The organism is Pandoraea sp. ISTKB (assembly GCF_001721285.1).
Lineage (GTDB): Bacteria > Pseudomonadota > Gammaproteobacteria > Burkholderiales > Burkholderiaceae > Pandoraea > Pandoraea capi.
Map to the genome: position 1 here is coordinate 115,226 of NZ_MAOS01000061.1, position 57,671 is coordinate 172,896.

Annotated in this window: 47 protein-coding genes, 1 tRNA gene and 1 pseudogene (2 of these 49 running past the window's edge); 33 read left to right on the forward strand and 16 right to left on the reverse strand. The window is 61.8% G+C overall.

Annotated elements, in window-relative coordinates:
- The 4 genes from A9762_RS22260 to A9762_RS22275 form a co-directional block, all read left to right on the forward strand.
- Window positions 1–983: the 3' portion of a YbfB/YjiJ family MFS transporter gene (locus A9762_RS22260; protein WP_083254189.1), read on the forward strand. 265 nt of this gene lie to the left of the window's left edge; only the last 983 of its 1,248 coding nucleotides appear in the window; its start codon lies off the left edge, out of view; the stop codon is at window positions 981–983.
- Window positions 984–1,133: 150 nt separating this feature from the next.
- Window positions 1,134–1,904, forward strand: coding sequence for a class II aldolase/adducin family protein (locus A9762_RS22265; protein ID WP_069344165.1), 771 nt, complete (start codon window positions 1,134–1,136; stop codon window positions 1,902–1,904).
- 145 nt (window positions 1,905–2,049) lie between these two features.
- On the forward strand, window positions 2,050–2,238 hold the full coding sequence (locus A9762_RS22270; protein WP_069344166.1) for a 4-oxalocrotonate tautomerase: 189 nt from the start codon (window positions 2,050–2,052) through the stop codon (window positions 2,236–2,238).
- Window positions 2,239–2,475: 237 nt separating this feature from the next.
- The gene (locus A9762_RS22275) at window positions 2,476–3,468 is read left to right on the forward strand and encodes a low specificity L-threonine aldolase (RefSeq protein WP_069344247.1); all 993 of its coding nucleotides are present in this window, start codon (window positions 2,476–2,478) and stop codon (window positions 3,466–3,468) included.
- Window positions 3,469–3,529: 61 nt separating this feature from the next.
- Here A9762_RS22275 and A9762_RS22280 read toward each other — a convergent pair.
- Window positions 3,530–4,834 (reverse strand): annotated as a pseudogene (locus tag A9762_RS22280) (chloride channel protein); the annotation flags it as partial.
- Between the two features lie 236 nt (window positions 4,835–5,070).
- On the opposite strand from A9762_RS22280, the gene A9762_RS22285 reads away from it, so the two are divergent.
- Both A9762_RS22285 and A9762_RS22290 read left to right on the forward strand, forming a co-directional pair.
- Window positions 5,071–5,601, forward strand: coding sequence for an NUDIX domain-containing protein (locus A9762_RS22285; RefSeq protein WP_069344167.1), 531 nt, complete (start codon window positions 5,071–5,073; stop codon window positions 5,599–5,601).
- A gap of 120 nt (window positions 5,602–5,721) precedes the next feature.
- Window positions 5,722–5,949, forward strand: coding sequence for a sulfurtransferase TusA family protein (locus A9762_RS22290; RefSeq protein WP_069344249.1), 228 nt, complete (start codon window positions 5,722–5,724; stop codon window positions 5,947–5,949).
- Window positions 5,950–6,076: 127 nt separating this feature from the next.
- On the opposite strand, the gene galU is transcribed toward A9762_RS22290, so the two are convergent.
- Together galU and A9762_RS22300 are read right to left on the reverse strand one after the other, a co-directional pair.
- Complete coding sequence (gene galU, locus A9762_RS22295; RefSeq protein ID WP_069344168.1) at window positions 6,077–6,964, reverse strand: UTP--glucose-1-phosphate uridylyltransferase GalU; 888 nt, start codon at window positions 6,962–6,964, stop codon at window positions 6,077–6,079.
- Window positions 6,965–6,993: 29 nt separating this feature from the next.
- The gene (locus A9762_RS22300; protein WP_069344169.1) at window positions 6,994–9,855 is read right to left on the reverse strand and encodes a valine--tRNA ligase; all 2,862 of its coding nucleotides are present in this window, start codon (window positions 9,853–9,855) and stop codon (window positions 6,994–6,996) included.
- A gap of 111 nt (window positions 9,856–9,966) precedes the next feature.
- Here A9762_RS22300 and A9762_RS22305 point away from each other — a divergent pair, with 111 nt between their 5' ends.
- Complete coding sequence (locus A9762_RS22305) at window positions 9,967–12,285, forward strand: UvrD-helicase domain-containing protein (protein ID WP_069344170.1); 2,319 nt, start codon at window positions 9,967–9,969, stop codon at window positions 12,283–12,285.
- A 128-nt stretch (window positions 12,286–12,413) separates the two neighbouring features.
- Here A9762_RS22305 and A9762_RS22310 read toward each other — a convergent pair whose 3' ends face one another.
- From A9762_RS22310 to A9762_RS22320, 3 genes are all read right to left on the reverse strand, one after another.
- Entirely contained in the window at window positions 12,414–13,226 is an 813-nt protein-coding gene (locus A9762_RS22310) for a BPSS1780 family membrane protein (protein WP_069344171.1), read from the reverse strand.
- 31 nt (window positions 13,227–13,257) lie between these two features.
- A complete protein-coding gene (locus tag A9762_RS22315) occupies window positions 13,258–14,229 on the reverse strand; it encodes a homoserine kinase (protein ID WP_069344172.1) in 972 nt (323 codons plus the stop codon).
- Window positions 14,230–14,382: 153 nt separating this feature from the next.
- On the reverse strand, window positions 14,383–14,751 hold the full coding sequence (locus A9762_RS22320; RefSeq protein ID WP_069344173.1) for a hypothetical protein: 369 nt from the start codon (window positions 14,749–14,751) through the stop codon (window positions 14,383–14,385).
- A gap of 358 nt (window positions 14,752–15,109) precedes the next feature.
- Here A9762_RS22320 and A9762_RS22325 point away from each other — a divergent pair, with 358 nt between their 5' ends.
- Window positions 15,110–16,345: a YeeE/YedE family protein gene (locus A9762_RS22325; protein WP_069344174.1), complete on the forward strand. Its 1,236-nt coding sequence runs from the start codon at window positions 15,110–15,112 to the stop codon at window positions 16,343–16,345.
- 125 nt (window positions 16,346–16,470) lie between these two features.
- Here A9762_RS22325 and A9762_RS22330 read toward each other — a convergent pair whose 3' ends face one another.
- Window positions 16,471–17,205 (reverse strand): TIGR00730 family Rossman fold protein, encoded by a 735-nt coding sequence (locus tag A9762_RS22330; protein WP_039397329.1) that lies wholly within the window; start codon window positions 17,203–17,205, stop codon window positions 16,471–16,473.
- Here A9762_RS22330 and polA point away from each other — a divergent pair, their 5' ends adjacent.
- The 4 genes from polA to A9762_RS22350 all read left to right on the forward strand — a co-directional run bounded on the left by polA (window position 17,206) and on the right by A9762_RS22350 (window position 23,743).
- A complete protein-coding gene (polA, locus tag A9762_RS22335; RefSeq protein WP_069344175.1) occupies window positions 17,206–19,944 on the forward strand; it encodes a DNA polymerase I in 2,739 nt (912 codons plus the stop codon). It abuts the gene before it with no gap.
- Between the two features lie 207 nt (window positions 19,945–20,151).
- Entirely contained in the window at window positions 20,152–21,528 is a 1,377-nt protein-coding gene (locus tag A9762_RS22340) for an NAD(P)/FAD-dependent oxidoreductase (protein ID WP_069344250.1), read from the forward strand.
- A gap of 366 nt (window positions 21,529–21,894) precedes the next feature.
- A complete protein-coding gene (locus tag A9762_RS22345; protein ID WP_069344176.1) occupies window positions 21,895–22,770 on the forward strand; it encodes a dienelactone hydrolase family protein in 876 nt (291 codons plus the stop codon).
- 103 nt (window positions 22,771–22,873) lie between these two features.
- The gene (locus A9762_RS22350) at window positions 22,874–23,743 is read left to right on the forward strand and encodes a ZIP family metal transporter (RefSeq protein ID WP_083254191.1); all 870 of its coding nucleotides are present in this window, start codon (window positions 22,874–22,876) and stop codon (window positions 23,741–23,743) included.
- Between the two features lie 304 nt (window positions 23,744–24,047).
- Here the strand turns inward: A9762_RS22350 and A9762_RS22355 are convergent, their stop codons facing one another.
- From A9762_RS22355 to A9762_RS22365, 3 genes are all read right to left on the reverse strand, one after another.
- A complete protein-coding gene (locus A9762_RS22355) occupies window positions 24,048–24,932 on the reverse strand; it encodes a sulfurtransferase (protein WP_069344178.1) in 885 nt (294 codons plus the stop codon).
- A gap of 43 nt (window positions 24,933–24,975) precedes the next feature.
- Window positions 24,976–25,830 carry a DMT family transporter gene (locus tag A9762_RS22360; RefSeq protein WP_069344179.1) on the reverse strand — a complete coding sequence of 285 codons (855 nt, stop codon included), beginning with the start codon at window positions 25,828–25,830 and terminating at the stop codon, window positions 24,976–24,978.
- 315 nt (window positions 25,831–26,145) lie between these two features.
- Complete coding sequence (locus A9762_RS22365) at window positions 26,146–27,261, reverse strand: aromatic ring-hydroxylating dioxygenase subunit alpha (RefSeq protein WP_069344180.1); 1,116 nt, start codon at window positions 27,259–27,261, stop codon at window positions 26,146–26,148.
- 228 nt (window positions 27,262–27,489) lie between these two features.
- Between A9762_RS22365 and A9762_RS22370 the strand changes: the two genes are divergently transcribed.
- From A9762_RS22370 to folE2, 4 genes are all read left to right on the forward strand, one after another.
- The gene (locus A9762_RS22370; protein ID WP_069344181.1) at window positions 27,490–27,759 is read left to right on the forward strand and encodes an exodeoxyribonuclease VII small subunit; all 270 of its coding nucleotides are present in this window, start codon (window positions 27,490–27,492) and stop codon (window positions 27,757–27,759) included.
- Window positions 27,760–27,874: 115 nt separating this feature from the next.
- Window positions 27,875–28,780, forward strand: coding sequence for a polyprenyl synthetase family protein (locus A9762_RS22375; protein ID WP_139133347.1), 906 nt, complete (start codon window positions 27,875–27,877; stop codon window positions 28,778–28,780).
- A 243-nt stretch (window positions 28,781–29,023) separates the two neighbouring features.
- Window positions 29,024–30,940 (forward strand): 1-deoxy-D-xylulose-5-phosphate synthase, encoded by a 1,917-nt coding sequence (gene dxs, locus A9762_RS22380; RefSeq protein ID WP_069344183.1) that lies wholly within the window; start codon window positions 29,024–29,026, stop codon window positions 30,938–30,940.
- A gap of 199 nt (window positions 30,941–31,139) precedes the next feature.
- Window positions 31,140–31,949, forward strand: coding sequence for a GTP cyclohydrolase FolE2 (gene folE2 / locus A9762_RS22385; RefSeq protein WP_069344184.1), 810 nt, complete (start codon window positions 31,140–31,142; stop codon window positions 31,947–31,949).
- A gap of 97 nt (window positions 31,950–32,046) precedes the next feature.
- Here folE2 and tsaD read toward each other — a convergent pair whose 3' ends face one another.
- The gene (tsaD, locus tag A9762_RS22390) at window positions 32,047–33,078 is read right to left on the reverse strand and encodes a tRNA (adenosine(37)-N6)-threonylcarbamoyltransferase complex transferase subunit TsaD (protein WP_069344185.1); all 1,032 of its coding nucleotides are present in this window, start codon (window positions 33,076–33,078) and stop codon (window positions 32,047–32,049) included.
- 90 nt (window positions 33,079–33,168) lie between these two features.
- Here tsaD and A9762_RS22395 point away from each other — a divergent pair, with 90 nt between their 5' ends.
- The 3 genes from A9762_RS22395 to dnaG all read left to right on the forward strand — a co-directional run bounded on the left by A9762_RS22395 (window position 33,169) and on the right by dnaG (window position 37,264).
- Window positions 33,169–34,416 carry an NAD(P)/FAD-dependent oxidoreductase gene (locus tag A9762_RS22395; protein ID WP_069344251.1) on the forward strand — a complete coding sequence of 416 codons (1,248 nt, stop codon included), beginning with the start codon at window positions 33,169–33,171 and terminating at the stop codon, window positions 34,414–34,416.
- A 448-nt stretch (window positions 34,417–34,864) separates the two neighbouring features.
- The gene (locus A9762_RS22400) at window positions 34,865–35,311 is read left to right on the forward strand and encodes a GatB/YqeY domain-containing protein (RefSeq protein WP_069344186.1); all 447 of its coding nucleotides are present in this window, start codon (window positions 34,865–34,867) and stop codon (window positions 35,309–35,311) included.
- Window positions 35,312–35,380: 69 nt separating this feature from the next.
- A complete protein-coding gene (gene dnaG, locus A9762_RS22405) occupies window positions 35,381–37,264 on the forward strand; it encodes a DNA primase (protein WP_069344187.1) in 1,884 nt (627 codons plus the stop codon).
- 14 nt (window positions 37,265–37,278) lie between these two features.
- On the opposite strand, the gene A9762_RS29475 is transcribed toward dnaG, so the two are convergent.
- Window positions 37,279–37,851, reverse strand: a complete 573-nt coding sequence (locus A9762_RS29475; RefSeq protein ID WP_371443193.1) for a hypothetical protein — start codon at window positions 37,849–37,851, stop codon at window positions 37,279–37,281.
- A gap of 13 nt (window positions 37,852–37,864) precedes the next feature.
- Here A9762_RS29475 and rpoD point away from each other — a divergent pair, with 13 nt between their 5' ends.
- From rpoD to A9762_RS22470, 12 genes are all read left to right on the forward strand, one after another.
- Window positions 37,865–39,967 (forward strand): RNA polymerase sigma factor RpoD, encoded by a 2,103-nt coding sequence (gene rpoD / locus A9762_RS22415; RefSeq protein ID WP_371443194.1) that lies wholly within the window; start codon window positions 37,865–37,867, stop codon window positions 39,965–39,967.
- Between the two features lie 28 nt (window positions 39,968–39,995).
- Window positions 39,996–40,071: transfer RNA gene (locus A9762_RS22420), tRNA-Ile, on the forward strand.
- Between the two features lie 314 nt (window positions 40,072–40,385).
- Window positions 40,386–41,213 (forward strand): ABC transporter substrate-binding protein, encoded by an 828-nt coding sequence (locus A9762_RS22425; RefSeq protein WP_069344190.1) that lies wholly within the window; start codon window positions 40,386–40,388, stop codon window positions 41,211–41,213.
- Window positions 41,214–41,250: 37 nt separating this feature from the next.
- On the forward strand, window positions 41,251–41,949 hold the full coding sequence (locus A9762_RS22430; RefSeq protein WP_069344191.1) for an amino acid ABC transporter permease: 699 nt from the start codon (window positions 41,251–41,253) through the stop codon (window positions 41,947–41,949).
- A gap of 3 nt (window positions 41,950–41,952) precedes the next feature.
- A complete protein-coding gene (locus tag A9762_RS22435) occupies window positions 41,953–42,687 on the forward strand; it encodes an amino acid ABC transporter permease (protein WP_069344192.1) in 735 nt (244 codons plus the stop codon).
- Window positions 42,665–43,393 carry an amino acid ABC transporter ATP-binding protein gene (locus A9762_RS22440; protein WP_069344193.1) on the forward strand — a complete coding sequence of 243 codons (729 nt, stop codon included), beginning with the start codon at window positions 42,665–42,667 and terminating at the stop codon, window positions 43,391–43,393. The genes A9762_RS22435 and A9762_RS22440 overlap by 23 nt, the downstream gene beginning before the upstream one ends.
- A 30-nt stretch (window positions 43,394–43,423) precedes the next feature.
- Complete coding sequence (locus A9762_RS22445; protein WP_083254193.1) at window positions 43,424–44,818, forward strand: amidase; 1,395 nt, start codon at window positions 43,424–43,426, stop codon at window positions 44,816–44,818.
- A 53-nt stretch (window positions 44,819–44,871) separates the two neighbouring features.
- Window positions 44,872–46,200 carry an amidase family protein gene (locus A9762_RS22450; RefSeq protein ID WP_069344194.1) on the forward strand — a complete coding sequence of 443 codons (1,329 nt, stop codon included), beginning with the start codon at window positions 44,872–44,874 and terminating at the stop codon, window positions 46,198–46,200.
- 95 nt (window positions 46,201–46,295) lie between these two features.
- Entirely contained in the window at window positions 46,296–46,979 is a 684-nt protein-coding gene (locus A9762_RS22455; protein ID WP_170836302.1) for an HAD family phosphatase, read from the forward strand.
- A gap of 281 nt (window positions 46,980–47,260) precedes the next feature.
- Window positions 47,261–47,929 (forward strand): RraA family protein, encoded by a 669-nt coding sequence (locus A9762_RS22460; protein ID WP_069344195.1) that lies wholly within the window; start codon window positions 47,261–47,263, stop codon window positions 47,927–47,929.
- A gap of 4 nt (window positions 47,930–47,933) precedes the next feature.
- Window positions 47,934–48,890, forward strand: coding sequence for a D-2-hydroxyacid dehydrogenase (locus A9762_RS22465; protein ID WP_069344196.1), 957 nt, complete (start codon window positions 47,934–47,936; stop codon window positions 48,888–48,890).
- Window positions 48,891–48,947: 57 nt separating this feature from the next.
- On the forward strand, window positions 48,948–50,150 hold the full coding sequence (locus A9762_RS22470; protein WP_069344197.1) for a pyridoxal phosphate-dependent aminotransferase: 1,203 nt from the start codon (window positions 48,948–48,950) through the stop codon (window positions 50,148–50,150).
- Window positions 50,151–50,267: 117 nt separating this feature from the next.
- On the opposite strand, the gene ppc is transcribed toward A9762_RS22470, so the two are convergent.
- From ppc to A9762_RS22490, 4 genes are all read right to left on the reverse strand, one after another.
- On the reverse strand, window positions 50,268–53,156 hold the full coding sequence (gene ppc / locus A9762_RS22475) for a phosphoenolpyruvate carboxylase (RefSeq protein WP_069344198.1): 2,889 nt from the start codon (window positions 53,154–53,156) through the stop codon (window positions 50,268–50,270).
- 19 nt (window positions 53,157–53,175) lie between these two features.
- Window positions 53,176–54,348 carry a sugar diacid recognition domain-containing protein gene (locus tag A9762_RS22480; RefSeq protein WP_069344199.1) on the reverse strand — a complete coding sequence of 391 codons (1,173 nt, stop codon included), beginning with the start codon at window positions 54,346–54,348 and terminating at the stop codon, window positions 53,176–53,178.
- Between the two features lie 19 nt (window positions 54,349–54,367).
- Window positions 54,368–55,513, reverse strand: coding sequence for a glycerate kinase (locus tag A9762_RS22485; protein WP_069344254.1), 1,146 nt, complete (start codon window positions 55,511–55,513; stop codon window positions 54,368–54,370).
- Between the two features lie 165 nt (window positions 55,514–55,678).
- Entirely contained in the window at window positions 55,679–56,620 is a 942-nt protein-coding gene (locus tag A9762_RS22490) for a LysR family transcriptional regulator (RefSeq protein ID WP_069344200.1), read from the reverse strand.
- Window positions 56,621–56,872: 252 nt separating this feature from the next.
- On the opposite strand from A9762_RS22490, the gene A9762_RS22495 reads away from it, so the two are divergent.
- Together A9762_RS22495 and A9762_RS22500 are read left to right on the forward strand one after the other, a co-directional pair.
- The gene (locus A9762_RS22495; RefSeq protein ID WP_170836303.1) at window positions 56,873–57,604 is read left to right on the forward strand and encodes an allophanate hydrolase subunit 1; all 732 of its coding nucleotides are present in this window, start codon (window positions 56,873–56,875) and stop codon (window positions 57,602–57,604) included.
- Window positions 57,601–57,671, forward strand: partial view of a biotin-dependent carboxyltransferase family protein gene (locus tag A9762_RS22500; RefSeq protein WP_069344202.1) — the beginning only. 919 nt of this gene lie beyond the right edge of the window; only the first 71 of its 990 coding nucleotides appear in the window; it begins with the start codon at window positions 57,601–57,603; the stop codon falls past the right edge of the window. Before A9762_RS22495 ends, A9762_RS22500 begins: the two co-directional genes overlap by 4 nt.

The window sequence follows — 57,671 nt, forward strand, 5'->3', positions numbered from 1 at the left end:
CGACGCTCATCATCCGTTTCGCGCTGGCCGCGACCGTCGCGTTGACGCTGGCGATGGGGCTGCTCGAATCGTTTGCCGTATGGGCGGTCGTGCGTACGCTGGCGGGCGTGATGAGCGCATGGGCAATGGTGTTCTCGGCGGGCTGGGGTTTTCGCAAGCTGGCCGAATTGCGCATGCCGAGTCTGGGCGGCGTGATGTTCGCGGGACCGGGTGCCGGCATTGTGGTGACGGGCCTGCTCGCAAGCCTGAACGAAGCACTTGGGTGGCCTGCGCGCGGCGGCTGGTTGCTCTGTGGTGTTCTCGCGCTGCTGTTGCTCGCGCTCATCTGGCGGACGTTCGTTGCCGATGCGCCGAACGTGTCGGATGCAGCCAAGTCGGCCGACGCCGGAAAATCAGCGCCTGCGCCCGCCATCAATCACGGCAGCGGCGAGAGTGTGATTCCCGTCACGATCCTGTACAGCTTCGCCGGGTTCGGTTACATCATCACTGCGACCTTTCTGCCGGTGATCGCACGGCAGGCTTTGCCGGGCTCGCCGTGGCCCGATCTGTTCTTTCCGCTGCTCGGGCTCATGGTGATTCCGGGCGCCATCATCGGGGCACGCGCGCCGCTGACATGGGATAACCGTCTGTTGCTGGCGGTGTGTTATGTCATGCAGGGGCTGGGTGTCGGTATCGGCATCGTGTTTCCGAATGTCGCGGGTTTCGCCGTTGGCAGCGTGCTCGTGGGACTGCCGTTCACGGCGATTACCGTGTATGCCGTTCGGGAGTGCCGTCGTTTGCGTGGGGACAATGCCAATGGCCTGATCGGACTCGTGACGGCATCCTACGGTATCGGGCAGATCGTCGGTCCGCTGGTCGCCGCGCCGCTCGTGGCCGCGACAGGCGGTTTCACAACGGCGCTGCTGTGCGCCAGCGGCGTGCTGGTGCTCGGCGCGGTCGGCTTCGTGTGGGACTGGCGTCGGTCGCTCGAACGCGCGCCCTGAATCGAGCTGGCGCGGGCGAGCTGCGTCGGGACCTGCGCCGAACCGCCAACGCGCGAGCCGCGCAGGTGAGCGAGCCGGACCTATCGCGCTGACATCGCTCGCAAGCCGTGTTCGTGATATCGGCTCATGGACCTTTCCAGAGAATTGCGTATGTCTTTTACCCTGAAGGCCGGCCGAAAGGCCGCCACCGTGATGAGCGATGAGGAACGCCGGATGCGCGTCGATCTCGCAGCCTGCTATCGCCTCGTCGCACTGAACGGCTGGGACGACCTGATCTACACCCACATTTCGGCGATGGTGCCCGGCGAGCCCGGGCACTTTCTCATCAACCCGTTTGGCCTCTCGTTCGATGAGGTGAGCGCGTCGAACCTCGTGAAGATCACGATGAACGGCGAGATCGTGGGCGAGAGCGAGCACCCGGTCAACGTGACAGGCTTCGCGCTGCACGGGGCAGTGCACGCCGCCCGCGCGGATGCGGTGTGCGTCATGCATCTGCACAATACGGCGGGCATTGCCGTGTCGATCCAGCCGCATGGCCTGCTGCCGATCTCGCAGCATGCGCTGCGTTTTCACGAGCGCATCGGCTATCACGATTACGAAGGACTGGCGTTCTCGCCGTCCGAGGGGGAACGGCTGACGACCTCGCTCGGCCCGCACCCGGCCATGTTACTGCGCAATCATGGCACCCTGACGCTCGGTCGCACCGTGGCCGAAGCGTTCGTGCTGATGGCGACGCTCATCAAGGCGTGCGAGATCCAGTTGCAGGCGCTCGCCGGCGGCGTTGCGCCGAACCTGCCCAGCCCTGCGGTGCAGGACAAGACGGCGATTCAACTGGAAGACGGGGGTGCGATCGAGGGCGTGCTGGAGTGGCCCGCACTGCTGCGCAAACTCGATAGAATAGATCCCTCGTTTCGCGATTGACGCACCTGATGCCGGGGCGGATATCCGTAACGTGCGGCACCGCTGCGACCCACGTCAAAGGGAGGGCGCGCAGGGAGTGCAGGATGCGCAGAGCGCAGCGTGGCCGAAGCCCGATTCCAAGAACGAGATAAGGAGATAGATCGCAATGCCAACGTTTCACGTCGAGATGTTCGAGGGGCGTACCGTCGAGCAAAAACGCGCATTCGTCAAAGCTGTCACGCAAGCGGCAGTCGAGACGATCGGTTGCACGCCGGAGTCCGTCGACATCATCATTACCGACGTCAAGCCGGAGAACTGGTCCACGGGCGGTACGCTCTGGTCGGATCCGCGCTGAGCGGGGCGGTCGTCTACCGTCCGCTGAATTCGGTTAGTCCGGCACGGGTTGCCGGAAAGTCTGAGGCGGGGGCTCGTGTGGAGTCCCCGTCGTTTTGAAGAGGTCGTCATGTCGCAAGCTCCGTCCCCGTCCGTTTCGCACATCAACCCCGCAGCCGTCACCGCACCCGATGATGGCGCGTCGCAAACGCCTCAGCACTTCGCCTCGGACAATTACGCCGGGATATGCCCGGAGGCCATGCGATATCTGGTCGAAGCGAACGCCAGCGGTCACGAGGTCTCTTACGGCGACGATACCTGGACGCAGCGCGTGTGCGACGGCATTCGTCAACTGTTCGACACGGATTGCGAGGTCTTCTTCGTTTTCAATGGCACGGCGGCAAATTCGCTCGCACTGGCGTCGTTGTCTCAGTCGTATCACTCCGTCATTTGCCACGAACTGGCGCACGTCGAAACGGACGAATGCGGCGGTCCGGAGTTCTTCTCCAACGGCGCGAAGCTGCTGACCGCACGCGGGCGGGAGAACAACGGCAAGCTCACGCCGGACGCCGTCGAGTCCGTCATCAATCGCCGTTCCGACATCCACTTCCCGAAACCGAAGGTCGTCACGCTCACGCAGGCGACCGAAGTCGGTACGGTCTACAGCGTGGATGAGATCAAGGCGATTTCGGCGGTGGCGAAGCGTCGCAATCTGCGCGTGCACATGGATGGCGCGCGTTTTGCCAACGCGGTGGCGACCTTGGGCTGTCATCCGGGCGACGTTACGTGGCGCGCCGGGGTCGATGTGCTGTGCTTCGGCGGCACGAAGAACGGGCTGCCGGTAGGCGAGGCCGTCGTCTTCTTCAACCGGGCGCTGGCCGAGGATTTTGCATACCGCGTAAAGCAGGCGGGGCAGTTGGCGTCGAAGATGCGCTTCATCTCTGCACCGTGGCTCGGCATGCTGGAGAACGATACGTGGCTGCGCCATGCGCGTCACGCGAACGATATGGCACAGTTGCTCGCGAGCCGTATTCGCGATATCCCCGGCGTGTCGATCATGTTCGAGACGCAGGCTAACGGCGTGTTCGCCGAACTCCCGGCGCATGTGATCGAGGCGCTGCGGGCCAAGGGCTGGCGCTTTTACACGTTCATCGGTGCCGGCGGCTGTCGCTTCATGTGCGCATGGGATACGCGTGTCGACACGGTCGAGCGTCTGGCCGCCGATATTCGCGCATTGAGCACGAAGGGGTAATGCGTCACCCTCACTTCCGGCGGCCGACATCGGATGGCACGCCGGCAGTGATGCCCGCTCAGGCCTGTCGCGGCGCCGGTACGGTCGGCGTCAGAAAGCGGTGCGCCAGCGTGTGATAGAACGACGGGGCAATGGTGCGCGAGACTTGCGTCGACAGCAGTGCGACGGCCATGAGCGGAATCACCATCTGATGGCCATCGATCATCTCCATGACGATCACGAACGACGTAATCGGCGATTGGGTGACGGCGGCCAGATAACCGACCATGCACAGCGCAGCCATGGCGGGTAGCGGCACGACTGATGTCACGTGTGCCATGACGTTGCCCAGGCCTGCACCGATCGCCAGCGACGGCGCGAAGATGCCGCCCGGAATCCCCGACAGGTACGACACACACAGCGCGGCGAACTTCAGCACGGCGTATAACGGCGAGAGCGCGGTATGCGATTCCAGCAGACCACGGGCTTCGGCATAACCGCTGCCGAATGTCGTGCCGCCCGAGGCAACGCCGATTACCGCAATGGCAAGACCGCATACGAGCGCAAAGCGCACCGGGTGCGCGCGGCGCATGTCGACCAGTGCCCTGGGCATCCAGCGCGGCACGTTGAGCATCAGCCAGCCGAATACGCCCCCCGCTACACCAGTGAGCAGGCTCGCCACGATGAGCACGGGGATCAGCGTCCACTGAAAGTCGCTGATCGCCTTGATCTGGCCGAAGTACAGATAGTTGCCTTGCAGGCCGAGCGCCACGACGCCGGAGAAGATGATTGCCGTGATGAGCGTGCCGCTGTTGCGTGCAACGAAACTGCGGCTCAGTTCCTCGATGGCAAAAACGACACCCGCGAGTGGTGTGTTGAACGCCGCTGCCAGACCGGCGGCCGCCCCGGCGAGCGTCAGTTGGCGTTCGATGTGAACGCTGCTGCGTCGATAGCCGCGACGCATGGCGTACATGAGCGAGGCGCCGATCTGTACCGTCGGACCTTCGCGTCCGATGGTAAAGCCGCAAAGGATGCCGAGAAACGAGACCGCAATCTTGCCGAACATGATGCGCAGCGTCAGCAGCGACTTCGACAATCGCGAGTCCTGAAGCGTGGCAATCACCTGCGGAATCCCGCTGCCCTCAGCGCCCTTGAAGAACGTTTGCGTGAGCCAGATTGCCAGCGCGGCGCCGAGCGGGGTGACGATCAGCGGCAGCCAGAAGCCATGCGCGAGCATGCGCTGGAAGAGCTCGAAGCCGAAGTCCACCAGTTTGGCGTACGCCACGGAGACGAGTCCGACGAGGACCGCGCCGAGCCAGAATACGCCGTAGTTGTGCCAGAGCCGGCGGGAGCGTCGCACACCGCGTTGGGTCAGGCGGGTCGACAGCGAGGCCGCAGGCGCGGGGGCTGACGAAGACGGCGAAGGCGGGGAGTCCGGAGCAGCGTCGGAAGAGGTGGCGTTCGGCGGAGTATCGGACACGGGCCGTGGGCGAAAATTGAAAGACGTTCGCCGATTATACGCCCCGACATTTGTGGGTTTGGTCCGAAGACGTCTCGGAATTCACCGAATGTGCAGCGCGTCATGAGTTCATTTAAGATATTCGAATTCGCTGAAGAACGATCATGAACGAACTCATCTTTTGTCCCCGCTGTGCCTCGGCCCTTGATTCACGCGACGTGGCCGGGCGTATTCGCCGTGCCTGCCCCGACAATGCATGTGGTTTCGTCCACTGGGATAATCCGCTGCCGGTAGTGGCGGGGCTCGTCGAATATCGCGGACAGATCCTGCTGGCACGCAACGCGGCATGGACCGAGGGTATGTTCGCGCTCATCACCGGTTTTCTCGAGCGTGACGAAACGCCGGAAGACGGTATTCGTCGTGAGATCAAGGAAGAAACGAACCTGGAAGCCGATGCGATTTCGCTGCTCGGTGTCTACGAGTTCATGCGCAAGAACGAACTGATCATCGCCTATCACGCCGTGTGCGACGGCGATATTCGCCTCTCGGAAGAACTCGCGGAATTTCGGCTGGTGGCGCCGCATCAGGTGCGTCCGTGGCGAGCCGGCACCGGGCACGCGGTGGCCGAATGGCTGCGTCGACGCAATTTACCCATCGAATACGTTGATTCCGCGCGCCTGTCGATCGCAGAGTAATGCGTGGTAGGTGGGATTCGCAGCGCGCGTGCGGACTCGCACGACGACTACGGTAGAATCGCGGTTTGCACGGCGAACCCGGCAAACGATTCGAACGAGACCGAAGAGAGGGACATGAGCATGGAATTTCAGAAAGAAGTTGACGCGAGCGGCCTGAATTGTCCGCTGCCGATCCTGCGTGCGAAGAAGGCGCTCGCGGAGATGCAGAGCGGTGAAGTGCTGCATATCATCGCCACCGATCCGGGCTCCGGGCGCGACTTCAGTGCGTTTGCCAAGCAGACCGGCAACGAACTGCTCGAATCGCGCGAAGAGGGCAAGACGTTCCACTTCTGGATGCGCCGTCGCTGATCGCGCGGCTACATTTCGGCATCCGCGCCGAACGCCGCGATCGATATCCCCGCATCGCGATTCGGCAGTCATAAAAAAACCGACGGATATACCGTCGGTTTTTTATTGCACGCGTGTCGATGGAGGCTTAGATCAGACCGCCGTTCACGTCGTCTTGCAGATACTTGCGGAAGGCGTCTTTCAATTCCGGGTGACGCAGCGCAAATTCCACCGTTGCCTTCAGATAGCCCAGCTTGCTGCCGCAGTCGAAGCGCTTGCCGTTGTAGCGATAAGCCAGCACCGCTTCGTCCTTCATGAGCTTCTGGATGGCGTCGGTGAGCTGAATCTCGCCGCCCGAACCCGGATCGATCTGGCGAATGCAGTCGAAAATGCGCGGGCGCAGCACGTAACGACCGACGACACCCAGATTCGACGGTGCGTCCTTCGGATCCGGCTTCTCGACGATGTGTTCGAGCTTGACGATCTCGGTCTCACCCCAAGTCTTGCCGGCAACGATCCCGTAGGAGCGACTTTGCTCCCTGGGGATCTCTTCCACACCAATGATCGAGCTGTGATACTGGTTGTACAGATCGACCATCTGCTTGAGCACGGGCGGCTCACCGTCGAGCAAGTCGTCGGCGAGGATGACCGCGAACGGTTCATCGCCGACGAGCTTCTCGGCGCACAGCACGGCGTGTCCGAGACCGAGCGCTTTCGGCTGGCGCACATAGAAGCAATCGATGTGCGGCGGCTTGATCGAATGCACCACGTCGAGCAATGCCTGCTTGTTCTTCGCCTCGAGTTCCGCTTCGAGTTCGAAGGCCGTGTCGAAGTGATCTTCGATGGCGCGCTTGTTGCGGCCCGTAACGAAGATCATCTCCGTGATGCCGGCGGCCGCCGCTTCTTCCACTGCGTACTGAATCAGCGGCTTGTCCACGACCGGCAGCATTTCCTTCGGGCTCGCCTTGGTCGCAGGCAGAAACCGGGTGCCGAGGCCCGCGACGGGGAACACGGCTTTGGTCACAACGGCTTTCATTGGTATCTCCCTGATGAATTTTTAGCGTCTCAGGCGGGCAGGCGGGCAAGCTGTGCCTGCAATTTGCCGAGAACCGCTTCAAAGTCGACCAATCGTTGCTTCTCAAGTTCCACCACATTGGCGGGCGCGCGTGCCACGAAGCTCTCGTTGGAAAGCTTGCCGTGGCATTTCGCGATCTCACCTTCGAGGCGCTTCACTTCCTTGCCGAGGCGTTCGCGTTCGGCGGCCACGTCGATTTCCACCTTCAATGCCAGCTTGTTCGCACCCACCACGGCGAGCGGTGCGCCCGCAGCCTGTGCGTCGAGCGTGGCTTCGTCGGCCAGCACCTGAACTTCGGAGAGCTTCGCCAGCGTTTGCAGATACGGGGCGATCGACGTCAGGAACGGCACGTCGCCGGCCACCAGCAGCGGCACGCGTTGGGCCGGCGACAGGTTCATTTCGCCGCGAAGATTGCGGCAGGCGTCGACGGCGGCTTTCAACTGCTGCATCCAGGCTTCGTCGCCTTCGTCGATCTTGCTCATGTCGGCGACCGGATACGGCTGCACCATGATACTGGCTTCGCCCGCGGCCTTGTCGGCCGGATAGCGACCGGCGAGCGGCGCCACCTTCTGCCACAGCGCTTCGGTGATGAACGGGATGATCGGGTGTGCCAGACGCAGCACCGTTTCCAGTACGCGCAGCAGCGTGCGGCGCGTGGCGCGCTGTTGCGCCGGCGTGCCGTTCTGGATCTGCCACTTGGCCAGTTCGACGTACCAGTCGCAGTACTCGTCCCACACGAACTTGTAGATCGTGCTGGCGATGTTGTCGAAACGGTAGTCGGCAAAGCCCTTGGCCACGTCGGCTTCCACGCGCTGGAGCAGCGAGACGATCCAGCGATCGGCGCGCGAGAAGTCGAGCTGACCTTCGGGGCCGCAATCGCCCACGCACGGCGCCATCCCGCAATCTTGCCCTTCGCAGTTCATCAGCACGAAGCGCGTGGCGTTCCACAGCTTGTTGCAGAAGTTGCGATAGCCTTCGCAGCGCGCCAGATCGAAGTTGATGTTGCGCCCGAGCGTGGCCATCGACGCGAACGTGAAGCGCAGCGCATCGGTGCCGAACGGCGCGATGCCCTCCGGGAATTCCTTGCGGGTCTTCTTCTCGATGGTCGCGGCCTGCTTCGGGTTCATCAGCCCCGTGGTGCGCTTGGCGAGCAGCGTGTCGAGCGACACGCCGTCGACGATATCGATCGGATCGAGCGTGTTGCCCTTCGACTTGGACATCTTCTGGCCTTCGGCGTCGCGCACCAGCCCGTGCACATACACGGTCTTGAACGGCACCTGGCCGGTGAAGTGCGTGGTCATCATGACCATGCGCGCCACCCAGAAGAAGATGATGTCGAAGCCCGTGACCAGCACCGACGACGGCAGGAAATGCTTCAGTTCCGGCGTCTGCTGCGGCCAGCCGAGCGACGAGAACGGCACCAGTGCCGACGAGAACCACGTGTCGAGCACGTCTTCGTCGCGCTTGAGCGCGCCGGTCGAGCCGGCGGCACGCGCCTTCTCGATGGCCTCCTCTTCCGTGTGGGCGACGAACACGTTGCCGTTTTCGTCGTACCACGCCGGGATCTGATGGCCCCACCAGAGCTGACGGGAGATACACCAGTCCTGAATGTTCTCGAGCCACTGGTTGTACGTCGTCGTCCAGTTTTCGGGGACGAACTTGATCTCGCCGCTACGCACCACGTCGAGCGCGGTTTCGGTGATCGACTTGCCCGGATGGAACGTGCCTTCGGGCGCGGGCTTGGTCATCGCCACGAACCACTGGTCGGTGAGCATCGGCTCGATGACCGTGCCGGTGCGGTCGCTGCGCGGCACCATCAGCTTGTGCGCCTTGACCGATTCGAGCAGGCCGAGGGCGTCCAGATCGGCGACGATCTGCTTGCGCGCGTCGAAACGATCGAGGCCGCGGTACTTTTCCGGGGCGTTGTCGTTGATCTTCGCGTCGAGCGTGAGAATGTTGATCTGCGGCAGGTTGTGACGCTGACCGACGGCGTAGTCGTTGAAATCGTGTGCGGGCGTGACCTTCACGACGCCCGTACCGAATTCGCGGTCGACATAATCGTCCGCAATGATCGGGATTTCACGATCGCACAGCGGCAAACGGGCCGTCTTGCCGATCAGATGCTTGTAGCGCTCGTCTTCCGGATGCACCATCAGCGCGGTGTCGCCCAGCATCGTCTCCGGACGCGTGGTCGCAACCGTGAGCGTGCCCGAACCGTCGGCGAGCGGGTAGCGGATGTGCCACAGCGAGCCTTCTTCTTCCTCGCTGACGACTTCCAGATCGGACACAGCGGTGAGCAGCGTCGATTCCCAGTTCACGAGACGCTTGCCGCGATAGATCAGGCCCTGCTCATAGAGCGTGACGAACACGTCGCGCACTGCGCTGGACATCTTCTCGTCCATCGTGAAGTACTCGCGGCTCCAATCGATGGAAGCCCCGAGGCGGCGAATCTGGCCGGTGATCGTGCTGCCCGATTGTTCCTTCCACTCCCAGACGCGCTCGACGAACTTCTCGCGGCCGAGATCGTGGCGCGAGACTTTCTTGGCGTCCAGTTGACGCTCGACGACGATCTGCGTGGCGATACCGGCGTGGTCGGTGCCCGGTACCCAGAGGGTATTCGCGCCCTTCATGCGGTGGTAGCGCGTCAGACCATCCATGATCGTCTGGTTGAACGCGTGACCCATGTGCAGCGTGCCGGTAACGTTCGGCGGCGGCAACTGGATGCTGAAATCTTCACGGGCGTCGTCGAAAGTCGGCCGGGCATAGCCGCGGCGTTCCCATTCGGGGCCCCAGTGGGCTTCGACGTCCTGCGGCTCGAAGCTCTTGGCAAGCGTATTGTCGCTGTCGCTCATGGATTGAATGGACCGTGTAATGCGTGAAACCTTGAATTATAAAAGATTCGGTGCCATTTCCGTGTCGCCGCAGGATTTATAATCGGGCTTCACTCGAAATTCGTACCCGACATGCCCGATCTGCTCGCCAATCTGAACCCCGAACAACTGGCCGCCGTCACGCTTCCCGACGAGCCGGCCCTCATTCTCGCGGGCGCGGGTTCCGGCAAGACGCGCGTGCTTACGACCCGTATCGCCTGGCTGATCCAGCAAGCGCACGTCGGCCCGGCGGGCATTCTGGCGGTGACCTTTACCAACAAGGCTGCCAAGGAAATGCAGGCCCGCCTGAGCGCGATGCTGCCGATCAGCACGCGCGCCATGTGGATCGGCACCTTCCACGGGCTGTGCAACCGCATGCTGCGCGCACATTTTCGCGACGCCGGGCTGCCGCAGAGCTTTCAGATTCTGGATCAGTCCGATCAGTTGTCCGCCATCAAGCGAATGATGAAGGCGGCGAATGTCGACGATGAGAAATTTCCGCCCAAGAATCTCCAGTATTTCATCAATAACGCCAAGGAACAGGGCCTGCGGCCGCACGAGGTCGAGGCCAACGACGCCTTCAACCAGAAGTTCGTCGAGCTTTATGCGAGCTATCAGGAGCAGTGCCAGCGCGAGGGGGTGGTCGATTTCGCCGAACTGTTGCTACGCTGTTTCGAGCTGCTCAAGCATAACGAACCGCTGCGTGTGCACTATCAGTCGCGCTTCCGTCACATCCTCGTCGACGAGTTCCAGGACACCAACAAGCTCCAGTACGCATGGCTCAAGATGCTCGCCGGGACGAACGCCGCCGTGTTCGCCGTTGGTGACGACGATCAGAGCATCTACGCGTTTCGTGGTGCTAACGTCGGCAATATGGCTGACTTCGAGCGCGAATTCCGCGTTCGTCATCTGATCAAGCTGGAGCAGAACTACCGCTCGCACGGCAACATCCTCGATGCTGCCAACGCGTTGATTTCCAACAACGCGCGGCGGCTGGGCAAGAACCTGCGCACGGACGCCGGGCACGGCGAGCCGATTCGGGTGTACGAGGCGGCGACCGATTTGCAGGAGGCGAGCTGGCTCGTCGAGGAGATCAAGGCGCTGGTCGCGCAAGGGCTGTCGCGTCAGGACGTGGCGATCCTCTATCGCAGTAACGCCCAGTCGCGGGTGATGGAGCATGCGCTCGTCGGCGCGGGCATCGCCTATCGCGTGTACGGCGGTCTGCGCTTCTTCGAGCGTCAGGAAGTCAAGCATGCGCTGGCTTATCTGCGTCTGATCGAGAATCCGAACGACGACACCGCGTTCGTGCGGGTCGTCAATTTCCCCACGCGGGGGATCGGCGCTCGCTCGCTGGAGCAACTGGCCGACGCCGCGCGTCTGTACAACTGTTCGATGTACGCTGCGGTGCCTTACATGACGGGCAAGGCGGGCACCAACCTGCTGGCCTTCGTCCGGATGATCGAGCAGATGCGTCACGACACCGAGCGCCTGACGCTGCCGGAAGTGGTGACGCACGTCATCGATGCGAGCGGCCTGATCACGCATTACCAGACCGAGAAGGAAGGCCAGGACCGCATCGAGAACTTGCAGGAACTGGTGCATGCGGCCACGGCGTTCATCGCGGAGGAGGGCTACGGGCTGGACGCCCCGGCGCGCCTGATCGCCATGCGCCCTGCGTTGTCGGGCGCTCCCGACGTGCTGGCATCGCCCGATGGCGTGGTGGATGCCGATACGCCGGTCGAGATGACGCCGCTGGCGGGCTTCCTGTCGCATGCGTCGCTCGAAGCCGGCGACAATCAGGCCGAGGCAGGGCAGGACGCCGTGCAACTGATGACGGTGCACGCGGCCAAGGGCCTCGAATTCACGGCCGTGTTCGTCACCGGTCTGGAAGAAGGGCTGTTCCCGCATGAAAACAGTGCGATGGAACTCGATGGCCTCGAAGAGGAGCGACGCCTGATGTACGTGGCCATTACGCGAGCGAAGGAGCGGCTGTATTTGTCGTTCACGCAGAGCCGTATGCTGCATGGCCAGACGCGCTACAACGTGCGCTCGCGGTTCTTCGATGAAATTCCCGAGGAAGTGCTGAAGTTCCTGACGCCGCGTGCCCAGCCCGGCGCACGGCTGGGGCAGGCTGACCCGGCGTGGGGGCGCGACTGGTTTGCGCGACCGCAAACGAGCGCACCGAAAGACGAGTGGGCCGCCACGAAGTCGGAGAAGGCGCTGGCGGATCGTTCGCGGGCGTCGGAGACCGGCTTCAAACTCGGACAGGGCGTGTTCCACACCAAGTTCGGCGAAGGCAAGATCATCGGACTGGAAGGGGCGGGCGACGAGGCCCGCGCGCACGTGAAGTTCGGTCGTCACGGCGAGAAGTGGCTGGCGCTGGCCGTCGCCAAGCTTCAGCCTATCGAGTGACGACGGCCGCGGGGCACCGGTCCGCTGGCGGCCTGAATGGCATGCCGCCGGCATCTGGCCAGCGCAGGGCATGAAAAAGGGCACCCTCGGGTGCCCTTTGCTTTTGCTGCGCGTTCGAAGTCGAAGGCTTACGCCTCGGGCGGCGCCACGTTCGGATCGATGGCGCCGATCTCCTGCACACCGAAGCAACCGCGATAACTCGCATAGAACGAGCAGTACACGATGGCGGCGAACAGCAGGGACAGCGGCCAGATCACGAGCATCGCGTATTGAAAAACGCCCAGCACCGCCATGATGACCATCAGAATCATGGACGACACCATCGCGAGCAGCATCACGCACAGGCCGTAGACCACGAACGCGCGGAAGTTGCGCGTGCAGGCCGTCCAGCTGAAAAAGATGGCCTTAACCGGCGTAATGTCGTGCCACGCCACGAGCACCGGGGCGAACCAGAACAGCATGGCGACCGGAATGTAGGCGATGGCGAACGCCATGGCGGCTACCATGCCCGCGGTGCCGTTCATGACGTCGTCGCGATTCATGTTGCCGTCGAACAGCAACTTGTTGATCAGATCGCTACCGTTGAAGAGCGACGAGATCAGGTACGCGACGACCGTCGCCGCCATGTAGTAACCGCCGAGAATCAGCAGTCGGCGCGCGATTTCCTTGCCGTGGCCGCGAAACCCGTCGAGCAGGACCTGCGGCAATACCTGCTTGTTCTTGATGATGTCGCGACACGCGGCCATGAACCCCACGGACAGGCCCGGCACGAGCACCAGCGAGATGAGCCCGCCGATGACCGGCACGAAAGAGATCACCAACGTGCCGAACAGGTAGGCGAACAGCAGGCTCATGATGGCGAGCGGGTTCTTGCGGAATAGCCAGATACCCTGGCGCAGCCACACATAACCACTCTTCGGCGGGACTTCAAGCAATTGCATAGGGTTCGAATGACTCCGATTGGGCGTCGGGTTACAGCCAGGGAATGGAAACGGCTTCGATGCGTTTGCGCAGGATTCGTTCGAAATGCCCCGGATCGTGCGGCTTGAGCATTTCCGCCGCCCGCGGCAAATGGAAATCATACAGGCGCGACACCCAGAACCGCAGCGCGCCTGCACGCAGCATGTCGCGCCAGTGAGACGCCTCGATGTCCGTGAGCGGACGCACGGTTTCGTAAGCGCGCAGCATCGCGTGCACCCGGGCGTCGTCCAGCGTGCCGGTCGCCAGGTCGCAGCACCAGTCGTTGACCGTCACGGCGAGATCGAACAACCACTTGTCGCAACCGGCGAAGTAGAAGTCGAAGAAGCCGCCCAACTGGGGTGAGCCGTCTGCCGTCGTATCGAACAGCACGTTGTCACGGAACAGATCGCAATGGCATGGGCCGGCCTGCATCGCCCGGTAATCGTTCGACGCGAAAAACGCTTCCTGATGCGCCATCTCGCTTTCCAGCAGGGGGCGCTCGGCGTCGCTGAGGAACGGCAGCACCTCCGGCGTGGCGTCGCGCCACCACGGCAGGCTGCGCAGATTGGCCTGTTCGAGCGTGAAGTCGCGGCCCGCCAGATGCATGCGCGCGAGCATGGCGCCGACGTGCGCGCAATGTTCGGCCGTGGGGGCAAGCTCCGAGCGCCCCGATAATTTGGTGACGATGGTGGCAGGCTTGCCGTTGAGTTCGCCCAGAATCTCGCCGGAGCGATCCGGAATCGGATCCGGCACCGGTACGCTGTGATGCGCGAGATGCCCCATCAATTGCAGATAGAACGGCAATTGCGTGGCGGTGAGCTTTTCGAACAGCGTCAGCACGAACTCGCCGCGCTCGGTCGTCAGGAAATAATTGGTGTTCTCGATGCCCGAGCTGATGCCCCGGAAGTCGAGAACTTTCCCCAAATCGTAGCGTTGCAGCCACTGCTGAAGCTGCTCGGGCGAGACGGAAGTAAAAACGGCCATGCGTGCGTTGAGTGGATAAGACTCAGACAAACGGCCCGTGCGCGTGCAGCGGGCCGCTGGTTTGAGACAAACAGGAAGCTGGCGCGCCGCAATACCGCTAATACCGCCAGTACGACTTCGAGGGCGCGCGAATGAGTCAGATTACCAGAGTCGTCAGAACTTCAATCCGACGGACGGCAGACGATCGTTTTGCGACGTGTTGTCACGTGCGCGCGGCGCGTTGTCCGGCGGGGTCGTCAACTGGTAGTTGGTGCCGAAGCGGGAGTGCACATCGATCTCCGTGGGCTTGCCGCGATCGCGGTACTCGGTCACGGTGGTGCCCTGGTCGTTGACGTAATAGCTCGGCTTGCGTTCCTGATTGACGTCCACCGACTGTGTGCTGGTCGCGGCGGCGCGGGCATCGGCTTCGCGTTTGGCAGCCTGGGCGGCGGTTTCCTTGCCGTCCTGGGCGAACGCCTGGCCGGCGAGCAGCAGGCCGGCACCGATCAGCAGGGGCAGGGCACGGGAAAAGCGCGTTTTCATCATTATTCTCCGAGGGCGGGAACGCATCTGCGACGCACAGGCGCAAGCCGTGGCGTCGCAGTGGGTTCCAATGTGTCCATTCTATCAAACGTGCTCCACTTCGCATTGTGGAATCGCGTTGAATGCAGCGTGGTTCCTTGCCTGCGGGGCGATTGTCAGTCCGCTGTGAACGTTTCGTGACAGCGCTTCATTCCGAAATGTCGGTGCCCGGTGTGGCAGCTTGCGGCCTTCTTATTTCTTTTGGTTATAAAAAAATCACGAAACAGTCGTTTTCATCGATGCTGCCCTCTGGCACTCTGCGACGTTGTCTCAATGGGTGGCCAGGTGCCACCCATCTGCATTCTGGAGTCTGAAAGTCATGTCGTCTTCCGCCGCCCCGGCCGCCCTCAAAACCGCGCCGCCTTCCCCGTCTTCCTACAATGCCCGGCCCCTGACCGTGGCGCTGGTGCTCATCGTCATCGGTATCGTCTATCTGCAAGCGACGGTGGGGCCGAAGCAGGCCGCGCTGGCGGGTGTCGGCGCGCTGCTTGGCGTGGCGCTTTATCACGCGGCGTTCGGCTTTACCTCGGCGTGGCGCGTGTTCATCGCCGATCGTCGCGGCGCCGGATTGCGCGCGCAGATGGTGATGCTGGCCGTGGGCGTCGCGTTGTTCTTTCCGGCGTTGGCCGAAGGCACGTTGTTCGGCAATAAGGTCGTCGGGCTGGTCTCGCCGGTCGGCGTGTCGGTCGCGTTCGGTGCGTTCATCTTCGGTATCGGCATGCAGCTCGGCGGCGGCTGTGCCTCCGGCACGCTGTACACCGCCGGCGGCGGCAACACGCGCATGATCGTCACGCTCGCGGCATTCATTGTCGGCTCGGTCGTGGCGACGGCGCATCTGCCGTGGTGGGAATCGCTGCCGCACATCAAGCCGGTTTCGCTGGTGAAGGCATGGGGCCTTTGGCCCGCACTGATCGCCAACCTTGCGTTGTTCGCGGCGATCGCCGGGTTCACGCTGTGGGCCGAGAAGCGTCGGCATGGGCGTGTGGTCGGTGTGCCGATGACGCGCAGCGCGAAGGGCACGCCCGCACTGCTGCGCGGTCCGTGGCCGTTGCTCTGGGGCGCGCTGGCACTGGTGCTGCTCAACTATGCGACGCTCGCGCTGGCCGGTCGCCCGTGGGGCGTGACGTCGGCGTTCGCGCTGTGGGGCGCCAAGGCGTTCATGGCACTCGGCGTTGACGTCGCGTCGTGGCCGTACTGGGCCAAACAGGCCAACGTACTCAACGCGCCGGTCACGCAAGACGTGACGACGGTCATGGATCTTGGCATCATCCTCGGCGCGCTCGTGGCGGCCTCGCTCGCCGGCAAGTTCGCGCCGGTGTGGAAGATTCCCGTGCGCTCGCTGATCGCTGCCGTCGTGGGCGGTTTGCTGCTCGGCTACGGCGCACGTCTGGCGTACGGCTGCAATATCGGGGCGTACTTCAGCGGCATCATCTCGGGCAGCCTGCACGGTTGGCTGTGGCTGGTGGCGGCATTCTTCGGCAACGTGTTCGGCACGCGCCTGCGTCCGTTCTTCGGTCTGGAAGTCGAGACCACGCCGCGCGAAAGCGGCTGCTGATGCCTCAGGTCAGCGACTGACCGGCAGGCCGGTACCGTCTGCCCACAAAAAACGGCGCTTGCGATTGCCTCGCAGCGCCGTTCTGCATTGGCGGATGGATGCCCGCAGGGGCGCGATCCGTGCGATTACAGATAGAACATCTTCTCGCTGGTTTCCGTCTCGGGTTCGATGTGACCGTCGTAGAACGCGAACACCGCTTTGAGGATCTCGTCCGGATCGTCGATCACCTGCACGAGATCGAGGTCCTTCTCGCTGATGAGACCCATCGGCAGCATCGACGAACGCACCCAGTCGAGCAATCCCTTCCAGAACTCCGAACCCACGAGAATCACCGGTACGCGACGTGATTTCTGTGTCTGGATGAGTGTCAGGACTTCAGACAATTCGTCGAGCGTGCCGAAACCGCCGGGCATGATGACGAAGGCGTCCGAATTCTTCACGAACGTGACTTTGCGCGTGAAGAAGTGACGGAATCGCAGCGAAATGTCCTGCCACTGATTGCCCTTCTGTTCGTGCGGCAGCTCGATGTTCAGGCCGACGGTCGGGGACGCGCCGCCGTGCGCGCCCTTGTTGGCCGCTTCCATGATGCCCGGACCGCCGCCCGAGATGACGGCGAAGCCGTTATCCGAGAACTTGCGCGCAATGGTCATCGTCAGTTTGTAGAACGGCGATTTGGGTTTGATGCGCGCGCTTCCATAGATGCTCACGGCAGGCCGGATCTCGGACAGGTACTCGGTCGCCTCGATGAACTCTGCCATAATCGTGAACATCTGCCACGACGCCCGCGCCTTCTTGGCGGTGGCGCGTTCATGGTCTGCCAACATGCGCAGACTCGGTATCTCTTTTCTTCTCTTGGTCATATGTCGGAACAGCAAAGTCTGGAAGGTAAGACGCTCTTATTGGTCGATGGTTCGAGTTATCTTTATCGAGCCTATCACGCCCTGCCGGATTTGCGCGGCCCTGGCGGCGAACCTACGGGCGCGCTGCACGGCATCGTCAATATGCTGCGCCGCATGCGTAAAGACGTTCATGCAGAGTACAGCGCTTGCGTTTTCGATGCAAAGGGCAAGACGTTTCGCGACGACTGGTATCCCGAGTACAAAGCGAATCGTCCGTCGATGCCGGAAGACCTTCGCGCGCAGATCGAACCGATTCACGAAGCCGTGCGTGCGATGGGCTGGCCGCTGTTGATGATCGACGGCGTGGAAGCGGACGACGTCATCGGCACACTCGCGAAACGCGCCGCAGAGCTAGGCATGCGCGTGGTCGTCTCGACCGGCGACAAGGATCTCGCACAGCTCGTGAACGACCGCGTGACGCTCGTCAACACAATGACGAACGAAACACTGGATGCCGCCGCCGTCACCGCGAAATTCGGTGTGCCGCCCGAGCGCATCGTCGATTACCTCACGCTCGTGGGCGATACGGTCGACAACGTGCCTGGCGTCGAGAAATGCGGCCCGAAGACGGCCGTCAAGTGGCTCACGCAATATGGCGACCTCGATAATCTCGTCGCGAATGCCGCGGACATCAAAGGCGCCGTCGGCGAGAACCTACGCCGTGCGCTCGACTGGCTACCGATGGGCCGCAAGCTCGTGACGGTAGCGCTCGATTGCGATCTCGCGCCACAGGTCACGTCCATCGAAGCCAGCCTTCAGACGCAGCCGGAAGACGCTGAAGTTCTGCGCGACTTCTTCTCGCGCCACGGCTTCAAGACGTTGCTGCGCGAAGCCGAGGCCACCGTGGCGACACAAGCCGGCGAACCGGCGCCCGCACCGGCTGCCGACACCATCGAACGTCAGTACGAGGCGGTGCTGACGTGGGAGCAGTTCGATGCGTGGATGAAGATCATCGAAGCGGCTGAACTCACGGCGTTCGACACCGAGACGACCTCGCTCGACGCGATGCAGGCGCAGCTCGTGGGCTTGTCGTTCTCGTGCGAACCGGGACGCGCAGCCTACATTCCGGTCGCACATCGTGCCCCGGGTGAGGTCGAGCAGTTGCCGCGCGACGAAGTGCTCGCGCGCCTGAAGCACTGGCTCGAAAGCCCCGACCACAAGAAGGTCGGACAGAACCTGAAATACGACGCGCACGTGCTGGAGAACTACGGCATCACGTTGCGCGGTATCGCCCACGACACGCTGCTCCAGTCGTATGTCCTCGAATCGCATCGCAGTCACGACATGGACAGTCTGGCGTCGCGGCATCTGGGTGTCACCACGGTCAAGTACGAAGACGTGTGCGGCAAGGGCGCGAAGCAGATCGGCTTCGACGAAGTGAGCGTCGACCGTGCGACCGAATATGCGGCGGAAGATGCCGACATCACATTGCGTCTGCACCGCGCGCTGTATCCGGATGTGGCGCGCGAAGCCACGCTCGAATTCGTCTATCGCGATATCGAAATGCCGACGGCGCGTGTGCTTCAGCGCATGGAGCGTAACGGCGTGCTGGTCGACACGGCGCGTCTGGCCGCGCAAAGCGATGAGATCGGCCGCAAGCTGATCACGCTCGAGACCGATGCCTACGCGTTGGCCGGACAGCAGTTCAATCTGAATTCGCCCAAGCAGATCGGCGACATTTTCTTCACGCAACTGCAACTGCCGGTCGTCAAGAAGACGGCGAGCGGTGCACCGTCGACCGACGAGGAAGTGCTGCAAAAGCTTGCCGAGGACTACCCGCTGCCGAAGGTGTTGCTGGAGTATCGCGGCCTCGCGAAGCTGAAGTCGACGTACACCGACAAGTTGCCGAAGATGGTCAATCCGTCGACGGGGCGCGTGCATACGAACTACGCGCAGGCGGTCGCCATCACCGGGCGTCTCGCGTCGAACGATCCGAACTTGCAGAACATTCCCGTGCGCACCGCCGAAGGCCGTCGTATTCGTGAAGCGTTCGTGGCGCCGCCGGGCAGCCAGCTCGTGTCCGCCGACTACTCGCAGATCGAGTTGCGCATCATGGCCCACATCTCGGGCGATGAAAGCCTGCTGCGGGCGTTCGCGAACGGCGAGGACATTCACCGTGCGACGGCCGCGGAGATTTTCGCAGTCACGCCGCTGGAAGTCTCTTCCGAGCAGCGCCGCTATGCCAAGGTCATCAACTTCGGTCTGATCTACGGCATGAGCGCGTTCGGGCTTGCAGCGAACCTCGGGATCGAGCGCGACGCCGCCAAGCAATACATCGATCGCTACTTCATGCGCTATCCGGGCGTGGCGCGATACATGGACGAGACGCGCAAGAGCGCCAAGGCGCGCGGTTACGTCGAGACGGTGTTCGGCCGTCGTCTGTGGCTGCCGGACATCAACGGTGGCAATGGTCCGCGTCGTCAGGCTGCCGAGCGTGCCGCCATCAATGCGCCGATGCAGGGCACGGCAGCCGACCTCATCAAGCTTTCCATGATTGCGGTGCAGCGCTGGCTGGACGATAGTGGTTTGCAGACACGTCAGATCATGCAGGTGCACGACGAACTGGTGCTCGAAGTGCCGGATCACGAGTTGGCCGAGGTTCGCAAGCGTCTGCCGGAGTTGATGTGCGGGGTGGCAAAGCTGAAGGTGCCGCTCATCGCAGAAGTCGGCGTCGGCGAAAATTGGGAACAAGCGCACTAAAAATGCAGGAGAAATGCCCAAAGTGCGCTGATGGATGCAGATCCCAGCACGCTTTGGGTGGTGCCACGATTCTGTTCACGCAATAGCGGAAATAGGGTGGCGGGTATACCCTAAGTCCGCACTCTGCGGTATGGTGAACGCTATCGCTGGTCGCGCTGATAGCCGACCGGTCGGACGGTTTTCCAAGCACGGGGAGTTATCGTGAGTGTGCATCGTATCGTTGTGGTCGGCGGCGGCGCCGGCGGTCTCGAACTCGTCACCCGGTTGGGCGACAAGTACGGGCGTGGCAAAGACGTTCAGGTAACGTTGGTCGACCGTTCTTTGTCGCACATCTGGAAACCGCTGCTGCATGAGGTGGCTGCGGGTGTCATGGATACGGCGACGCATCAGCTCTCCTATGTCGCGCAAGCGAACTGGCACCACTTCGAGTTCGCGACGGGCGAGATGATCGGGCTGGATCGGCAAGCCAAGACGATCCGCCTCGCTGCGGTGCCCGCTGCGGCTGACGAAGGCGTGGGCGATCTGTTGCCCGAGCGTACGCTGCCGTACGACACGCTGGTGCTCGCCATCGGCAGCACCACCAATTTCTTCGGCGTGGCCGGCGCGCAGGAAAACACCATTGCACTCGATACGGTCGAGCAGGCCGAACGGTTCCGGCGTCGCCTGATGGCCGCCTGCGTTCGCGCGCAGAACGCCGCCGAGACACCGGTCGCGGCTGCGGCTGCTTCGGCGTCGCCCGGGGCTCAGCCCGGCGGTGCGCTGCTGTCGCCGCCTGCGGCGCAACGTCCCAAGGTGAATCTGGTGATCGTGGGGGCCGGGGCGACGGGCGTCGAGTTGTCGGCGGAGTTGCGCAATACGGCGGAAGTGTTGCGCTCGTACGGTCTGAAGCTCGATCCGCGCAAGGACGTGCGCATCACCATCATCGAGTCGAGTCCGCGCATTCTGAAGGCGTTGCCGGAGCGGGTGTCGGGCGCAGTCGCCGGGTTGCTCACGAAGCTCGACGTCGACATTCTGTGTGGCGATTCGGTGGCGGAGGTGCGTCCCAACGAGGTGACGACCACGAGCGGCAAGGTGTTGCCCGCGGACATCACGGTATGGTCGGCCGGCATTACTGCGCCGTCGGTGCTGGGCACGCTGGGGCTCGCCGTCAACCGCCTGAATCAGATCGAAGTGCTGCCCACGCTGCAAAGCAAGTCCGATCCGGACATCTTCGCGTTCGGCGACTGCGCAAGCTGCGAATGGCCGGAGCATGGCTTCGTGCCGCCGCGTGCACAGGCGGCGCACCAGCAGGCGAGCTTTCTGGTGAAGGCCATCGAGGCGCGCCTGAAAGGGCAAAGCCTGCCGACGTTCACGTATCGCGATTTCGGGTCGCTCGTCTCGCTGGGCAAGTTCAGCGCCGTGGGCAATCTGATGGGCGGGCTGATCGGCGGCAGCATGTTCATCGAAGGGCTGTTCGCGCGGGTGATGTACACGTCGCTCTATCGGATGCACGTGGCGGCGCTGCACGGCGTCTGGCGCATGATGCTCGACACGGTGGCGAACCGGCTGCGTCGGTCCACGGTGCCGCGTGTGAAGCTGCACTGACGCACGTATCGCCGAACGCGCCCGGGCTTGCTAGTGTTGGGTGATATTTTTCGGCACAAGGGCCGCTCAGGTTTTCTGCCTGTGCGGCCCTTGTGGCTTTGGGGTGTGTGACGGCTCCCGGTGGCGGTCACGCCTCGTCGTTGCGGGTCGACCGAGGGTGAATTTCCCTGGTCTTCGTTCTTTGTGCACGGGGCTTCACGCCTTTTCAGACAGTTCCGAGCGCCGATGTGCCGCTGTCTGAGTGCAAGCCGTTGGGCTCTCTAGTAATATCCGAACGTCCGGCTTCAGGCCGGCGGCTCATCACGCTTTCCCCGTTGGCAGAATTCCTGACCATTCTTTCATTGACGCTTTCTCCTGGAGTGCGACATGTCGCAAGCGGATCTGGATAGTCTCGTGCCCGAAGTGGCGCCGCGTAACCGTCGTGATTTTCTGAAGACCGCCGTCGGCTCGGCATTCGCGCTGGCCGTGTTGCCGGTGGCGGCCGAAACGATCACTACCGATACCCAGGGACTGGACGCCGGCGAGCACATGCTCGACGTGCCGGGTATCAAAATGCCGGTGTACTACGCGAAGCCGGCCGGGAAGACGCATCTGCCGACGATCGTCGTGGTCTCGGAGATTTTCGGGGTGCATCAGCACATTGCCGACATCTGCCGTCGTTTTGCCAAGCTCGGCTATCTCGCTGTCGCGCCGGAGCTGTTCGCGCGCGCGGGCGATCCGCAGTCGCTGGGCACCATTGCCGAGATTCAGTCGCAGATCGTCGCGAAGACGCCGGACAAGCAGGTGCTGAGCGACATCGACGCAACGGTCAAATGGGCGGTGGCGAACGGCGGTGACGAGAAGCGTCTGGGCATTACCGGTTTCTGCTGGGGCGGGCGGGTGGCATGGCTGTACGACGCGCACAATCCGAACGTCAAGGCGGCGGTGGCCTGGTACGGGCGCATCGTCGGCGACAAGAGCGAGAACTTCCCTTACAACCCGATCGATATCGCTGGCAAGCTGCATGGTCCGCTGCTCGGACTGTATGGCGGTAAGGACACGGGCATTCCGGTGGCGAGCGTTGAGCAGGCGCGCGAGGCGCTGGCCAAGGGCAACGCGGCGTCGAAGGGCTCGGAGTTGAAAGTCTTCCCGAACTCGGGGCACGCGTTCTTCGCGGACTATCGTGCGAGCTACGTCGAAGCCGATGCGAAGGAAGGCTGGGCGCTTGCGCAGGCGTGGTTCCGCAAGCACGGCGTTGCCTGATGGCGTGCATGGGGCATGTGTGCCGTTGCATCGCGTGGGCCGACGGTTTGCCTGACGCGGTAAAAGCTGGTTAAATCGCCGGCTTGCCTGCGGGAGAATCACCATCGACGCCATCTTTCTTTTCATCGTTATCGCCACGCTGGCTTCCGGCGTGCTGAGCCTCTTCGGGGCGGCGTCGTTGTCGCTTGGTCTGCTCTCGAAGCTCATCGACAAGATGGTCAGCTTCTCGGCAGGCGTGCTGCTCGGCACGGCGTTACTGCACTTGCTGCCCGAGAGTCTGGAAGCGCATGTCGACGCGCACGTCATCACTCGCTGGCTGTTGGGTGGATTGCTGGGGTTCTTCCTGCTGGAAAAGCTGGCGTTGCTTCGGCACAGCCATCATCACGAAGGCGACGGGCATCATCACGAGCACGGCCACGATGCGCATGAGGCGGGCAAAGGCGGCTGGATGATTCTGGTCGGCAGCGCGATTCACAATTTTGCCGATGGCGTGGTGATCGCGGCGGCGTTTCTGACGGACCCGCGCCTGGGTGTGGCAGCGACGGTGTCGATCACGGTGCACGAAGTCGCACACAAGCTCGGTGACTTCATGGTGCTGCTCAATGCGGGTTTCAAGCGTCGCAAAGCGCTGGTGCTTACGCTGGCGTCGAGTCTGACGGCGTTGCTGGGCGGTGTGCTCGGCTATTTCATGCTCGACCGCCTGCAAAGCCTGATTCCCTATTTGCTGGCGCTGGCCGCGAGTAGCTTCATCTACATTGCCGTGTCGGACCTGATGCCGCAGATGCAGCGTCGGACGTCCCCACGCGATGCGCTGCCCCAGATCCTGCTGATCGCCGTGGGGCTGGCGCTGGTTGTGTGGCTTAACGGTCACGATCATGAGCATGACCATGGGCACGATCACGACAAGGGCGGGAGCGCGCTTGCGATGTCTGAGCGTGGGGCGACATCGTCAGAGATTGCAAGGCCGAATTGACCGGGTGCCGGAGTGCGCCTGCCATGTCGGCTTGGACAAGTGTGCTGCCTGCTGATGGTCGTCAACCCTCACGGCTGACGACCATCGGGACCGACCGTCAGCGGTATCGGCGGTGGTGAGTGGTCGCTGGCGGGCCGCGTGCCGAGGGGCCGCTTTCGCATCACCATGAGGACATGGCACACGGTTCGCAAAAAAGCCGCTTCGATGGATTTCGAAGCGGCTTTTTTTTGCGCGGCGTCGGTGGCCGGTACGTGGCTCGTCGGTGCGGCAGGGATCGCCGTCCCGATATCCCCCGGCAGATTGCTTACGGCTGTGCGCCTGTCGCCACGGGGCGGCGCTTGTCGGCGCACCATTCGCTCCACGATCCCGGATAGAGGCTGGCACCGTGCAGGCCGGCGACTTCCATGGCAAGCAAGTTATGGCAAGCCGTCACGCCGGAGCCGCATTGAGAAATGACGCGCTCGGGCAAGCGATCATGGCCGATCACCTGGACGAATTCCTCTCGCAGCGTCGCAGCCGGTTTGAAGCGGCCGTCCGGCCCGAGGTTGTCCTTGAAGAACCGGTTGGCGGCACCCGGGATATGGCCTCCGATCGGGTCGAGCGTTTCGTTCTCGCCGCGATAGCGGTCCGGCGCACGCGCATCGATGACGAGACGCTCATGTGACGTAAGGTTGCGCTCGATGGCGGCCGCATCGGCGGTCGTCGCGAGCGGCTCACCCGGTGCGAAGTTGCCCGGGGGCGGTTCCTCGGGCGGGGCAGCGTCGAGTTTGTAGCCCGCGGCTTCCCAGCCTTGCAGACCACCGTCAAGGACCGCGACCGACTCGTGGCCCAGCCAGCGCAGCAGCCACCACAGACGCGCGGCATACATACCGCCTTGCGCATCGTAAGCGACAACCTGCTGTCCCTTCGACAGGCCACATGCCGCAAGGTGGCGCACCAGCGTGTCGCGATCAGGCAGGGGGTGACGGCCATTCTTGCCGGTTGTCTTGCCGGAAAGGTCACGTTCGAGATGCGCGTAGAACGCGCCGAAGAGGTGGCCGTTCACGTAGGCCGCTTCGCCGGCTGCCGGATTGGCAAGATCGAACCGGCAATCGAAGATGACCACCGGGGCGCCGCCACCGGCGGCGGTTTGCATCAGCGCACCGAGATTTTGCGGACTGATGAGCGTGGTGAAGTGCGTGTGAATCATGACGTCTCCGCAGACGGGCGTGGGGGGAATCGTGCTACGGCGATCAGGCGGAGGGTGACGGTCGACGAAGTGCGGTCATGCCGCTCGCAACGATGAGCAACATGCCGATCCAGCCGGCCATCGCGGGCCAGTCGCCCCAGACAAGCATGCTGATCAGTGTAGCGAAGATTACGCCCGAGTACTGGAGATTCGCGGTGACTAAGGTATTGCCCAAACTGAACGCCCGGGTGAGCGCGGTCTGGGCGATGAGCGCCGCGATACCCACACCGAGCATCAAGCCGGCCCCGCGCCAGGTCAGCGCGTGCATGCCATCGATGGCGACCCATCCGAGTCCCAGCAAGACCCCGCCTGCCGAAAAATAGAAGACGATGCGCCAGTCGGGTTCGCCCGCTGCGCCAAGTTCCTTGACCTGCATGTAGGCGATGGCCGAGAACACGCCGGACACCACGCCTGCGACCCCGCCGCCCCATGCCTGACTGTCGATGGTGGGCTGCAACAGCAGGGCAACGCCGACAAATCCCGCGAAAATCGCTGCAACCAGACGGAAGTCGGTGCGCAAGCTGCCGCGAATGGCCGCCGTACCCATGACGATCAGGGAGATCCAGATCGGTGACATGTAGTTGAGCGTCATGGCCGTCGATAGCGGCAGTTGCGTGAGCGAATAGAACCAGAGGCCGAGAGAAACCACGCCGGCGGTGCTGCGCTTGATGTGCGAGCCAATGTGACGCGTGCGAATCGTCTGTCCACGCATGCGCGCAATCGCCAGCAGCACGATCACGCCAATAAGACTACGGTAAAGGACGATTTCGCCGGTGTTGTATTCGTTTGCCGCCAGCTTGATGAAGAGCCCCATCAACGTGAACATGAAGGCGGAGACCAACATCCAGAGCGATTGCATGGCGAATTGTGGCCAGTGACGGCGAGAGGGGGCAAGAGGAGCGGTTAGCCGACGATGGGACGAACGCGCGTATTTCGGTATTTTGTGCCGAACGCCGGTGACCGCACGGCATCAAGGTCTTATGCGCGGTCATATCGAAAGCATGGAGACGATTCTAACGAAAACGGCGGGCACTTGGCCCGCCGTTTCGCGAATTTTCGGCAAATATTTAATTCAGTCTCGCAGCCGCCACAGCGCGGTGCAAAAAGTGCCGCCATGGTCCTCAACCGAATGCTGCCGGCTTCTCATCGGGTGAGACCGCCGGCGATCCGATCCTCAGAAATCGCCCATCTGGCGACGCAGGAATTCATGGAAGTGCTGCATGCCGTCTTCCATCGGGCTCTGGTAGGGGCCGACTTCGGAGATGCCGCGATTGAACAGGGCGCGGCGACCGGCGTCCATGCGCTCGGCGATCTCGTCGTCTTCGCGGGCGGTTTCCATGTAGGCGGCACGTTCAGCCTCGATGAATTCGCGCTCGAATAGGGCAATTTCCTCGGGGTAATAGAACTCGACGATATTCGTCGTCTTCTGCGGGCCACGGGGAATCAGCCATGATACGACCAGCACGTGCGGATACCACTCGATCATCAGATGCGGGTAGTACACCATCCATATCGCACCGAAGTCCGGCGGAACACCCTCGCGGTAGCGCAGCAGCACGTCGTGCCACTGGCGATAGATCGGGCTGCCCGGCTTGGCGAGACCGTCGTGTACGCCTACGGTCTGGACGCTGTACCAGTCGCCGAATTCCCAGCTGAGGTCTTCGCACGAAACGAAGCTGCCCAGACCCGGATGGAACGGCACGACATGGTAGTCCTCGAGGTAGACCTCGATGAACGTCTTCCAGTTGTAGTTACATTCGTGCACTTCGACGTGATCGAACATGAAGTTCGAGAAGTCGAGGTGATGCTTCACGCCAAGACGTGCGAGATCTTTCTGCACATCGCGGCCTTCGGCTTCGAACAGCAGCCCATTCCAGCGTTGCAGCGGGAATTTGCCGAGGTTCAGGCACGGTTTTTCCGGAAAATGCGGCGCGCCGAGCAGTTCGCCCTTCGTGTCGTACGTCCAGCGGTGGAGCGGACATACGATATTGGGCGTGTTCCCACGCCCATTGAGCATGACCGCCTGGCGATGACGGCAGACGTTCGAGAGCAGTTCGATGCCGTTGTGCTCGCCCGCGCCATTGCGGACCAGCATGCGACCTTCCTGCTCGGCCGGGAGGGCGAAGTAATCGCCGGCTTCCGGGACCATCAGTTCATGGCCCACGTAACGCGGGCCATGTTTGAAAAGGACTTCACGCTCGCGGGCGAGGAGTGCCTCGTCGAAATACGTGTAGACCGGCAATTGGCTCGAGGCCGGTTTCAGTTGCAAAGCGCTGCTTAGATTGGACATTCCCACTCCCGTCTAGCTTGAAAGCAGTGAACAACCCAACCATCGAAAAATCGATTTAGGGGAACCGACGATTATACCCGGTCTAGACACCCGGGGGCTGCTAAGTCCATGATTTACGTTAAATAATGTCCGAAAATTGTCGACGCGACCCGATTTGAGGCAATTTACGCTCTGCGAGCTAGTGCGCTTTTGCCGTAAAATGGAACATTCGACCCGAATTTTGCGTTTATGGCCAAGACTGCAAAGTCGCAAGACGCGGCACCCGACGTGCCGCAAGACCTGCCCGAGACCTATGAGGCTGCACTCGCCGAGCTGGAAACGCTCGTCGGACGCATGGAGGGCGGGGAGCTGGGGCTGGAAGATTCGCTTGGCGCCTACCGGCGCGGCGCCGTCCTGGTGAAATACTGCCAGGGCCTGCTCGAGAAGGTGGAGCAGCAGGTCAAGGTGCTCGAAGGCGAGACGCTCAAGCCGCTCGAAGCGACACGCGACGAGTTCTAGGCGGCGCGCCCGAATTCGGCGATACAGCAACACGGCAAGGCGACCCACGACCCAGAGCGTTCCCGCGACACCGGGGCGCTTCAATAACACGCACGGCCCAAGGGGTACGTGCAGGATGAAGACGATGGCGGATCAGAATATCAAGGCCTGGATGCAGGCAGTGCAGGCCCGTGTGGAACAGGCGCTCGATGCAGCGCTGCCGCAAGCCGTAGACGGCGGCTCGGCGCGACTCAACGAATCGATGCGTTACGCCGTGCTCGGTGGCGGCAAGCGCGTGCGTCCGCTGCTGTGCTTTGCTGCGGGTGAGGTCACGCAGGCGAGCGAGGCGGCGCTGGACCGCGCAGCATGCGCCGTCGAAATGATTCATGCCTATTCGCTGGTGCACGACGATCTGCCGTGCATGGACGACGACGATCTGCGTCGCGGCAAGCCGACGGTTCACGTGCAATACGACGAAGCGACCGGGCTGCTCGCCGGCGATGGTCTGCAAACGCAGGCGTTCGTCCTGCTGGGCGAGGCGACCGGTGACCTGAGCGCCGCGCAATCGCTCGCGCTGGTGCGCGAACTGGCGCTGGCTTCCGGCGCACTCGGCATGGCGGGTGGGCAGGCGATCGATCTGGAGAGCGTGGGCATCAAGCTCACGCAGTCGCAACTGGAAAACATGCACCGTCTGAAGACGGGCGCGTTGCTGCGTGCATCGCTGCGCATGGGCGCGATCTGTGGCCGTGCGCTGTCGGACGACGAGACCGTCGCGCTCGACGCGTATGCCGCCGCTGTCGGTCTGGCCTTCCAGGTCGTGGACGACATTCTCGATGCAACGGCCGATTCGGCCACGCTGGGGAAGACGGCAGGCAAGGACGCCGCGAACGACAAGCCGACGTATGTGTCGCTCATGGGTCTGGACGGTGCGCGCGACTATGCTGAGAAGCTGCGCGCCGATGCGCATGCCGCGAGCACCTCGCTCGGCAACGCAGATCGTCTGCGTGCGCTGGCCGACTACGTGGTCGATCGGATCAATTGATGGACGTAGGCTGGCAGTTCGCCGTGGAAGCGGTGAAACGCCGGCCAGCGTTGCCAAGTCACACATGGTTTTCTGAACGGCCTCGCCAACACGTCAGTCACGTTTTGACGGGGCGGTAGCAGTAGCGATAAGCAAGGGGCAAGGAGGGTCGGCGCGATCTCCCCACAGAACGCACCGGCAGGAGATCGGGAACAGCGCACAGGGGGTGCTGCCCGATAAAGAACGCCTATATATGGAACGACGATGTACGAACTTCTAAATACTATCGATGACCCGGCCGATCTTCGGCGTCTGGAGCGTCGCCAACTCGCGCCGCTGGCCGAGGAGTTGCGTGCTTTCGTGCTCGAAAGCGTGTCGCGCACGGGCGGCCACCTGTCGTCCAATCTCGGGACGGTCGAGCTGACGATCGCGTTGCACTACGTCTTCAACACGCCGGAAGATCGCATCGTTTGGGACGTCGGCCATCAGAGCTATCCGCACAAGATCCTGACGGGTCGTCGCGAGCAAATGGGCTCGCTACGTCAATTCGGCGGTATCTCGGGCTTCCCGAAGCGCGACGAGTCGCCTTACGACACGTTCGGCACGGCGCACTCGAGCACGTCGATTTCGGCGGCGCTCGGCATGGCGCTCGGCGCACGCACGAAGGGTGAGAACCGTTTCGGCATCGCGGTGATCGGTGACGGTTCGATGACGGCCGGTATGGCGTTCGAGGCGATGAACAATGCCGGGGTGCATGAAGATGCGCCGCTGCTCGTCATCCTGAACGACAACGATATGTCGATCTCGCCGCCGGTCGGCGCGCTCAATCGCTATCTCGCCCGCCTGATGTCGGGGCGCTTCTACGCCGCGGCGAAGAAGGGCGTGGAGAAGGTGCTGAGCGTGGCGCCGCCGGTGCTGGAACTGGCGCGGAAGTTCGAAGAGCACGCCAAGGGAATGGTCGTTCCGGCCACGATGTTCGAAGAGTTCGGCTTCAACTACATCGGCCCGATCGACGGTCATGACCTCGATTCGCTGATCCCGACGCTCGAGAACATCAAGAATCTGAAGGGCCCGCAATTCCTGCACGTCGTCACGCGCAAGGGTTACGGCTACAAGCTCGCCGAAGCGGATCCGGTGCTGTACCACGGCCCGGGCAAGTTCAATCCGGCCGAGGGCATCAAGCCGAGCACGAGCAGCAAGAAGACGTACACGCAGGTGTTCAGCGACTGGTTGTGTGACATGGCAGCCATGGACAAGCGCATCGTGGGCATCACCCCGGCCATGCGCGAAGGCTCCGGCCTCGTCGAATTCGAAAAGCGTTTCCCGGATCGTTATTACGACGTGGGCATCGCCGAACAGCACGCGGTCACGTTTGCGGGCGGTATGGCGACGGAAGGTCTCAAGCCCGTCGTCGCCATCTATTCGACGTTCCTGCAACGTGGCTACGACCAGTTGATTCACGATGTGGCATTGCAGAATCTGCCGGTCGTGTTTGCGCTGGATCGTTCGGGCCTCGTCGGTGCCGACGGTGCCACGCACGCGGGCGCCTACGATATTCCGTTCGTGCGCTGTATTCCGAACATGGTCGTGATGACGCCGTCCGACGAGAACGAGTGCCGTCAGATGCTGTACACCGGCGTGCAGATCGACGGCCCGTCGGCGGTGCGTTATCCGCGCGGCGCTGGCACGGGCGCGGTAATCGAGCAGACGATGACGGCGCTGCCGATCGGCAAGGGTATCGTGCGTCGCGAAAGCCAGGCGGAAGCCGGCCATCGCATCGCGATTCTCGCGTTCGGCAGCATGGTCGCGCCGTCGCTGGCTGCGGCGCAAAAGCTCGACGCCACCGTGGCCGACATGCGTTTCGTCAAGCCGATCGACGACGAACTGATTGCCCGCCTGGCGCAGACGCACGATTACCTCGTGACGGTTGAAGAGGGCAGCATCATGGGTGGCGCCGGTTCCGCTGTTGCCGAATCCCTGCTGGCCAGCGGCGGCCATCGACCCATACTACAATTGGGTCTGCCCGATCTTTTCATCGATCATGGCGATCCGGCACAGCTTCTGTCGGGGCTGGGTCTCGACGCCGCAGGCATCGCCAAGTCGATCTGGGAGCGCTTCGATATTCAGCCGGCGGATGCCTCGCAGGCCACCGAAAAGGTGACGACGAAGCTCGTCGCCTGAACGACGTCGGTGTCCTGAGTGTCAGAACGATCCGGCTTGCGCGCCGGATCGTTTCGTTTTGCATAGCGCATTCTTCGTCCTGTGCCGGGGCCTCCGGCACATTCCCGTTGGCACTCGCCAGAGGCTCATGAGCCGTGCGACGGGTACGTTTTGCCCATTGCCTCCCCCCAGTCGGCTTGCCGGCAAAGAAGGAAACCTGATGAACCAGATGAACCCCGCTTTCGTTATGCCGGACGTGCAGAGCAGCGTCGATACCCGGCAGATCCCGATTCAGCGCGTTGGTGTGCGCGGTGTGCGTCATCCGTTGTCGGTGCGTCTGGCCGACGGCAACGCGCAAGCCACTGTCGGCCTGTTCAATCTCGACGTGCATTTGCCGGCCGATCAGAAAGGCACGCACATGTCGCGGTTCGTGGCGTTGCTCGAAGCGAATCGTGAGCCGCTGGATGTCGCGGGCTTTCGCGCGATGCTCGATAGCATGCTGGAAAAGCTTGAAGCCGAAGCCGGTCGCATCGAAGTGACGTTCCCGTACTTCATCAACAAGACGGCGCCGGTCTCCGGCGTGCAGAGCCTGATGGATTACGAAGTGACGCTCACGGGCGACGTTCGCAACGGCGAGACGCGTGTGTGGCTCAAGGTGCTCGTGCCGGTCACGAGCCTGTGCCCGTGCTCGAAGAAGATTTCGCAGTATGGCGCGCACAATCAGCGTTCGCATATCACCATCGACGCCGAAATCGTGGGCGATATCGCGGTTGAGGCACTGGTGCGCATGGCTGAGGAAGAGGCGTCGTGCGAACTGTGGGGGCTGCTCAAGCGTCCGGACGAAAAGTATGTGACCGAGCGCGCCTACGAGAATCCGAAGTTCGTGGAAGATCTGGTGCGTGACGTGGCAACGCGTCTGAATGACGAGCCGCGTATCGCGGCTTACGTGCTTCAGGCCGAAAACTTCGAGTCGATCCACAATCACAGCGCCTACGCGGTGATCGAGCGCGACAAGCGAATTGCCGCCTGATCGATCGATGCCGTCGGCCAGCGACAGCCAGTGACAAAAAAACCGCTCCTCGGAGCGGTTTTTTCATGGGCGTCTGCCTGAGCGTGGCGGCGATCGATCAGGCGCTTCGTACGATATCGGCCAGATCCCAGCGCGGGCGCACGGTGTAAGCGTATTCGCTGTCGGCCTCGTCGGGCCAGTGCTTGAGACGCATGGCACCCGCAAACGCGATCATCGCACCGTTGTCCGTGCAGAACGCGAGGTCGGGGTAATGCACGCGATAACCGCGACGGCGTGCGGCCTCGTTCAGCCCCGCGCGCAATTGGGCGTTCGCGCCGACACCGCCCGCGACGACCAGCGTCTTCATGCCGGTTTGCTTGAGCGCGGCCATCGATTTGGCGACGAGCACCTCGACGATGGCGTCGACGAACCCGCGTGCAAGATCCGCTTTTGCCTGCTCACAGACGTTGCCGCCAAGATTGCGCACCTGGGTGAGCACTGCGGTTTTCAGGCCGCTGAAGCTGAAGTCGAGATTGCCCGAATGCTTCATCGGGCGTGGCAGGTCGTAGCGCCCGGGGGTGCCGAACTCGGCCAGACGAGAGACGGCGGGGCCGCCCGGATAGCCGAGGCCGAGCAGCTTGGCCGTCTTGTCGAAGGCTTCGCCTGCCGCGTCGTCCAGCGTTTCGCCGAGCATCGCGTACTGACCGAAGGCGCGCACTTCCATCAACTGCGTGTGGCCGCCGGAGACCAGCAGGGCGACGAACGGGAAGTCGGGCGCGTCCGGCGCGAGCAGCGGGGACAGCAAGTGGCCTTCGAGGTGATGCACGCCGACGACAGGTCGATCCAGCGCGAAAGCCAGCGCATTGGCGACGCTTGCGCCGACTAGCAGCGCGCCGGCCAGTCCGGGGCCTTGGGTGTAGGCAATGGCATCCACCGCGCTGAGCGGCTTGCCCGCCTGTGCCAGCACTTCTTCGGCCAGCGGCAGAGCGCGACGAATGTGATCGCGCGACGCCAGTTCCGGTACGACGCCGCCGTATTCGCGGTGCATCGCAATCTGCGAATGCAGTGCGTGCGAGAGCAGGCCCGCCTCGGTGTCATAGAGGGCGAGTCCGGTTTCGTCGCAAGAGCTTTCAATGCCTAGAACCAGCATGGCGGGAGGAGATGCGCGCGGCGTCAATGTCGATGGGGAACCGGGAAGTATACCAGTCGACCCCATCGGCTGCCGGTTACAATGCGCGCCATGGAAAAGTTCGATGTAGCGATCGTGGGTGCCGGCGCGGCCGGTCTGATGTGCGCGGCTGTGGCCGGGCAATTGGGCTTGCGCGTGGTGCTGATCGATCATGCGACGCGTCTGGCGGAGAAAATCCGCATTTCGGGCGGCGGCCGCTGCAATTTCACCAATATCAATGCCGGACCGGCGAATTACCTGTCGGAGAATCCGCGTTTTTGCCGGTCAGCGCTCGCACGCTATACGCCGCGCGACTTTCTGGACCTGCTCAAGCGTCACCGTATTGCGTGGCATGAAAAGCATCGCGGGCAGCTCTTCTGCGACGAAAGCGCCGAAGACATCATCGAAATGCTGCGAAATGAGTGTGCTGCGGGGCATGTGCACTGGCGCATGCCGTGCGCCGTGCACACAGTGGCGCATACGACCGCCGGCGGTGCGCATCCCTATCATCTGACGACAGACGCTGGGCATATCGCGGCCAAACGGCTCGTCGTGGCGACGGGTGGTCTGTCGATTCCGAAAATCGGGGCGACGGACTGGGGCTACCGGATCGCGCGCCAGTTCGGGCTGGATATCGTCGAGCCGCGCCCGGCGCTCGTGCCACTCATGTTCGATGCATCGACGTGGGCGCCGTTCGCGGGCTTGTCCGGACTGTCGCTGGAAGTCGACGTCAGCACAGGTAAGGGGAAGGACGCCGGTAACTTTCTTGAGGATCTGTTGTTCACGCACCGCGGGCTGTCCGGGCCCGCGATTCTTCAGATTTCCAGCTTCTGGACGCCGGGCCAGCCGATCACGCTCGATCTCGCGCCCTCGTCCGATATCGAGGCGGCGCTGTTCGAGGCGAAGGCGACGTCCAAACGTCAGTTGAGCAATCTGTTGGCGCAGTGGGTGCCGGCACGTCTGGCAGACGCCTGGGTGGCCAACAGCGGCCTGTCGCCGCAGGCTCGCGTTCAGGAGCTGCCGGATAAGGCGCTGCGCGCTCTGGCGCAAGCGTTCTCGGGGTGGACGCTCAAGCCCTGCGGCTCGGAGGGATGGCGCAAGGCGGAAGTGACGCGCGGTGGCGTCGATACCCGGGCGTTGTCGTCGGCCACGCTGGAGGCACGTGCGCAGCCTGGACTGCACTTCGTGGGTGAAGTCGTCGACGTCACGGGATGGCTTGGCGGCTACAACTTCCAGTGGGCGTGGGCCTCAGCCGTGGCGTGCGCGCGGGGGATGTCCGAAAGTATCCAGTCGGCCAAGGCTGGCGACAGCGTCGCCTGAGGGCGCAGGGCGCTACGTCTGAGCGAGATCCGGAGAGGCTGAGTGCCGGTAAGGCGACGCACTGTCGTAGACGGCCACTAGTGCGCCGTGCTACGCTCTCTCCTTCGTGGAGACGGCGCCATTTCAGCAGTACCGGTCGTTTCGGCAGGTGTTCGAAGACTCGTTTGAGACGCCTCCGAGGGATTGTTTGCGATATTGCGTCCGACACGTCATCGATGACGAGCGTACGAGAGGGCTTGTGTCGTGACGATCCGAGTCTCCGGCGAGCCCGCTTGTGATCGCATGTGTGATCGTTACCTCAAGCGGGTTTTTGTGCTTTGTGCCCCTGTAATCCTGCGCCAGCCTACCGGCCGCGGTGCGGGGCGGATCGAAGCACACCGTCGCCGTCCTTTTCTTTGGGACGGCATGCACTACACTGAAACGTAATCGAATTCCGGAATCCCTGCTCATGAGTCTGAAAGAACGCATCAACGAAGACATGAAGACGGCCATGCGTGCCAAGGCCGCCGATAAACTGGGGACCATCCGTCTGCTGCTCGCGGCAATCAAACAAAAGGAAGTCGACGAGCGCATCACGCTCGACGATACGGCTACGATCGCCATCGTCGACAAGCTGATCAAACAGCGCAAGGATTCCATCAGCCAGTTCCAGGCTGCCGGCCGCACCGATCTGGCCGACAAGGAGGCCGCTGAACTCGAAGTGCTCATGGTCTATATGCCGCAGCAGCTCTCGGCAGACGAAGTCGCGCAGGCGGTCAAGGCGGCAGTGGCGCAAACGGGCGCAGCCGGTCCGCAGGACATGGGCAAGGTGATGGGCGTGCTCAAAGGCCTGCTGGCAGGGCGTGCCGACATGACGGTCGTGTCGGCGCAAGTGAAGGCGGCGTTGGCTGCGTAATCCAGTGGTGCGGTACGGCGCCGTTGCGCATGCGACGGCCCGGCACTGCGTTGCGATGGCACCGATCCAGTGATTCCCCAGTCGTTTTTGCAGGATTTGCTCAACCGCGTCGATATTGTCGAGGTGGTGGGCCGTTACGTTCAGTTGAAAAAGGGTGGGGCGAACTTCATGGGGCTGTGCCCCTTTCATAACGAGAAGTCGCCCTCATTTACGGTAAGTCCCACCAAGCAGTTCTATCACTGCTTTGGGTGTGGCGCGCACGGCAGCGCGATCAGCTTCCTGATGGAGCATGCCGGACTCGGATTTGTCGAAGCTGTCGAGGAGTTGGCCCGTAATGTCGGGCTGGATGTGCCGCGTGAGGCGCCGATGCCGGGCGCGCCGGCACCTGCCGCGCAACGTGCGCAAACCCTCGGGCTGGTCGACGTGATGACGCGTGCGTGCGACTACTACCGCAAGCAATTGCGCGGTGCGCCCGTGGCCATCGACTATTTGAAGCGACGCGGGCTGACCGGCGAAATCGCTGCGCATTTCGGGCTGGGCTATGCCCCCGACGCGTGGCAGAACCTCGAAGCCGCGTTCGAGAACTACCGGGACGACCAGTTGCTCGACGCCGGTCTCGTCATCGAGAGCGAGAAGGGCGAGGCGGGCGGCACGAAGCGACGCTATGACCGCTTCCGCGACCGGATCATGTTCCCGATCCGCAATACGAAGGGGCAGGTGATTGCCTTCGGCGGACGCGTGCTGGACAAAGGCGAACCCAAGTATCTGAACTCTCCCGAAACGCCGCTCTTCAGCAAGGGCAGCGAGCTTTATGGGCTGTTCGAGGCGCGTCTCGGTATTCGGGATGCGGGCTACGTGCTGGTCGTCGAAGGGTATATGGACGTAGTGGCGCTCGCGCAGCTGGGATTTCCGCAGGCGGTCGCCACGCTGGGCACGGCCTGTACGCCGATGCACGTGCAGAAACTGCTGCGCCAGACGGAAACGGTGGTGTTCAGCTTCGACGGCGATGCGGCAGGCCGCCGCGCGGCGCGTCGTGCGCTCGAAGCCTGTTTGCCGCATGCCGACGACAACCGGAGTTTCAAGTTCCTGTTTCTGCCGAGCGAGCACGATCCGGACAGTTATGTGCGCGAACACGGCACGCAGGCGTTTGCCGACGAGGTGTCGCACGCCATGCCGATGTCGCAGTTCCTGATTGGCGAAGTGACGGCAGGCAAGGAGATGCACCAGCCAGAAGGCCGGGCGAGGGCGTTGTTCGAAGCGAAGCCGCTTTTGCAGCAGATGCCGGCGAATGCGTTGCGCGGCCAGATTATCCACGCGTTGGCGGAGCGGGTGGGAAGTTCGGTGGAAGAAGTGGCCGAGTTGTGCGAATTGCACATTGGCGCGGCACGCCGTCAGAACGCATGGGACAAGGCGCCCGCCAAGCGCGAGAAACGTCGTGTGGTGGGCACCGAACACCGGGCTTTGCAGAATTTGTTGATGTTCCCGGCGCTCGGAAACGAATTGACCGAAGAAGAGACCAAGATTTTGCGGGAGAAGGGTCACCACGGCGAGATTTTCTCGGAAGTGCTGACGCTTTGCCGCGAAATGGGCGCACAGGCCGACTTCCGTTACATGTCGGATCGGCTGCGAATTTCGCCAAACTGGGCGAGTTTCGACGACATCATTCGCGAAATCCTCTCGTTTGAGGAAAATGCGCGCGATCTGATGCTGTTCGACCCGGCGGACGAAACACAGGTCGAGCGCCGTGAAGAGCAAATCGCCTTGCGACTCACCGAGTTGCGTAGTGCGATCCGGCGCTTGCAGTACGACCGGTTGTGCGAAGAACTGGAGACGATTTTCAAGCGGACGTCGCTGACGTCCGATGAATTGCGTCACGCGCAGGCGCTATCGCGCGAGCGTGACGAATTGAAGCGGATGCTGGCTACGGTCGGCACAGGGGGCGCGCGAAGTTGAGGTAAGCCCGCGTGCTATAATGGAAAGTTTTCAGTGGGCTGTTTTCTGGCAAGCGAGATCGCTATGGCAAAGATGACAACGACCAGCGGAAAAAAGACGGTTATCCCTTCACCGACGGCAAAGCGCGCGACCAGCGCGGCGGCGGCATCTGGTGGAAAGGGGGCGTCTCGATCTGCGAAAGCTGGCGTTGGAGGAAAGGCCGGTGCGGTGTCGCAAGCGACGAAGAAAACAGCCAGCCAGGCAAGTTCGGCGAAACGTACTACGCAAACCAAGGCAGCCGCCGGTGCCACGAAGGCGACCGGCAAGACGGCTGCGAAGGTGACCGATGTCACCAAGCGCAAGAGTGCGACCGCCACGACGGTGGGGGCTGCGAAGGCAGTCAGGCCGACGGTGAAGTCCGAGCCGCCCGCGAAGGTCAAAGCGACCGGGGCGGCAACGGCCACGAAGGCGACGGCAGGCGGGAAACCGCAGGCCCGACAACCCGCTGAAAAAAGCGCGAAGAGCGCAACTACCGCCAAGGCTTCGAGCCTGGCGGGCCGCAGTACACCTGCGACGAAAGCCCCACGCAAGACCGGGGCTTCCAGCAAACCGGAGGCAGTGGTGGAGGTTACGCCGACAGCAGTTGGGTCGGTCGTCCCAAAAGCACGTGGCAGAGCCGCGAAGACCGCGACCCCGGTGGAGCAAAACGTTGCAGCGAATACTAATGATCAACCCGTGAACGAAGATCAGACCAAAGTGGAAAAGCAGAAGGCGCGTGATCGCCGGGCAAAAGAGAAAGCACTGCTCAAGGACGCATTTTCCTCGCACCAGCCCGGTACGGCCGAGGAACTTGAGGAACGTCGTGGCAAGCTGCGGACACTGATCAAGCTGGGCAAGGAACGAGGCTTCCTGACCTTTGCAGAGATCAACGACCACCTCCCTGACGATGTGGTGGAAGGCGACGCGCTGGAAGGCGTGATCGCAACGTTTAACGACATGGGCGTTGCCGTCTACGAGCAGGCGCCTGATGCCGAGACGCTGCTGCTCAACGACAACGCGCCGAACGCTGCGACGGACGATGAAGTCGAGGAGCAGGCGGAAGCTGCGCTTTCGACCGTCGATTCCGAGTTTGGCCGCACGACCGATCCGGTGCGTATGTACATGCGCGAAATGGGTACGGTCGAGCTGCTGACGCGCGAAGGTGAAATCGAGATCGCGAAGCGCATCGAAGAAGGCCTGAAGCACATGGTGCAGGCCATCTCCGCATGCCCGACGACGATCGCCGAGATCCTGGCGATGGCCGAGAAGGTCGAGCGCGAAGAAATGCGTATCGACGAAGTGGTCGATGGCTTGATCGATCCGAATGCGGAAGCCAACGCAGCGGCCGCTGCCTCCGATGACGAAGACTTCGACGCCGATGCGGACGAAGACGAGGAAGAAGAGGAAGAGGAAGAAGGCGACGACGAAGAAGATAGCGGCAGCGGCGGCGGTGCTTCGGCAGCGCAGGTCGAGCAGCTCAAGCGTGATTCGCTCGCCAAGTTCGCCGTGATCGCCGACTGGTTCGGCAAGATGCGTCGTGCGTTCGAGAAGGAAGGCTACCAGTCCAAGCCGTATGTGAAGGCTGGCGAAGCGATCCAGACCGAGCTGATGACGATCCGCTTCACGGCGCGTACGGTCGAGCGTCTGTGCGACACGCTGCGTTCGCAAGTGGACGAAGTGCGTAACATCGAGCGCGCCATCCTGAACATCGTGGTCGACAAGTGCGGCATGCCGCGCGCCGATTTCGTGTCGCGTTTCCCGGGCAACGAAACCAATCTCGACTGGATTTACACCGTCGTGGCCGATAACAAGGCTTACAGCTCGGTGGTCGAGCGTAACGTGCCGGCCGTGCAGGAACTGCAACAGAAGCTGATCGACCTGCAAGCGCGTGTGGTGTTGCCGCTGACCGAGTTGAAGGACGTCAATCGCAAGATGTCGGAAGGCGAGCGCCGTGCCCGCAAGGCAAAGCGCGAGATGACCGAAGCGAACTTGCGTCTGGTGATTTCGATTGCGAAGAAGTACACGAACCGTGGCCTGCAATTCCTGGATCTTATTCAGGAAGGCAACATCGGCCTGATGAAGGCGGTGGACAAGTTCGAATACCGTCGTGGTTACAAGTTCTCGACGTACGCGACGTGGTGGATCCGTCAGGCCATCACGCGCTCGATCGCGGATCAGGCACGTACCATCCGTATTCCGGTGCACATGATCGAAACGATCAACAAGATGAACCGGATCTCGCGTCAGATTCTGCAGGAAACCGGTGTCGAACCGGATCCGGCGACGCTGGCCGAGAAGATGGAAATGCCCGAGGACAAGATCCGCAAGATCATGAAGATCGCGAAGGAACCGATCTCCATGGAAACGCCGATCGGTGACGACGACGATTCGCATTTGGGCGATTTCATTGAAGATACCGGCACGGTAGCCCCTGCGGACGCCGCATTGCATGGTAGTATGCGCGACGTCGTGAAGGACGTGCTCGACTCGCTGACGCCGCGTGAAGCCAAGGTGCTGCGTATGCGTTTCGGTATCGAGATGAGCACGGACCACACGCTCGAGGAAGTGGGCAAGCAGTTCGACGTGACGCGTGAGCGTATTCGTCAGATCGAAGCCAAGGCGTTGCGCAAGCTGCGTCACCCGAGCCGTTCCGACAAGCTCAAGTCGTTCCTCGAAGGCAATTGATTGCTGCTGAGCGAGCGCCGGTAGTTAAGGGCCGTTAGCTCAGCGGTTAGAGCAGGGGACTCATAATCCCTTGGTCGCTGGTTCGAACCCAGCACGGCCTACCAGGAATAGGGCCAGCAGATGAAAATCTGCTGGCCCTTTTTTGTGCCCATTTGTCTGACACCATCCAGATAAATTCGCGGCGATTCTCCCCCTCGAAGTACCGCAGCAGCGCGCACTCGTGCGACAGACATCCCGTCGCCGGCGTGCTTTCGCCACGCGCGCAAAAGTATGAAAAAAAGCGATTTTAATGAATAAAAAAATATCGTTTTTAGACATTTCTTCTGCGTGAAACAATGCGTCCTCGGTCATTGACCTCGCGCAGAAATCGCTGGAATCGCGGGTCGACCGTATCTAAAAAATACATGGAGATAGCGAGATGAAGCGATTCATGGCTTGCGTAGGCGCGACGGTATTGGGCGCGTCTTTCATCGGAGCGAGCGTGGCACATGCCGACCAGCTTGCGGACATCAAGAAGCGCCAGACCCTGGTGTGCGGCATCGTCAGCAACAACCCGCCGTTTGGATTTCAAAACCCGGAGACGCGCGAAATCATCGGATATGACGTTGATTTCTGCAAAGGCGTGGCGAAACAACTTGGCGTTGCATCGGAGCTGAAAGTCCTGTCGCTCGACGCGCGGATTCCCGAGCTCACGCAGGGGCGTATCGACATTCTGACGGCCTCGCTCACGTACAACGCGCAGCGCGCGCAGCAGGTCGATTTTTCACACATGTACTTCGTCAGCAACGAAGTGATCGCGACCTCGGCGACCGGGCCGTACAAGACGGTCAACGATCTGGCCGGCAAACGCATCAGCACCGTGAAAGGTTCGAGCGATATTCCGGCAGTGCTGAAGTTGCTGCCCACGGCGCAGATGGTGAGCTATGACGATCCGCCCTCGGCGTTCATGGCGCTCACGCAGCGCAAGGTCGACGGCTATGTGATGTCCGAAAGCATCATGCGTCGCTTTGTCGACCGTCTTGGCGCCAACGCGAAGTCGATCGCCATTCTGGCGCCGCCGATCGACCGCCAGTACTGGGGGTTGGGGATGAAGAAGGGCGAGCCCGCGCTTGTCGCCGCGATCAACCAGGCGCTCGGCGCGATGGAGTCGTCCGGACAGTCGCAGCAGATCTTCGATAAATGGCTTGGTACTGCATCGGCATACAAGATGAAACGCGACTTCACCGCCGCGCCGATTCCTGAGTAAGTCATCGAGAGGCGCCCCCACGCCTGAGGAGTAGAACGTGTTTGATCATCTCGATTTCGGTGCAGTTTTCGCTGGGCCATTCGCAAGTCTTCTGCTGTCTGCTGTCGTCACGACTGCCAAGTTGACCGTGGTCAGCTGGCTGCTTGCCATTGGGCTTGGAACGGTGCTGGCCGTTTTGCGTGCATCGGGGGTCACCCCGCTGCGCAAAGCGGTCGAGGCTTTTGTTTCTTACCACCAGAACATTCCCCTGCTCGCGCAGATTTTTCTTTGGTACTTCGGTGTGCCGACACTCTTGCCCGACGGCGTTCAATCGTGGATTAACGCCCACGATGGCGAAGTCATCTATGCGTCGATCGCCATCGGCCTATGTATGTCGGCATTCTTTTCGGAGGACATTCGCAGTGGCCTGCGCTCGGTGCCTCACGGTCAGTACGAGGCATCCCGATCGCTCGGTTTCAGTTTCTTCGCCACGATGCGCTTCGTGACATTCCCATTGGCATTCAGGAGCGCGCTGCCGTCGTTCGTGAATCACACGGTGATGATGTTCAAAGACACGAGTCTGGCGATGGCGATCGGTGCAGCCGAGATGACTTATGTGGTGCGTCAGATCGAGAACGAGACGTTCCGGACTTTCGAGGCGTATGCAGTGGCAACGGCGTTTTATCTCGCCGTGTCGTTGGGGTTGATGTGGATGGGGGCCATGGTTGGCAAACGCATCCAGATAAAGGCGAGATAAGACATGTCGGAAATCGTGCACGAATATGGATTGCTGCTTCTCGTCGGGCAATTTCCAAATGGACCGCTTGGCGGGCTCGCGCTCACGCTGGTGCTTTCGGTATTGGGGCTTGCGCTGTCTTTCCCCTTAAGTATCGCGATCGCGCTATGCCGGTTGTCGCCTATCCGGGTGTTCTACGTCGCATCCACCGTACTGGTGTACGTGGTCCGTGGCGTTCCGCTGGTGATGTTCGTCTTCTGGGGGTACTTCCTCGTTCCCATTCTCGTCGGCCACAGCGTGACCGCCTTTACGGCAATGATTTGCACGCTGGTCGTTTATCAATCGGCCTACTTGTCCGAGGTGATTCGTGCGGGCATCGAAGCGCTTCCGAAAGGGCAGATGGAAGCGTCCCGGGCGCTGGGGCTCGGCTACTGGAGAACGTACGTCTGGGTGATTCTGCCGCAAGCGCTTTACAACATGGTGCCGAGCATCATCAGTCAACTGGTCTCGCTGATCAAGGAAACCTCGATTGGCTACGTGATCAGTGTGCAGGAGCTGACGTTCGAAGCGAACCAGGTCAACAACGCCCTGCTGACAAGGCCGTTCGAGGTGTTTCTGATTCTCGTCATTCTCTATTTTGTCGTCTGTTTCGTGCTCACGAAGTGCGCAAACTATCTGGAACGCAATGTAACGCGTAAGCGGTCGCCGAAGGCGGTAGTGCAAAGGAGCATTGAAAGTGATTCGATTTTCGAAGGTTAATAAGTGGTATGGCGAGTATCACGCGCTCGCCGACGTGAGTGCGGAAGTCCGGGCAGGAGAAGTCGTCGTCGTTTGCGGCCCGTCGGGTTCGGGCAAGTCGACCTTGATCCGCACGATCAACCGGCTTGAGGAAATCCAGTCGGGAACGATTCACGTCAATAACCAGGACATTCATGCGAAGAGCCTGAATATCAATGACTTCCGCTGCGGCATCGGCTTTGTGTTTCAGTCGTTCAACCTGTTTCCGCATCTGTCCGTGCTCGAAAACGTGTGCCTTGCACCCGTTCGGATTGCAGGGAAATCGACGGCGGACGCGAAAGATCAGGCCATGACGCTGCTTGCCCGCGTGGGGCTCGCCAACAAGGCCACGGCTTATCCGCATCAGTTGTCGGGCGGTCAACAGCAACGGGTGGCGATCGCCCGAGCGCTGGCGATGGAGCCGCCGATCATGTTGTTCGACGAGCCGACCAGCGCACTGGATCCTGAAATGGTGGGTGAAGTGCTGAGTGTCATGCGCTCGCTCGCGCGTGACGGCATGACGATGGTCTGCGTGACGCACGAAATGGGCTTTGCTCGTGAAGTGAGCGATCGTGTTTGGTTCATGGATAAAGGCGTCATCCTCGAAGAGAACTCTCCCGACGCGTTTTTCCGTGCGCCTCAGCACGCGAGAGCCAAAGCTTTCCTCTCGGATATCAGGGCGAGCTAGTCGTGACGAACCACACAGTACTTGCATCCAATGACCGGTAACCCGCTTCGCTTCCTGAGCGCTACGGAAGCTCAGAAATTGATGGCCGCCAAGGAATTGAGCGCGCTTGAGTATGTGGTGGCCTTGCTCGATGGCATTGCCGCCGAGAACAGCACGCTGTGCGCCTTTCTCGATGTCTACCGTGATGAGGCCATTGTCGCCGCGCGTCAGGCAGATGCCCGCATGGCGCGCGGTGAAGCGACAGGCGTGCTGCACGGGGTGCCGTTTGCCGTCAAGGATCTGATCGACGTCGAGGGCAAGCCGACCACGGCGCAGTCGAGCGTGTTGCGCAATCGCGTTGCGAGGCGGGATGCCGAGGTGGTTCGGCAACTGTGCGCTGCGGGCGGCATCCTGATAGGAAAGCTGAGCCTGGAGGAGTTTGGTATCGGTTCGCCGTCGGACACGCTGGCATGGCCGCCGGCGCGCAATCCGTGGGATATCGAACGCATTCCCGGCGGGTCGTCGAGCGGCTGCGGTGTCGCACTGGCCGCTGGACAGGTACCGCTGACGATCGGCTCCGATACGGCCGGCTCCGTCCGAAATCCCGCTGCGATGTGCGGTGTCATCGGACTGAAGCCCACGTACGAGCTGATCAGCCGGCAGGGCGTGTTTCCGCTGGCGCCGTCGCTGGATCACGTCGGACTGATGACACGAAGTGCCGAAGACTGTGCGCTGATGCTCGGTGCGCTCAAGCGTCGTCCCTTTGATGCCATCGCCGACGACGCTTCGGAACGCAAGCTGCTGCTGGGTTTGCGCGTCGGGGTGCTCTCGCATTTCTATCGCCGGGACATCGTCGCGGACGAAGCGACCCGTTCGGCGATTGCGCTTGCCGCCGATGAGATCGCTCGACTTGGCGCGAGACTGGAGGATGTCGATGCCGGGGATCTCGAATCGTTCCGGCAATGCGGTTCGACGCTGTTACGCGTCGAGGCCTATGCGGTTCATCGCGATTTTCTTGCGCAATCCCCTGAGCGCTACGGCGCGCGGTGTCGCGAGGTGCTGTTGAACGGTGCGTCGATCTCTGCGCAAGCGTATGTCGATGCGAAACGACAGCAGCTTGATCTCACCGATCGAATCGACCAGTTGCTGGAGACATCGGAGGTCTTGCTGACCGGCGTATCCGCACACCCAGCCGCGCGGTTCGATGATGAGGACGCCGTCAATCGACCGGCCAACCAGATGCGCGTGCCTTTCAACGTCACCGGACATCCGGCGCTGTCGTTCTGTGTCGGGTTCTCGCCCGATGGCCTGCCCATCGGAGCGCAACTGATCGGGCGACGCTACGAAGAGGAGAAGCTGCTCGCTGTCGCGGCGGCCTACCAACGCGTGACCGCATGGCATTTACGGCATCCGCGCATCGCATTGGGTCAACGTGATGACGTCTAACCGTAAGGTCGCGGCATGACACAGAACACTGGTATGCAGATGGGGATGACGCAATGACCAACAGCAACGCCCGCAATCCTTACAGCGCGCTCGTGAATTCGGCGCTGGATGCCGCATCGATGCACGGTACGGCGTTCACGCAAATCTACCGAGATACGGCAATGGCGCATGCCGCCGCCGTGGATGCCCGCTTCGCGGGCCGTGGTGCCGAGTGGCCGATGCCGCTGGCGGGCGTGCCCGTGACGATCAAGGACAACATCGATGTCGCGGGTGAGCCCACCGCGGCCGGTTCGCCTGCCGTGATGGAAGCGGCGTCTCCGGCCGCGACCGATGCTGACGTGGTGCGGCGCCTGCGCACGGCGGGCGCCATCATCCTCGGCAAAACGGCGATGTCGGAACTCGCATTGTCCTCGGTCGGCCTCATCGAGCAAACGCAACGTCTTCCCAATCCCCTCGATCCCCGACGTGTTCCCGGTGGATCGTCCTGCGGGGCGGCGGTGTCGGTGGCTGTCGGCGCGGCGTGGGCGGCGCTTGGCACCGACACCGGCGGGTCCGTGCAGATTCCTGCTGCGCTATGCGGGCTCGTCGGTTTCAAACCCAGCGCATCGCAGATTTCGCGTGACGGTGTCTTTCCTCTCTCGCAGCATCTCGATTCGGTTGGGGTGATCGCAAAGTCTGCGCGACGGTGTCGGATGGTCTACGACGTGATCGCGCAGCAGGCGCCGAAGCGTCTGCCCAATTCGATGCCGCGCCCGATCAAAGGGTTGAGGTTCGCCGTACCGAAGAACTATGTTCTGACGGACCTCGAACCTACGGTGGCAAAAGCTTTCGAGCAGACGCTGAGCCTCCTGTCGGCGCAGGGTGCCGTGCTGGAGGATATTCATCTGCCTGCGCTCGATCGCGTTCCTGATGTCTATCTGGGGGGCGGTTTCTCGATGGCCGAACTCTACGCACGGTTACGGTCGCGCGGAGCGCTGGCGAAGTCGTTGATTTCGTCGCGTGCCTTCTCGCGAATCGAGCAGGGTGGTGTGCTATTGGCCGCCGATATGATCGACAGGCTCGCGCTGCGTGCGTCACTTGTCGAGAGTGCGGCCAACCAGACACGCGATTGGGACGCGCTGTTGATGCCCACCTGCCCGATACCGGCACCGCTCATCAGCGCGGTCGCCGATGACGCCGGGTATGGTCATCACAACATGCTTCTGATGCGCAACACACGGGCCGCCAATGTGCTCGATCGTTGTGCCATTACGCTGCCGGCCGATCGCCGCGAAAGGTTACCCGTCGGCGTCACGCTCATGGGGCTTCACGGGCAGGATGAGGCGCTTCTGGAGATTGCTGAAGCGCTCGAGGGGCTTCTCCCCGGACGAGGCGCTTTGTAGTCGGTAACTCTCAAACCACGGAACGGCCGCTACCTGGGGGGATGGTCACCCTGGCGCCAGCGGCATTGCTTCCATCGTCGGTGCCGCACGCGTCCATGCCATCTCCCCCATCTTCCCAGCAAGGAATCTCCAAAGGCATTCTCTGGGACAACGACGGTGTCCTGTCGGACACCGAGCGCCTGTTCTATGAAGCCAATCGCGATGTGCTTGCCGAGCATGGCGTGGCGCTGAGCCGTGAGCGCTACGTCGACTGGTTTCTGGTGGCCAATCGCGGGGCATGGCACATGCTCAGCGAGAAGGGATACCCGGAGATGGCGCTGGCGAAGCTGCGCGCCGAGCGGAACCGGCGCTACACCGATGCCCTGTCGGCGGCCAACGGCCTCACGAGACCGGGCGTCGTGCCTTTGCTGGCGCGCATGAAAGGCCGGGCGCGCATGGCTATCGTGACCGCCTCCTTTCGTGAGCACCTTAGGCTGGCGCACGCACACGGCACTTTCTTTGAACACTTTGAAGCGATATTCACACGCGAGACGTCGGGCCGGCCCAAGCCGGCGCCGGACTGCTATCTGAAGGCGCTGGACGCACTGCAATTGACTCGCGACAGGTGTGTGGTGGTCGAAGACTCTCCCCGAGGCCTTGCGGCTGCCCGTGCGGCAGGGCTGGCGTGCATCGTCATCAGAAGTGAGCTACTGCACGACTATCCGTTCGTCGGCGCATCGGCCGTCGTTGACGACATGACGGCGCTGGAGCGCGCACTGGAAGCGTTTCTCGCTTCGTAGTCGGCTGCCGCATCAAGTAAAAGCCTCGAGCCAGAGCTTCAGATTGAAGCCTCAAATCCCCCTGCGATTCCCGTCTCAATTCATCGAATTAAGTGATCTTAAATTAGCTATTTAATTCGCTTTTTCTATATTTTCGCTTGTCTTAGAGTGACAACAAACGATTCAGGGGACCTGAGCCGCATCGCGTAGCCAAGCGTTCGCGAGGTGGTGTCTTCCCCGGTTCGTCCCAGTGGCGGTGCGTCAATTCGCACGTTTGTTCATCAATTCTAGGAAAGCAAAAAATGATCGGTCTTCAGATTCTGGAGCGTAAGCGCCAAGTGTCCTCATCGGTGGTGGAAGCCTTTCGCTCGGTTCCCGTTGCGAACGTCAGCGACTGCATGTGGCGCATGACCGCCGGCGGCGCTGGCCTGCGCCCGTATCACGATGGCACGGTGCTGGCGGGGCCGGCATTGACGGTCAAAGTGCGTCCGGGCGACAACCTGATGATTCACAAGGCGCTGCATCTCGCCAAGCCCGGCGACGTCATCGTGGTTGACGGCGGCGGCGATCTCACCAATTCGCTGATCGGCGAATTGATGGTCACGACCGCCATCAAGCGCGGGATCGCTGGCTTTGTGATGAACGGCGCCATCCGCGATGTCGATGCGATCAAGGCAGGCTCGTTCCCGGTCTACGCCGCCGGTGTCAGTCACCGTGGTCCGTACAAGGACGGCCCGGGCGAAATCAACGTGCCGATTTCCCTGAATGGCATGGTGATCAATCCCGGCGACCTGATTCTGGGCGACGCCGACGGCTTGCTGAGCGTGCCGTTCGAAGCCACCGAAGAGATTCTGGAAGCAGCGCGCAAGAAGTCGGCGGCCGAGAAGGTGACCTTCAAGGAAATCGACGACGGGACGCTGGACATCACCTGGATCGAAGCCGCTCTCGCGCGTCTGGGCTACAAGGGCTGACGGCATGAAGATTGTGTTTTTGGACCGCGGCACGCTGTCTGCCCAAACCGTCTTCCGCGCGCCGGCGTTTGCGCATGAGTTGATCACCTACGATCAGACAACGCCTGAGCAGGTCTCAGCCCGTATCGCTGATGCCGACATCGTCGTGCTGAACAAGGTGAAGCTGCCCCGCGACGTGATCGCCGATGCAAAGAAACTCCGTATGGTGGCGGTGGCGGCCACGGGCTACGACAACGTCGACGTTGCCGCCTGCAAGGCGCAGGGCATCGTTGTCAGCAATATCCGCAACTACGCCGTCAATACGGTTCCCGAGCATACCTTTGCGTTGATTTTCGCGCTGCGCCGGAGCATCTGCGCGTATCAGGATGCGGTGCGCGCCGGTCGTTGGCAGGCATCGGGCCAGTTCTGCTTCTTCGATTTCCCCATCAAGGACCTGGCGGGGTCGACACTCGGCGTGATCGGTGACGGCGTACTCGGCCAGGCGGTGGCGAACATGGGGCGCGCGCTCGGCATGCGGGTCATCTTCGCAGGCTACAAGGGCTATGCGAATCAGGGGTCTCTCTACGTGCCGTTCGAGAAAGCGTTGGCAGAGGCCGATATTCTGACGTTGCACTGTCCGTTGATGCCGGAGACCCGCAACATGATTGGTGCAACGGAGTTCGCGCTGATGAAGCGTCGTCCGTTGTTGATCAATACGGCGAGAGGTGGGTTGGTCGACGAGGCTGCCGTGGGCTCGGCGCTGGAGGCGGGGCAGATTTCCGGTGCGGCCTTCGACGTCGTGGCGACAGAGCCGCCGTCGCAGGATCACCCGTTCATGAAACTCGTGAATCGAAGCAACTTCCTCCTGACGCCGCACGTTGCATGGGCCAGCGATGAAGCGGTGCAAGGCCTGACGGATCAACTGGTCGACAACATCGAAGCGTTCGTTCGCGGCGAGCCCCGGAACCTCGTCGGGAGTTGAGTCGCATCCGCCAAAAAAGGCCTCTGGCCAAAATTCATTAGCGCTCCTTTTTCTATCATGGCATTCATCTCCGACTCTCTGTCCCGTATCAAGCCGTCCGCCACCATCGCGATTTCCGACAAAGCGCGCGATCTGGCCGCGCAGGGCCGCAACATCATTGCCCTGAGCGCCGGTCAGCCGGATTTCGATACCCCGGACAACATCAAGCAAGCGGCCTACGATGCGATTCGCCGCGGTGAAACCAAGTACACGTCCGTGCTGGGCATCACCGAGCTTCGCGAAGCGATCGTCGCCAAGTTCAAGCGTGAAAATCATCTCGACTACAAGGTCGCACAAACGATCGTCTCCAGTGGCGGCAAGCAGGTCATTGCCAACGCCCTGATGGCGACCGTCAATCCCGGCGATGAAGTCATCATCCCGGCACCTTACTGGGTCTCATATCCGGAGCTGGTGTCGCTGTGCGGCGGCATTCCCGTGTTTGTGACGACGTCCATCGAAAGCCACTTCAAGCTGCGTCCGGAAGATCTGGAAAAGGCCATTACGCCGCGCACGAAATGGTTGCTTTTCAATTCGCCCTCGAACCCGAGTGGTGCGGCCTATACCGAAGACGAATTGAAGGCGCTCATGGAAGTGGTGAAGCGTCATCCGCACGTCTGGATTCTGACCGACGACATCTACGAGCATCTGGTCTACGACGGTTTCAAGTACACCACGCCCGCGCAAATCGCCCCTGAGCTGTACGACCGTACGCTCACGATGAACGGCGTTTCCAAAGCCTATGCGATGACGGGATGGCGAATCGGTTATGCGGCCGGCCCGGTCGAGCTGATCAATGCCATGGAGAAAATCCAGGGGCAGACCACCTCCGGCGCGAGTTCGGTGTCGCAGTGGGCGGCCGTCGAGGCGTTGAATGGTCCGCAGGACTACATCCACAACAGTCGAACGGTCTTCCAGACGCGTCGCAATATGGTCGTTTCCATGCTGAACGACGCGCAGGGGCTCGACTGTCCGATGCCTGACGGCGCGTTCTACGTTTTCCCTTCGCTGGCCCGTCTGATCGGCAAGTCCACCGAAGGCGGCAAGCGTATCGACAGCGATGAGACTTTCGTCTCCGAGTTGCTGCAGTCCGAAGGGGTTGCGCTGGTGCACGGTTCGGCCTTTGGTCTGGGGCCTGGCTTCCGTCTTTCGTACGCAGACGACACCGAACGCCTGCGCGACGCGTGCACGCGTGTTCAACGCTTCTGCGCCAGCCTGCGGTAATTACGTCGCGTATCACGGCATTTTTTCTTCGCCGGATAGCATCAAAAAAGGGCTGCGACACATTGGTGTCGCAGCCCTTTCTCCTTTCGTATCAGTGTTTATGTGCTTATCCGCTTCTTATCCGCTATTGCGCAAGCCTGCGGCGACGCCATTGATCGTGAGGTGGATCCCTCGCTGCACACGATCTTCCGGTGCTTCCCCTTCTGCCAACGCCGTCCGGTGACGCTTGAGCAGCTCGACCTGCAAATGGTTCAACGGGTCGAGGTAAGCGAAACGGTTCTTGATCGATCTGGCGAGCACGGGGTTGGTCGCAAGCCGCTCGCGGTTGCCGGTAATGGTCGCCAGCATCTCACAGGTCCGATCGTGCTCATCAGCAAAACGACTGAAGATCGCGTTGCGCAGTTCGCGTTCAGGCACCAGGCTGGCGTAGCGCGATGCGACGGCGAGATCGGTCTTTGCCAGGACCATGTCCATATTGGACAGAAGGGCACCGAAGAAAGGCCAGTCCCGGCTCATCGAACGTAGCGTATCGAGCCGTTGCGACCTATCCGATGCGTCGGCCGCATTCGCGAGCCAATCCGAGACGGCACTGCCGAAGCCATACCAGCCGGGGAGCAAGAGGCGGCACTGTCCCCACGAGAATCCCCATGGAATGGCGCGCAGGTCTTCGATACGACGAGACGCCTTTCTCGAGGCGGGGCGGGAGCCGATGTTCAACTGCGCAATCTCGGCAATCGGCGTCGCGGCAAAGAAATAGTCGGTAAATCCCGGGGTGTCGTAGACGAGGTTCCGGTAGGTGCGGTATGCCCGTTCGGAGAGCTCATCCATCACCGCCTCGTAGCGCGCGACGGCTTGTGGCGGTTGGCTTTCCTGAGTGGGCGGCATCAGACTGGCTTCCAGGGTGGCCGATACCAGCAATTCCAGATTGCGTCGCCCGATGTCCGGGTTGGAGAACTTGGACGCGATGATTTCCCCTTGCTCCGTCACACGGATCTGGCCGTTCACGGTTCCCGGAGGCTGCGCCAGAATGGCCTGATAGCTCGGTCCGCCGCCACGTCCGACGGTGCCGCCGCGACCGTGAAAGAGACGAAGCGTGACGCCAACCTCGTTGAACAGGGCAACCAGTTCGTTTTCCGCCTTGTACAGCTCCCAGTTGGAGGTCAGGAAGCCACCGTCCTTGTTGGAGTCGGAGTAACCCAGCATCACCTCTTGCAGCTTGTCCTGTTTGGCGATGAGCGGTGCAATCTGCGAAAGCGTCAGCCATTGGCGCATGATGCTGGCGGCGCAGCGCAAGTCCGGAATCGTCTCGAACAGGGGGACGACCATCAGGTCAAGCGCCGTCAGCCGATTGCCATCGGTGTGAAGCAGCCCCGCTTCTTTCTGGAGCAGGAGGACTTCGAGAAGATCCGACAGCGTTTCCGTGTGCGAGATGATGTAGTTGCGGACGGCACGCTTGCCGTAACGATGGCGAATGTCACGGGCGGCATGCAGGACACCCAGTTCCGAGTGGGTCTCGTCCGTGTACTCCATGAACGGCGAAAACAACAGCCGCGGTTTGGCCAGTTCGGAGAGCAGCAGATCGATCTTGCCGGCTTCGGTCAGGCTGGCGTAGTCGCTCTCCACCCGGGCCTTGGACAACAGCTCGCTCAGAACACGCTCATGGATATCTGAGCTCTGGCGCATATCCAGCGTCGCCAGATGGAAACCGAAGATCTCCGAGGCGCGTTTCAGACTTGCCAGACGTGGCTTGACCAGCGCGGCGCCGTGATTGGCGTGTAGCGACGCGACGAGGGTGCTGAGGTCGTCGCTGAATTCCGCTGAGGTGCCGTAGGGCGCGGCAGTCCCGACTTCCTGACGAAGGATGTCGTTTGCGCCGAGCGAACGTGCGGTGGCGGCCAACCGGGCATAGATGCCGATCAAGGCACGCCGATAGGGTTCGTCGGCGCGATGTTCGGAGCGGTCTGGAGATTGCGTCGCCAACGCCATCAGGTCCGGACTCGCATCGACCATCAGGCTGGAGAGGGGAAGTTCGGCGCCCAACGCATGAATTTCTTCGAGGTAGTAGTCGAATAGCGTTGCCGACTGACGCGCCAGCGCGTGTCGCATGGTGCTGGCGTTGACATTCGGATTGCCGTCGCGGTCTCCGCCAATCCAGCTGCCCATCTGCAAATATGAGGCGGGTGCGTCCAGTGGATCATGGACCGTATCTTCGGCGGGGAACCGGGTTTCGATCTCGGTGGCGACGTCGTCATAGAGGGCGGGCAGTTCGCTCAGGAACGTGATTCGGTAGTACGACAGCGCATTCTCGATTTCGTCGGCTACCGTCAACTTTGTGAAGCGAAGCATGCGTGTCTGCCAGAGCGTCGCAATGCGCGCCCGCAGCCGCTCGGTATTGCGGCGCAGCTCGCTGGATGTCATCGGCAGGTCGCGCGCGGCGACAAGGCGAGCGACTTCGCGTTCTGCATCCAGAATGCTCTTGCGCTGGACCTCCGTGGGATGGGCGGTCAGCACCGGGGAAATCAACGAGGTCTGCAAGAACTGCCGAATCTGGGGGCCGGATACGCCGGCCTCGTCGAGGCGCGACAACGCATGGGCCACGCTGCCCGGCTGGGCAGGCGCGCTCGTCAGGAGGTGGGCGCGGCGTTGACGGTTGTGATGCTGATCCTCCGCGATATTGGCCAGGTGCGAGAAATACGAAAAGGCGCGCACTACGGCGTTGGTTTCATCGCGGCTCAGCTTTTTCAGCAGCTTGTCGAGCGTATCGCCGGCGATCGGGTCCGACTCGCGACGAAATCGAACGGCTGTCTGGCGAATGTTTTCGACGACATCGAAGACTTGCTGACCTTCCTGTTCAAGCACGACCTCGCCGAGCAACCTGCCGAGGAGCCGGATATCTTCCTTGAGCGGTTCGTCATGGTCGCTGGAACGAACGGGCGACTTGTCGGATGCGCCGGTCTCGGGCGTGAGCCCGCGGGCTTTGCGGTTGCTGGGGGTGGAATTTGCCATGAGAGTAGAAGCTAGGGGATTAGAGACAATCGAGCTGCAAGGCGAGGTACAGCAGGATGTAGTCTTTCGTGCATGAGAGGGTCAGGCCGCTCAGTTCCTCGATTCGCCGCAGCCGCTTGTCGAGCGTATTTCTGTGGATACCCAGTTCGGCGGATGTTTCATTGGCCTGGCGCGCGTGGCGGTACCAGACGTTGAGCGTTTCCAGCAGTTCTCCGCCGGAGCGGTCACGCGCCTTGAGCTGCTCAAGCGGTCGGAGAATCTCCCGGGCCTGCCATGTGCCGTCCCACGATGACAGCGCCGAGAAGAGTCGATGGTCATAGAACGAAAAGCACCGTTCGTGAGAATGGGTGACGCTTGCTGTCCCTGCACGGAGGGTCGCCCGCGCGCTCTTCCATGAATGATTGAACGCAGTAATGCCTGTCAGGCCTACGCCAATCGCGACTTTGAACGGGAGCTGGCATGCCGAGTCGAGAAGACTCTCAACGGTGCAGAGCTTCTCTTTGGCGAGGTCTGCGACGTCACGCTGATCAACTGCCGTTGTTGCCGTCCGGTCCAGAATGACGAGTTCTCGCTGTGAAATTCTGGCCGACAGGCTGTCTGGAAAGCGTTGACTCAGTTTCGATTGCGCATTGGCTGCGGCGTCGATCAGGTCATTGAGCGGTGCTTGGGGCGAGGCGAATTCGCACAGGATGACAAACCAGAACGCCGAGAAATCGACGCCGAACCGATTGGCCATGTTCTCCAGTTCGGTCTCGGAGAATGACTGCTGCGCGTTGATGAGATGAAGCACCAGGTCTTCGCGGTGCCGGTGATTTCGCTGGAGTTCGACGGTCAGCATTTCCCGCTCGAGGATCATCTGCGCAAGCACCTGTATCAGCTTTCCATACTGGCGGACCTCGTCGGGATTTCCCGTCAGCCCGATGGCGCCCCAGATCTCGCCATTCACGACGAGCGGCATATTGACGCCAGGCTTCACCTTCGGCGTTCGCATGGCCATTGCGGCATCGACTTCCCAGTCACTGCCGTTGCTCAAGGCGATTTGCGCCCCACGGTGCAGTGAGCCGATTCGGCTCAGGTCGGAGCTGGCGAGAATGGACCCCGTTTCATCCATCACGTTGACGTCGAATGGGAGAACGCGTGTGGCCTCGGCAACAATTTGTTCTGCCAGCCGGCTATCGATTTGACGTCTCATGGCGTATCCGGCCGATGGCTCAGGCCAACGTCCGGCCAATGCGGATTGCCGCCGCAATGTTCTTGGCGCTGGCTTGCAGGTTGCGATAGGCGTGGCGCATGGCGTCTTCGACGGTACAGGGTGCGCGCACGGCGCCGAAGACCGCATCGATACCGGCGTCATACAGGAGTTCATCGTCGTGGCTCACCGAGCCGCCCAGCGCGATGACGGGCACACGATGCTGGCGAGCGATGCGTGTCACGCCGGCGGGCGCTTTGCCGCGAACCGTCTGGCTGTCGATACGACCTTCACCCGTGATGACCAGCGACGCGCCGTCAATGGCGGTTTCCAGACGACAGGCCTCTGCGATGATGTCGGTGCCTGCGCGCAGCCGCGCCCCGAATACGGCACTTAGCGTGGCTCCCATGCCACCGGCGGCGCCGCCACCCGGGACGGCGGCAAGCCCGGACTTCACGCCGAGGTCTCGCTCCAGCACCTTGGCAAAGTGCTCAAGTGCGTTGTCCAGCAACGCGACGTGTTCGGGCGTTGCGCCTTTCTGAGGACCGAAGACGGCAGACGCGCCGTGCTCGCCGCAAAGCGGATTGTCGACGTCACATGCCAGTTCGATCGCACACTCGCGCAAGCGCGGATCCAGTCGGGAAACATCGATATGCGCGACGGCGCCAAGACTCGCACCGCCGGGGGCCACGTCGTCGCCATTGTCATCGAGCAGGCGAGCGCCCAGCGCGCAGAGGATGCCGTGTCCGGCATCGTTCGTCGCACTGCCCCCCAGTCCAATCACGAAGCGGCGTAAGCCTGCATTCAGGGCCGCCAGCATCAGTTCGCCTGTGCCACGGCTCGACGTCACCAGCGGATTGCGCTCGGCGGACGTCAGGAGCGCGAGGCCGCTGGCTGCCGCGACTTCGATCAGGGCAACGCCGTCCGGCGTGACACCGTATTGCGCGTCGACCCAACGCCCCAGCGGGTCGGACACCCGTTCGCTCCGGTACTCGCCACCCAGCGCATGCACCAAGGTGGCAACGGTGCCTTCTCCTCCATCCGCGATGGGCACCAGGACAAATTCCGCGTGAGGAAAGATGGCCGAGAATCCAGCTTGAATGGCGTTTGCGGCTTCGGTTGCGCGAAGGCTTTCCTTGAACGAATCAGGTGCGATGACGACTTTCACGGCGAGGGCTTTCAATGAAGAAATCGGAATTCGATTGAAAGAGAGAATAGGGGGGCGCCGCTATCTCGCCTATGGGCAAATGCACACTGTTGCCGGAATTAAATTCATATGAGGTGGGCGAAAGCCTGATGTATCGCGTTCGCGCGAGGCGCAGATCTCATGGCATCAAGGCTGACGTTTCATACCCGGCTTCTGCGTTGTGAGGTGCCCCTGAAAGGCATTGGAGAAGTCGCAGCATTCCTGCACAAGCTTCAATACCGAGGAAACGAAGCTGCTCTTGCGCTCGGCGCGATATAGCGCGACATAGTTGATGTCGGGCAGTTTTGGCGTGGTCTGGATGATCTCGAGCACGCCGTTGTCGATGAGCGAGCTGAACGGGAGGTAGGGGAGATAACTGATCCCCATGCCTGCAGCGGTCAGGCCAACGAGCGCCACCATGCTGGTGCAACTCATGGCGCGATTCGGGAACTGGCAGTGAGAGCGAATCCACCGGTCGTAGATGATGCCCGTACCGGATTGGCTTCCCTGCGTCAGGATGGTGTACGGCGCCAGCTCGTGAAGGCGAAGGGGCTTCTTTTGTTCGGCCACCAGTCCCGGTTTGGCAACCCAGACGTTCTTGACGCTTGCCAGCGGCATGGCGATCGTGCCGTGATCGGCGAACGCATCGGGGACGATGATGGTGTCCATCTCATCGTTGAGAAGCTTCTCCATCAACTGGGCGCTATTGTCGACATCGGGCTCGATGACCACGCGCGGGTAATGCTGGTTTATCGACTGGACCAACTTCGGAAGCCATGTCATGGCGGTGAGTTCGGTCACGCCGATGCGAAGCCGTCGCTCGATGACTTCGGGTTTGCTGAATTGCTCCACGGCCTCGTCTCGCTGCTCCAGCAGACGCCGCGCAATCATCATCATTTCCTCGCCCTTCTCATTGAGGCGAGCCTGCCGTAGCTCCCGGTCGAACAGCGGCGTATCGAAAGTCTCTTCCAGTTCCTGGATGCGTTTGGAAATGGCGGATTGCGTGGTATTCAGCCTGCGGGCCGCCTGCGAGAAACCGCCAAGCGTGCCAATCCAGTAAAGCGCTTCAAGCTGTTTGAACGAAAACATCGGTCGTCCCTTTCGGAGGTATTTCTGTAGACGATACGCGAAAAAGCGTCTGAATAACATTCATAATTTAGATGTGTATGGATCGTTAAATATCGCTTTTTTTGTGATTTTCGACGACCTATGATTTGCAAAACGCCAGCTGCCGTGGCGGGGACTCACATGCAATTGATGAAGACGTGAATTCGCCCGGCGACCTGTCACGAGAAGAAAGAAGCGATGCCAGGGCATCGAGTGAGTCGAGATTTGAAGGTTATGACGTTACCGAAAAAAACTACAGGAGACATGGCGCCACCTCCATGGACAAGTCGTCTGGATAACGGCTCGGTGCCGGTTTCGATGGCAGGGGTCGGCGGCTTGCTGCTGAATCCTTCAAACGGAACGTTCGACATCGTCATTCAGGAGCGCCTCCTGGACCTCGCCGCGACGCTTCGCGACAAGGCAAATATTGCGCGAGGTGTTCGTCAAACCATCCTCGGGGTGAACAACCTCCTGTTGAAATTCGACCCGCTGGTCCTGCACCCGAACGCGGCCTGCGAGATGTTGCTCGGCCTTTGGGCGAAGTCATCGCCCAGAGGGGCGAAGGGGAAGACGTTTGAGTTTCAGGTGGATTACGGCGCAGAGCAGGGGCCTGACCTGATCCCGGTGGCGGAGCAGTTGGGGATGAGCGTTGCCAACGTGGTAAAGCTGCACAGCGAGGCGAACTATCGGGTCGCCGCAGTCGGGTCGATGCCCGGGTATGCCTACATGGTAGGGCTGCCGCCTGAGCTGACACTGAAACGGCGAGACGTTCCGCGAGTGAGCTTGCCGAAGGGCTCGGTCATCATCGCCGGCGTTCAGGCTTCCGTCTTTCCCATGGCGGGACCGTGCGGCTGGCACGCACTCGGTCAAACCACCGCGACGTTGTTCGACCCCCATTCGAGCCATCCGTGCCTGCTTGCGCCGGGCGATGTCGTGCGCTTCAAAGTCGGAAAGGTGAACGCATGATCGAGGTGATGAGTAGCGGCGCGTTGAATCTCGTCGTGGACAAAGGCCGTGAAGACGCGGTGCCGCT

Excerpts from the sequence above, each read along its gene's own strand:
- A9762_RS22265 (WP_069344165.1), top strand. The coding sequence starts at position 1,134 with ATGTCTTTTACCCTGAAGGCCGGCCGAAAGGCCGCCACCGTGATGAGC.
- A9762_RS22270 (WP_069344166.1), top strand. The coding sequence starts at position 2,050 with ATGCCAACGTTTCACGTCGAGATGTTCGAGGGGCGTACCGTCGAGCAA.
- A9762_RS22275 (WP_069344247.1), top strand. The coding sequence starts at position 2,476 with ATGCGATATCTGGTCGAAGCGAACGCCAGCGGTCACGAGGTCTCTTAC.
- A9762_RS22285 (WP_069344167.1), top strand. The coding sequence starts at position 5,071 with ATGAACGAACTCATCTTTTGTCCCCGCTGTGCCTCGGCCCTTGATTCA.
- A9762_RS22290 (WP_069344249.1), top strand. The coding sequence starts at position 5,722 with ATGGAATTTCAGAAAGAAGTTGACGCGAGCGGCCTGAATTGTCCGCTG.
- galU (WP_069344168.1), bottom strand. The coding sequence starts at position 6,964 with ATGAAAGCCGTTGTGACCAAAGCCGTGTTCCCCGTCGCGGGCCTCGGC.
- A9762_RS22300 (WP_069344169.1), bottom strand. The coding sequence starts at position 9,855 with ATGAGCGACAGCGACAATACGCTTGCCAAGAGCTTCGAGCCGCAGGAC.
- A9762_RS22305 (WP_069344170.1), top strand. The coding sequence starts at position 9,967 with ATGCCCGATCTGCTCGCCAATCTGAACCCCGAACAACTGGCCGCCGTC.
- A9762_RS22310 (WP_069344171.1), bottom strand. The coding sequence starts at position 13,226 with ATGCAATTGCTTGAAGTCCCGCCGAAGAGTGGTTATGTGTGGCTGCGC.
- A9762_RS22315 (WP_069344172.1), bottom strand. The coding sequence starts at position 14,229 with ATGGCCGTTTTTACTTCCGTCTCGCCCGAGCAGCTTCAGCAGTGGCTG.
- A9762_RS22320 (WP_069344173.1), bottom strand. The coding sequence starts at position 14,751 with ATGAAAACGCGCTTTTCCCGTGCCCTGCCCCTGCTGATCGGTGCCGGC.
- A9762_RS22325 (WP_069344174.1), top strand. The coding sequence starts at position 15,110 with ATGTCGTCTTCCGCCGCCCCGGCCGCCCTCAAAACCGCGCCGCCTTCC.
- A9762_RS22330 (WP_039397329.1), bottom strand. The coding sequence starts at position 17,205 with ATGACCAAGAGAAGAAAAGAGATACCGAGTCTGCGCATGTTGGCAGAC.
- polA (WP_069344175.1), top strand. The coding sequence starts at position 17,206 with ATGTCGGAACAGCAAAGTCTGGAAGGTAAGACGCTCTTATTGGTCGAT.
- A9762_RS22345 (WP_069344176.1), top strand. The coding sequence starts at position 21,895 with ATGTCGCAAGCGGATCTGGATAGTCTCGTGCCCGAAGTGGCGCCGCGT.
- A9762_RS22355 (WP_069344178.1), bottom strand. The coding sequence starts at position 24,932 with ATGATTCACACGCACTTCACCACGCTCATCAGTCCGCAAAATCTCGGT.
- A9762_RS22360 (WP_069344179.1), bottom strand. The coding sequence starts at position 25,830 with ATGCAATCGCTCTGGATGTTGGTCTCCGCCTTCATGTTCACGTTGATG.
- A9762_RS22365 (WP_069344180.1), bottom strand. The coding sequence starts at position 27,261 with ATGTCCAATCTAAGCAGCGCTTTGCAACTGAAACCGGCCTCGAGCCAA.
- A9762_RS22370 (WP_069344181.1), top strand. The coding sequence starts at position 27,490 with ATGGCCAAGACTGCAAAGTCGCAAGACGCGGCACCCGACGTGCCGCAA.
- A9762_RS22375 (WP_139133347.1), top strand. The coding sequence starts at position 27,875 with ATGAAGACGATGGCGGATCAGAATATCAAGGCCTGGATGCAGGCAGTG.
- dxs (WP_069344183.1), top strand. The coding sequence starts at position 29,024 with ATGTACGAACTTCTAAATACTATCGATGACCCGGCCGATCTTCGGCGT.
- folE2 (WP_069344184.1), top strand. The coding sequence starts at position 31,140 with ATGAACCAGATGAACCCCGCTTTCGTTATGCCGGACGTGCAGAGCAGC.
- tsaD (WP_069344185.1), bottom strand. The coding sequence starts at position 33,078 with ATGCTGGTTCTAGGCATTGAAAGCTCTTGCGACGAAACCGGACTCGCC.
- A9762_RS22395 (WP_069344251.1), top strand. The coding sequence starts at position 33,169 with ATGGAAAAGTTCGATGTAGCGATCGTGGGTGCCGGCGCGGCCGGTCTG.
- A9762_RS22400 (WP_069344186.1), top strand. The coding sequence starts at position 34,865 with ATGAGTCTGAAAGAACGCATCAACGAAGACATGAAGACGGCCATGCGT.
- A9762_RS22425 (WP_069344190.1), top strand. The coding sequence starts at position 40,386 with ATGAAGCGATTCATGGCTTGCGTAGGCGCGACGGTATTGGGCGCGTCT.
- A9762_RS22435 (WP_069344192.1), top strand. The coding sequence starts at position 41,953 with ATGTCGGAAATCGTGCACGAATATGGATTGCTGCTTCTCGTCGGGCAA.
- A9762_RS22445 (WP_083254193.1), top strand. The coding sequence starts at position 43,424 with ATGACCGGTAACCCGCTTCGCTTCCTGAGCGCTACGGAAGCTCAGAAA.
- A9762_RS22450 (WP_069344194.1), top strand. The coding sequence starts at position 44,872 with ATGACCAACAGCAACGCCCGCAATCCTTACAGCGCGCTCGTGAATTCG.
- A9762_RS22455 (WP_170836302.1), top strand. The coding sequence starts at position 46,296 with ATGCCATCTCCCCCATCTTCCCAGCAAGGAATCTCCAAAGGCATTCTC.
- A9762_RS22460 (WP_069344195.1), top strand. The coding sequence starts at position 47,261 with ATGATCGGTCTTCAGATTCTGGAGCGTAAGCGCCAAGTGTCCTCATCG.
- A9762_RS22465 (WP_069344196.1), top strand. The coding sequence starts at position 47,934 with ATGAAGATTGTGTTTTTGGACCGCGGCACGCTGTCTGCCCAAACCGTC.
- A9762_RS22470 (WP_069344197.1), top strand. The coding sequence starts at position 48,948 with ATGGCATTCATCTCCGACTCTCTGTCCCGTATCAAGCCGTCCGCCACC.
- ppc (WP_069344198.1), bottom strand. The coding sequence starts at position 53,156 with ATGGCAAATTCCACCCCCAGCAACCGCAAAGCCCGCGGGCTCACGCCC.
- A9762_RS22480 (WP_069344199.1), bottom strand. The coding sequence starts at position 54,348 with ATGAGACGTCAAATCGATAGCCGGCTGGCAGAACAAATTGTTGCCGAG.
- A9762_RS22490 (WP_069344200.1), bottom strand. The coding sequence starts at position 56,620 with ATGTTTTCGTTCAAACAGCTTGAAGCGCTTTACTGGATTGGCACGCTT.
- A9762_RS22495 (WP_170836303.1), top strand. The coding sequence starts at position 56,873 with ATGACGTTACCGAAAAAAACTACAGGAGACATGGCGCCACCTCCATGG.